The sequence below is a fragment of the Pseudomonas sp. GW823-FHT02C05 genome, assembly GCF_058797595.1.
Genome location: NZ_JBXAJU010000005.1, coordinates 1 through 57,671, shown reverse-complemented (window position 1 = coordinate 57,671; position 57,671 = coordinate 1). Strand labels below are relative to the sequence as shown.

The window sequence follows — 57,671 nt, the reverse complement described above, 5'->3', positions numbered from 1 at the left end:
GCATGTTGGCGTGGTTCTTGGCCTCGTCCCATGCAACGTACATAAGCAATTCCGTATTTACAAATGTACATACAGGCTAGCCGACCGTTCGCCAAAAGCGCCCTGGCTAAACACCTGGAAATACAGTCGCAAGCGGGATGGATGTGTACGGAAAAAGCCCTACAACGCTCTCGGAAAAGACGCCACCATACTTGCCTTGCACCCTCGCAAGCCCGCGGCTTATAGTCCGGCCGTCGCCCATATGGCGACCTGGTTTGGCGACCGGAGTAACGAGTACATCGATCCATTAAGCGAGGTGTACTAATGAACCGTTATATATCCCTAACCGGCCACGACTGCCTGATTCCTTCCCTGCTGATCGACACCCAGGCGCCCATCGATGTATTGCACGACGCCGCAGCCTTTCGCATCCGCGCCGCGACCCAACTGCTGGAGAACTTCGCCGCCGAGACCCTGCGCAGCGAACCGGTGCTACTGCAGGAACTGACCCTGGTGTGCAGCATCCTGCTGCGCGATGGCTGTGATCTGCTGGATGTGACATCACGGCGTTTGCAACCGCAAATGACCTAGTCAATAAATAAGGGCGACTTTAAAGTCGCCCGCTGCCTTTAGCGGAAGTTGCTCACTTATATTGTTCAGCAACACATTCATCTCCTTCGGCATTCATTACTTTTGAAATGCATGGTCGGAATATCGATTTTTTAGTGTTCACAAATATATCAGGAAGGGTTATCGAAAAATCGTCCAACTGCCCCGGCGACAATTGGATAGATATAACACTGGGTCGATTTTTCTTCGCTTCAAAAGTCGTCTGCATTTGCGGAGCAAAAATTTCTCTCTGGTCTCCATTATTCAATCGCAACACTATATAAGACGAGAATGTACTGATGAACGTAGGGTTTTGCGCATGCATTTTCTGCATGACATGTGCTTGTCGAACAATGGCCTTGGCCTCTTTGCCGAAAGCCCATTGTTGTTCAGGCTTATATGGATGAACCTCAAACTCAATTCTCAATTGAGTGTCTGTTGTACCGGTAATAGATCGAGTAACAGGGTCAAATTCTGGCGTACCTGGCAGCGTGGTATAAACAGTCGCAATCACCGCTCCAGAAAAATCGCCAGGATTTACAATCCCATACCAAAAGGCACTTCGCCTGCCATGACAAGTCGAATTAGAGTGACCCTTATTTATATTCGTAGATTCAGGATGAATATAGGGACCAACACTACATCCGGAAAAAATTAGAAAAACACTAAAAAAAGACAGTCTCAGCATCTGACTCACTTGAATACAAACTCCTGTACTTCACGACCTCCCGCTTCTTTAAATAGTCACCTCTTTCAAAGCTGTTCGTCCCTATCTATAGCCATTAGACTAAAAAACATAACAGCTTTTCGTGTTTGCGGCCTCATATCTCCAAGACTTTATAATTCCATCCCTAGAAACCAAAACAGAATATCGACAATCTCTTATCCACGTTATGTAAAAGCGCCTGCCTTCCCCTTCTTCGAGCACACGATCAAACACTTCATTTCTATTTACCGGCGACCAATACGAATCTCCACACCCTCGACTACAGTCCGAATAAATATGGGACTCAAACTTAGTACCAACCAGAGCATTCATCCCGTCAGTCCAGTGAGAGTATGAAGGGGCACAACCCACAAGCAAAAACAGCACTAAAATAATAGCATTATTTCTTATCACGCCTTTTCTCCAGCAGTTCCTTTTGCAGCTACAAAATCACAATCGAATTAAAGTGATTGGAAACTCAACGTCCTCGCCGTCAACATACATCCAGGATATTGAAAACAGCTTTTTTGATGTTTTTTCATCAAATGGCATGAGTAACATCACAAACTCATCCAGTTCGCAACTATACTCAACACCTCTTATATCTGAGTCATCATGCATCTTCCCGGTTAGTTTTCGCTCAACGCCGTCAACTATAAAAACATAAAGAATTTCCTGAGAGCCCTCAGAATAACAAAGCGACCGAATTACAACGCTACTGCTTATATACGGATTTCCCATTCCATACGTCCTTAAAGCTATAAAGATCCATCTTACGAGTCTTTAATCAACACTCGGCCCGCATCATCACCCCCACTAACAACAACCCAACGCCCTATTTTATTTTCCGAATCCCACATTATTGCACTTCACAAGCCTGTTTTATTCAATGCATTAAAACTAGACGTATACAACAGTATTACCTGCCCAACCAGAGTCAAATTTATTCAGCTTGTTTGCCAACGTACTCATAGAGGTAAGCTCTGTCCCCAACTCAACTTGAGTAGCAAAAATCCTACGATCTCTCAGCATCATCTTACCGCAGGCAACTCCACAACCTGTGGGAGTAATTTGCTTTACAACATAATGAAGAGCCCCGCGTGAACCGGGGTTCTTTAACTTTAAGCATTAGATAAAATCAAGACGTCTATACCTGAGAAAACTCTACTAAAGCGTTTTTTGATGACTCAATAACATCAGCCCATTCAGGCTTCGTCAGATAGTCCTCATCCGCAAGACAAGTCCCATATTTATCGAAAACCTTATCAATACTCTTAACAACATCGGAAATTGCTCTTGCTTCGTTTTCCCCTCTAAGCACAATTCCGATCCAAGAACGAGGGTCGGTTGCTAAATCGGTATCATCGTATAAAAAATGAACAGCGTAATTAAACTCATCATAAGCTATATCCGAGTCAGATCTAGACACCCATGCTCTGTATTGATAATCAGCACTGGACAACCCCTCCAAGTAGGAAATCAGTTCGTCTCTCATCGTAGGATATTCTAGTTCGGAGAGTTCCAAGTTTTCCATTTTTTATACTCGCTCAATGGGATATGAACTTGCTCTGCATGATCTTTAATAGACCCTATAACAGGTTTACCATCTCTACCTATAACCTGACCATTTGACCTAACAATAACGTGATCCACTTGCTGAGTTGGCTGACTTATATGAGGCTCCCCCTTATCTACCCGAACACCATTTCCTTTGTTTTGGGGGTCTTGCCATCTAAACCCAGTGCCTTTTTTATTTGGAGAAACAGCCCAACTTGCTGGAAATTTATTAATTGTAGTATCTGGTACATCCCAAACTTTTGGTAGTTTACTAATCCCAGTTTCAGCATCTGTCAAAGCACTTGTCGGATTAGGATTCCTGGCGGCTTGCCCTGCACCACCAGCACTCCCTACTTTTGAGAACACTCCCCCCATGCTGCCAAGCGTAGCCAGTAAGCTCGCATCCTCTACGACTTGCAACCCAACGCGAACCCAGTTTCCATTAGCCAAATTGACTGCCCGGGTAGCCTCGCCGATTGCCTGACCTATACCTACGCTGTCGCCCGCATACGTCACCGTCGTGACGGCCATATGGGTAGCAACATTGCGCTCACAAGCAGCGTTCCCTTTACATAGAGGCAGCACTTTCTCTGTATAAACTGCCTCTACGAACTCTTCCCACCCTGCCTGAGCCTCTTTTGTCTCCAACCCGCCCTGCCGGTAGGAAGTTTCTTTCCATGTGTCGTAAGTTTTCAGACAAGCTTGCAGCCCTCCGGAATCACCACAGGATGCTTTGAGTTCGTTGCCAAATTCCGCTACTTGGTCCTTACCCAATTGATGGCCAAAAATATTGACCCCTGTTCCTAAATGATTATTTTCCACAGCATTCTTGCCAGCCCCGGCACCCGCAATTGCGCCCGCGCTATCGCCTTTCGCAATTCCCCCCGCAAGCCCAGCGGCTAACGTCGATAGCGCAGCCACTGTCTGCTTTTGTTCTTCACTGAGGGAGCTGGTATCGCTGGTGCCATACAGCTGCTGGGTGATCAATCGAGCAGCCAACTCTCCACCTGCGGCGCCCGCTTCAGCTCATCACATTCCAGCGTCGGCGCATGGCGTAATGGAAGATGGCTCTATCCGTAATGCTTTATGAGACCGAGACGCTGGATATGGCCGAGAACATCACTGGCTTTGCCGAACGGCTACGCAGCCTTCGCAAGCAGAAAAACCTGTCCCAAACCGAGCTGGGGCAACTGGCTGAACTGCACTACACCCACATTGGCCGCTACGAACGTGGAACTTCACGGCCCAGCGGCGACACTTTGAAGCGTCTGGCCGATGCCCTGGATGTCAGCAGCGATTACCTGCTGGAAGGAGCAAGCGATGACGCGGCCAAGGCTAAGTTCGAGGATCGGGAATTGTTGCGGCAGTTTCAGGAAGTCGAGCAGATACCCGAAGAAGACAAGAAGGTGGTCAAGACGTTGCTCGATGCCTTCCTGATCAAAAAACATTTGCAGACGCTGACCCGTTAGCCCTGCAAAAAAGACGCGGGCCTTGAGTGCTCTAACACCCAAGACCCGCTAACCACAAGCAGCTAAACAGGAGCTGAATATGGCTAAGGCCGATCATAGGGCAGCCCTGCCCAAAACTGAACGTTTCGCCACCATCGCAGCCGATTTCTACCCGCCGTTGAGTGGCACCGAGTATCCCCAGTACCGACTTGTTCCCCCGCTTCCATTACGTGGGCATTGGTTGCAGCAGGCGGGATTTGAGGTCAATCAGAAGATTAGAATTGAGGTCAGTAAGAATAGGAGTGAAACATAGAAATCTCCCCGGCTAGCCGGGGAGATTTTCATTCCTTTTCTTCAAGGTAAGGCCAATATTCTGGCCCTTCATCCTTTTTTATCCAAATCCGAGCGCATACAGGGCAAATAATAACATCTTTGCCAGTTGCTTCTATACGATCAAAAAATTCATCAAAAGGAACTCTTCCTTTATCAGCCTGCTCCGCCAAATCATACAGTAGCTTATTTGAAACAAGAGTGAACTCATCTGAAGTAGGAGAGCTAACCAAGCTAATGACATGGGAGCATCTACATAGAAATTTAGACACTTTTACCTCCCTAACAGGCTATTAATAGCTTGCCTATCTAACTGAATAGTTTTTTCCCCCTGAGAGAAAATCACTTGCTTCAGAGGAATTGGTTCCCCCCCTTTGTTTTTCCCAAAAGCTGCAGCAGCAGACTTATACATATCTACTTTGCTAAAACTCTCAGGAACGACCACCACCACTGAATTTGCCTGCCCTTGAACAACTTTCTTCTCAATCTCTCGAGAAATAGTCTTAGGGTTCAAATTATTTGGCGCATAAATATCAACCTTCCCAAATCCTTGAGCGTTGAATTCAGCAGTAGGCAAGCCAGATATGCCTTTTTTGCTTGTTTCCAAGGATACATGGATGTCATAGCCAAGATTTTGAGTAGCTTTCAGTCCTTGTTGCTTCGAAGCACTCAAACTTTCAAATGTCTTTCCGTTCTCAAAGGAAACACTTCATTTTCAGGAAATTACAGAAGTACCAGTTCCTTTTGCCACGATTTCACTGAGAATAACTAACTATTCTTGGGCATATGACACTGGGGCAGAATTAAAGCCGTTCCAAAACACCCATAATCTTCCACAACGAGAACACTTGAGAGCACTATTCATCTCTCGATAAATCGCCTCCAAATCCACCCGCCCTTGGAACTTGTCAAAGTTCTCATCTGAAATCAAAAGCCATTCAATTGGATTCGGTATCTCACCAAAACTTAACTTATTACCACATTTACAGAGCATTGATGGCATTTCACTTACCTATGATAACGATATCATTGATTTTTTTCGCCCCTGTACCATTAACTCTCCGCAGAACATCTCCCAACTGCTCTCTGGTAACGGTGCTTCTAGATAAATCTAGAACAATCCCCTCAGCTTGCGTATTTTTCTTTGCTATCGCAGAAATTATTCGGTCCGCATTACCCGTTGTAGGGGTATATACATCATAGCTCACACCATCGACTAGAAGATCTGAAGTTTTCCCTTCTGCTCTCGTACCAACAGGACGACGCAGCTCAACTTTTTTACCTTGAGCAACCATATAGTATGCAGAATTTATCTCTGACTGAGAGAAACTTCCATTTGGATCTATTCGTAGTGTACCTTTTGCAGCTTGCCCCGCAGCCCCACCCGAGCCGTCTGTAACCTTTGAAAGCTTACTACTACCACTGGCCACCCTGCCAAAAGCGGCAATCATGGCAAACTGGACGAGCTCCTCCTTCGCTGCACCGTTATTTAGTAAGTTCGTAACACCATTAACATCCACGGGTGCCAGGACCGAACTGATAACACCGTCCTTAAGAGATAACTCGCGAATTTTTTCGTCGCTTAAACCCTGCTTTTTCCACTCGGAAATCTGCTCACTGCTTCTGACTATAGCCAGATACGGGTTGCTGATGGTTCCAATGGGAGTCCAGTCATTTCCGTTGAGGGTATAAATATTCCCAAGAATTCCGCCCCAACCCGAATTTAATTGCCCTTCTTTCGCACCCTCCATCATGATGCGTGCATATTTTCCAAAAAGGAGATTCAGCTCCTCTTGGCTTAGTCCCCCTGCCTGATACAACGCAACCAGGTTTTCTCCGGACTCTTTTTCTCGCTGCCGGTACTCATTGCGTACCGCACGCTCACAACCGCCATCCCCAGCACAAGCAGAAAATTTCTCCTGCAAGTCATTCATACCGCCGATTTTTGCGGCCACCAGTTTTTCATGAAGCGCTACCAAGCTGGTTTCATTCAACTTCTCAACGCCGTACTTATTCGCTAATAAGTTGTTCTCCACAGCATTCTTGCCAGCCCCGGCACCCGCAATTGCGCCCGCGCTATCGCCTTTCGCAATTCCCCCCGCAAGCCCAGCGGCTAACGTCGATAGCGCAGCCACTGTCTGCTTTTGTTCTTCACTGAGGGAGCTGGTATCGCTGGTGCCATACAGCTGCTGGGTGATCAATCGAGCAGCCAGCTCTCCACCTGCAGCACCTGCAGCGCCCGCTATTGCCGAGTTACCTTGGGCCTGGGCAACGGCAGCTCCCAGCACAACGTGAGCCATTGTGTTGAGGGCTGGATTGTCACCTGTGGATTTCTTGATCAACTGCGCCAGATACGGTGCCGAGGCGCCAGCCAGGGCAGAGCCGATATCCCCACCGGCCAATCCTTGCAGGGCGGCGGTGACGGCTTGGGCTACTCGCTGGTAATCACCACCCGTACCGTATTTGCCCATGATCTGCTGATAGGCATCAGTAGCAATCAGCTTCGTCTGGTACTTCTCAACCTCCTCTTTGCTGGCATTGCTTCCTGGTCGATAAATACCTTTCTCTTCAAGTTCCTTGCTCGCCTCTTGATCGGCCTTCAACTGCCCCTCGGTCCGAACAATGTCCGTCACCTGAGTGCCAATCTCGCCAATCAGCTGCACCTCTCGCAGGCGCTTCTGCTCCTTCTCCTTGTCGAAGATCGGGCTGATGCTGCCATTGGCGTGTTCGACGTCGCGGCTGAGGGTGGCAATGTCCTGCTTCTGCTGGCCTGGATCACGAATGTCCAAAGTGCCGTTGGAGATTGCCGATGAGGTGGTGCCGCTGGCACTGCCGCCGTGGTTGTAGGCGATCAACATGCCGCTGGGCATGTTGCTGGTGAAGCCATCAGCACCGCCGTTACCGCTGCTGACGCTGGCGCTCTGCATCTGGCTTTTGTATTCGGCCTCGTTCTTGAGATCGCTCCAGCCCAGGGTGCCCGTGCTCAGGCGGTTTTTGTCGGTTTCTGCGGTGCTGGCGATGACGCTGCCATCGAGCTGGGTGTGCTTGCCCACTTCAACCTGATAGCCGCCCTTGCCGGCGAACAACCCGGTCTGTTCCTGCACGCTCTGGTACTTGGAGTCGATCTTGCTCTGGCTGACGCTGACCGAAGCGCTGCCGGTCATCGTGCCGAACGTGAAGCTGGCACCGCCGCTGACATTGCTCTGCTTGGACTTGTAGTCGTCGGTGTCTTGCAGGCTTTGCAGCGTGAGGTCGCGCCCGACCTTGGCCGTGATCTTGTCCGCATTGACTTGCGCACCCTTGAGAACGGCGTCCCGCCCACTGATCAGGCTCGCCTGGTTACCGGCGTCCAGGGTGGTCTCGGTCCAGGTGGTGCCGGTGCCCTTTTCCTTGCCCACACCCTTGTTGCCGTTGGCGAAGATACTCAGGCCTGCGCCGTTGGGGCCAACGCCCAAGCTGACGCCAATGGCACCGCCGCTGCTGCTGTTCTTGCCATCAAGCTTTTGCCGGTTGGCCGCGGCCTCAAGCTGGATGTCACGCTCAGCGGCCAGCAGCACGTTATTGCCCGCCTTGAGTTGGCTGCCTTGCACGCGGATATCGCCATCCGCCCCTGCGGTACCGCTACCGGCAGCCACAATGGAGAGGTTGTTGCCACTGGTCAGGCTACTGCCCTGACTGACCAACTGTTCCTGGGTCTGCTTGGAACTGGACTGCTGCGAGCCCAGGGAAATGCTGATACCGACGAACTGGCCAATGTTATCGCCGTTCATCCCGCCGCCCTGTTGGGCCGCTTGCCAGGCCTGGACACCGGTCAGGCCAGCCTTGATGCCTTGCAGGGCAGAAAGGCGGCTATCGTCCTCCTCCCTGGCTTGCTTGGTGGTCTGGTACGCGGCGTCGACAGCACTGCCGACGGTTCCGGAAAGCGCCAGGGTCAGGCCGCTGGTCTTGATCTTGGAGGTTTGCTCGCTCTTGTTGTGATTTTCCGCCGCGAGGATGCTGACGTTCTGCCCGACGAGACTGATGTCCTTGCCGGCGATGACGTCGGAACCTTTAAGAGTCAGATCCTTGCCGGCCTGGATATCGACGTTGCCCAGCACACTGCCAATGGTGCTGGCCTTGGCGTTTTCGGTGGTGCTGGACGAGGTGTTCTGAGCGCTAGTTGAACCCAGGGTGAAACCAATCCCGCCACTGCTCAACAAGCCGGACTTTTTCTTCGATGTCGAATGGCTTTGCTCGTAGGTTTCGGTGGCGCTATCGATCTCGACATTGCGTCCTGCAACCAGGCTGGTGGAGTGGGTGGAGACAATATCGCTGGCGGTCGCGCCAATATCCTGGCCGGCGCGGATGACCACCGTATCACCACTGACGGAAGAGCCCTGTTGAGTGATGGAGTTGCTGCTATCAATCCGTGTTTTTTGGCTGCTGGACAACCCGGAACTGCTGGTCTTGGTCTTGCGGTAATAGCTGTAGTCGCTGTTCTGCCCAGCGCTGAGGTTCACATCACCGCCCGCATAGAGATACGCCTCATCCCCCGCCGTCACCCGACTGGCCGTCAGCGCAAGATCCTCACCGGCCTTGAGCGCCACATTGCCGCCGGCAACCAAGGTGGTGCCCACCTGCTGAACATGATCCTCCTGGCTGGTGACCTTCTTGGTCTTGCTATACGCATGCTGCTCATTGGCCGCTGAAACCAGGCTCATGTTTTCCGTGGCGGTCATCGCCACATCGCGCTTGGCTTCGATCTGGCTGGCGATGGCGGTGATGTCGCGGCCGGCGCTGATGGCCAGATCGCGACCGGCCTGCAGGCTGGAGCCGTTCTGGGTCACGCTGAGGTCGTTGTAGCGCACGCCGCGGTCATTGCTGACCACCTGTTCCACGGCGCTCAGGTTGACGTCGCGACCGGCCTTGAGGCTGGTGTCGGCTCCGCTTTTGAGTACACCACCGTCGTTGTTGATATCGCGCCCGGCACTGATCACCAGGCTGTTCGCCGCTTCTACCCGGGCGGCGTTGTCGACGAAGTCGCGCTGCTGGGCGTAGCTGCCGTTGCTGCTCTGGTGCGAGGTCAGGGTGCGCTCGTTGATGACGTCGCCCCAGGTTGCGGCGAGGCTCACGTCACGCCCGGCGATGATGCCGCCGGCCTTGTTCACCAGGTCGTTGCCGGCCAGCAGGTCAAGGCGATTACCGGATTCCACCAGGCCGCTGTTGATCAGGTTCTGCCCGGCCTGGGCCGACAGGTTGTTGGTCGCGCGCAGGGTGCCGACGTTGTTAAGGTCCTGGCCGGCGATCAGGTTGACGTCGTTACCCGCGATCAGGGCGCCGTTCGGGGCGAGTCGGTTCTTGGCCTGGGCCAGGTAGAGCACGGGCACCAGCACTTGTTCGCCGTTCACTTCATGGCTTTCCAGCCAGACGATGTCGTGAGTCAGGGCCGCCACCTGCTCGGAGGTCAGGGTCACGCCCACCGACAGGTTGAGCTGTTGCCGGCTTTGAATGGCGTTGTCCATCAGGTACTTGAACAGCTGTTCGTCGCTGTTCTGGCCGTCGATAAAACGCTGGCCGGTACGGGCTTGTACCGCTTGTTGAATCAGCTTCTGCTCGTAGAAGCCATCCCCCAGGCGTTTGGCGCTGTCGTCCGGGTTGTAACCGAGGCTGGACAGCAGGTAGTCCGAGCTCATGAACTGCTTGAGGTCGGTGAGTACCGGGTTGGTTTCTATCAGGTACTTGTGCGGCCGGGTAAGGTTCGCGGCATCCGGCAGGCCGGCGATCTGCGCCGGAGCTGGTGCGGCGCTGCTGCTCTGACCACTGAGGCGGAACAGACCGTTCTGCCCAGCGGGCAGACTAAAGCCAGGCAGGGCCAGGGGGTTGACCTGTTGCTGGGTCAGGTCTGGGGGCAGTTGCGGGTTGAGGCTGATGCGAGTGGCGAAGGCGGTACCCGGTACTTGGGTATCGGTACGCGCACCGCTGCCGACATAGGTGTAACCCGGACGGACCACGCTGCTGTCGAAGCCATTGCCGGCCTTGATGCTCACCGCTCCCCCGGCCTGGATCACTGCGGCATAGCTTTGATCACCACCGGCGAGTTTTTTCGTCGTCCCCAGGCCGACCCACTCACGTTCGGTCATGCCGATAAAACCGGCCAGCGCGCCTTCCAGACCACCCAGGTCATCAGGCGTATAATCCGCACTCTGGAACCAGTATCGGTTGGTGACAGCGTTAGCGACGTTGTACCAGGCACTGGCATTTTTGGTCCGCGCCGACATGAACACCCGGGTGGTTTCGGTCTCGCCGGTTTCCACGCCGCTGTGGGTCAAGTTGTTGACCGTGGCCATCAGGTTGCCGGCCGCGCTGATACTGCTGCTCTGGTTCAGCAGGTCGCCGGCGTTGATATTCAGGTTGACGCCAGCGGCAATGCTCGACGCCGCACTCGCTTCGGTGACTTCGAATTTGTCGCGCTGAACGATCTCCCACACGTGATTGCGTTTGCCGCCACAGTCACCGGCGTTGTAGCCCTCGATGCAGGCGACTTCAGCGATTCTGGCGGTGTAGATGCCGCCGTTGTTGGTGGCCAGCACATCGCGCATGTTCTCAAGGGTGCTGGCTGCAAGCGTCATGGAACCATCGCTTTGCAGGGTGCCGGAACGGTTGGCGATGCGGCTGGCCAGAGCCCCCTGACCATCGCGATCGATCGTCAGATGACCGAGGCTGTAAACGTTGCCGTAGCTGTTGGTCAGGGTGTCGACCCGCAGCCCCATGTCGTCGCCACTGAACACCAGCCCGTGATCGTTGAGCAGGCCGCCGGCGGTCAAGGTCAGGTTCTGGGCAGCCCCAAGGGTGCCCTGATTGTTGATGCCACTCGCGTTGAGCGTGAGCCCGGCCGCAGCGCTCAGGCGCCCTGCGTTGTTCAACTGGCCGAACACCGAGACTGTGGTGTTGCCGCCGCCAGCAATACTGGCACTGTCTGCCAGGTCCACTTGGGCAGCTTTTAGGTCCAGTTGCCCAAAGCTGCTGAGTCGGCCCTTGCTGCTGTAATGACCACTGAGGTCGATATTGACGCCTGCATCACTGCCGATCAGGCCGTCATTGATCCAGTTCACGCCGCTGCCTATCAGGCCATTGCCGGCTAGGAGCTGGCCCGTACGGGCCTGGGTCAGGTGGTTGACGTTGACTGTCAGTTTCCCGGCCTGGATCGAGCTGCTGTTGGTCCAGCGTTCGCCTTCCAGGATCAGCTGGCCGGCGGTTTTCAGGCGCCCGCCCACATCCTCGAGGTTGGCCATGGACAGGCCGAATAGGCCGTTGCCGCTGTGCAGCACGCTGCCGCCACGGTTGTTGAAGCTGCCAGCGTCGAAGGCCAGGTTTTGGTTGGCGGTTTCCAGAGCGCCATCGCGGTTGTCGAACAATCCGCCGAGCTCCAGCCGTGTATCGCCACCGTCTCCCAGGGCGCGCAATTGGCCGGTCTGATTGTCGAGGCTGGCGGCCTTGATCGTCAGGCTGCTGTCGCTTTCGATGATGCCCTTGTGGTTATTCAGAGCGCCGCTGAGGTCGAAATTAATCTGCTGGCCGGAGATTTGCCCGTTGTTGCCGCTGTTGTCGAAATGGCCGCCGCTAACTTTGACAAGGCCCTTGGCGTAGAGGCCACCGTTGCGGTTATCGAAATCGCCGGTGGTGATCAGCGCATCGCCGCTTTGCGCGGAAATCCGCCCGCCGTCGTTGTCTATGCCAGCCAGGGCCTTGAGGGTCAGGCGCTGGGCCTGGGTCACGCCGCCCTGGCGGTTGTTGCTCGGGTCGTAGCCGTTTTTCAGCACGCCGCGAAGATCGGCGATCATCGCGCCTTGCACGCTAGAAAGCACGCCCCCACGGTTATCCAAGTGGCCGGCGCCGATGTTCAGGTTACCGTTCCTGGCCAGGATGCGACCACTCTGGTTGTCGATGTCGCCGGTGCTCAGGTTCAGAGCGCCTTGGCTCTGTAGGGTGCCCTTGCCATTGGTGAGGCTCCCGGCCTGAACGTGCAGGCCGCCGGTCTGGCTGTAGATCAAGCCATCACCGCTGTTCTGCAGTGCGCCGTCCAGGGTCAGGGTCAGTGGGTCGTTGGCCATCAAGGTCCCACGGTTACGATTGTCCAGGCTGGCAGCGAACAGGCTCAGCAGGCCCTGGCTGGCCATCTGGCCACCCCGATTGTCGATCTGCCCAGCGCGTTCGATGCGCAGCGGGCCGCCGCTGGCCAGCTTGCCGTGGGTATTGTTCAACGCGCCCAACAGATTAAGGGTGACGGCGGTTTTGCCGGTGAAAGTGCCGGTGCCATTGTCCAGGTCGGTGCCGGTAAAGGTCAGGTCACCCGCGGCGTCAAGGGTGCCGCCGTTGTTGCCCAGGGTCATGGCCTGCAGGGTCAGGGTGGCGGCGCTGTCGATGGAGCCGCCCTGGCTGTTGTCCAGCAGGTCGCGCAGCTTGAGGCTTTGCTCGCCGGCGCTGGAGATCACCCCCTGGTGGCTGTTGTCGAGGCTGGCGGCCTTGACGTCCAGAGCCTGCTGGCTGACCAGGCCACCGCCCTGGCTGTTGTTCAAGGCGTCGCTGAGGGTGACCTCGACACCGCCCTTGAGGCTGGAAACGGTGCCCTTGTTGCTGTTGTTCAAGCCTGTGCCGTTGAGGGTCAGGCCCTGCCAGCCCGACAGCAGCCCGCCCTGGTTGTCCAGCTCAGCGCTGCCGGTGATGGTCAGGGTCTGTTGCGCCAGTACCACGCCGGTGAGGTTGTCCATGCCGGCCAGTACCAGGGTGCTGCTGCCCTGGCTGGACAGCTCGCCACCGCTGTTGCCCAGGTGGCCGAGGGTGGCATTGAGGGACTGCTGGCTCTTGATCAGGCCGCCCTGGCCGTTGCGCACTTGCTCGGCATCGAGTTGCAGGCGCTCGGCGCTCAGCAGCTTGCCCTGACGGCTGTTATCCAGAGCCCCGGCACTGACCTTCACCTGGCGCTGCCCGCTCAGGGTGCCGCCCCGGTTGTCCAGGATCTGTGCCGTGTTCAGGGTCAGGTCGCGGCTGGCGACAATGCTCTTGCCGCGGTTGTCGAGATCCCGGGCGTTGAGGCTGATATCGCCGTTGGCGTTGCGAGAGTTATCGGCATTGACCCCGGCTTCGATGATGCCCTGGTTGCTCAGTTGGCCACCGCTGTCCAGCTGGATGCTGTCGCGGGCGGCGAGGGTTTTCTGGCTGCTCAGGTCGCCCCGGGTTTGCACCTTTAGATCGGTGCCGGCGTAGACCGCGCCCTGGGCCTCCAGGCTGCCGGCCTTGATCGCCACCGCGCCCTTCTCGGCAGTGGCGTCCGCCATGCGCAACTGGCCGTTGGCATCCAGTTGGATATCACCGCCACTGGCAATCAGCTTGCCGTCGAGCTTCACCCCCACCCCGGCCTCGGTGCCCACCAGCTTGATCGCCCCGGCGTACATGCCGCCCAGGGCTGATGAGTCGATGGCCAGTTGCGGTGCATCCGCCGGGTTGGCGGTGCGGGCCGTGGCATTCAAGGTCTTGGCGTCGACGTCGTTGGCCCCGGCGATCACCGCCAGGTGCCTGGCCTGGATCTCGGCGTTGAGCTTGGCGCTGCGGGTGATGATTTCGAACTGGTCGATATTGCTCGCGTTGAGGCCCGCGCCTTCGATGGCGACGCTGCCCTGGTCCACCTGGTAACGCTGGACCTGGCCGTTCTCGATCACCGGTTTGCCGGTGGTCAGGGTGGCTTTCGGGGTGTTGATAAAGCCGCAGCCGTTGCAGCTCACGCCATAGGGGTTGGCGACAATGACATGGGCCGACTGCCCGGCCACTTCGGTGTAGCCCTTGAGCTGGCTGGGGCTGCCGCCGTTGACCTCGTTGAGGATCACATTGGCCGCGCGGCCACCCAGGTTGGAGTTGCCGAGAATGATCCCGCCCAGTTGGGTTTCCTGGGTGCGGCCGGTGGCGTTGTTGAGGATCAGCCCCTGCTGGCCGACGTTGTAGTCGCTGAACTTGTTGTGCGACAGGCCGCTGCCATTGGGCGTGGCAATGTTGACGATGGGCACGCCATTGCCGGCCTGTCCCAGTGTTGTACCGCTGCCGTTGACCACGATGCCGTCGGCCATCGCCACCACGGGCTGCCAGAACATCACGTTAGCCAGGATGAACGCCAGACCGCGTTTGGACAGCCCCCAGAACGAATCCCGCGCTTGCAAGGTGGCGCAAGGCTGGCGGGCCAGAAAGGCGAGTTGGCGAACGTCCATGTCAAAAGCCTCAATGAATCAGTGCAATCAGAGATAGAAATCCAGGCGGAAATGGGTCGGGGTTTCCCGTTCACTCAAGGCTTCGAGACGCTCGAGGGAATGGGCAAAGCTCACGCCGGTGACAAGGTGGTTGCCCATCGGGCGAGTCCAGCGCAGGTGGTTGCGCCAGCAGTAGCCGCTGTCGCCGTTCAGGCTCGGGTCTTTGTAGCCGCGGATGAAGGACTGGGCGCCGAGGTTGAAGGTGGTACCAGGCATCGGCGCGACAGCGGCGCTATGCAGCGCGCTAAACAGCAGCAGGCAGGACAAGGCACAGCACAACCTCATCCCGAGCGTGGAGAGAGACATATCCGATCCTTCGAAAGCGTGACGACAAGAGCTACGAAGGGCGTGACGCTAATAAGCTATTACTGCATCGTCAAATGACTGCCGCAGAATCGCCAATAACAATCAAATCGAACTTTCAAGCAACTTTACGAGATAAAAAACATGCAATTCCATCATGGAGCCGCCCATTTTAAATTTTGAAATATTTAAAGGAAAAATCATCTGAAAGCCTTTTAAATCAAGGCTATAGAGTTTTAAAAAGTTTTAGCAAAAATTTGAGATTGCACACTTAGAAGAGCCAACGCCCGTACGCAAGAACCCTGCTTCTCACTCTCTCGCTACGATTAAAGAACAACTCACCCACAACCACATCCGTAGCGACAAACCCATGCAGAACCCCAAATAAATCAATAACGCATTGATTTATTTACTGAAAATAGAATCAGACAATTCCCTCTGCAAATTCAGAAGAGCCGTACCCCCCCTGGGCAATCAATCTTCTCCTGTCTTCTTGCCTTCATCCCCTTCCGAACGCAGATGGATCACCCGCGGCGGCGGTTCCACCCTCAGCGGCGGGTGCTGCTGGTCTTCGGGAAGAATGCGATAGAACTGCGTGGTGACGTGGCTGATACCGCCCTCCTCGTCGTTGTGCACGATCATGGTGCCGGGCTGGCGCATCTGGGCGAAGGTCGCGTCGTTGAGCTTGAAGGTTTCGCTCAGGCGCTTGTCGTCCACCACGGGTGCCGGCAGCCGGGGCGGGTAGCTCTTGTTGCGACGCTGGCGGTAGCGGGCCCAGGAAATCAGCAGCACCGCATTGAGTACCGCCACCCAGGCATAGAACTGCAGGGTGGTCAGGGCATCGAGCATGCCCGCTTCGATCCGCGGCCCTTCATGGCTGTCCAGCAGCGGAATGAGCCCACGAACCAGCAAGTACAGCAGGCCTACCCAGGCCAGTACGGTGAGGACAACGTCGACGATCACCATGAACGGACGCTGGCGGGTTCGGATGATTTTCATCAGCGCACCTCCTCTTCGTCATCGATGGGTTTGATGCCGCGGTCCGGGCTGACCCAGCGCGCGCGTTTCTGGTGTTCGCCAAACAGCACCCGGGGAAAGCTCACCAGAGTGGTGAACAGGCTGATGAACCAGAACACCAGCGGGTACCAGACCACCCAGAACATGGTTTTCCACAGGTCTTTTTCATAACGGCGGTCGATCAGGATACTCACCGCGAACTGGGTCAGGCAGACCATCGCCAGCACCAGCCCGGTGAAGGCCGGCGGGACGATGGTGTGCACCGCGATGGCCTCGGGCATGACGATGAACTTGCCCAGGGCCCAGAAGATCACCGACAGCAGGAAGGTGAAGGCCCAGCCGGTGGACAGGCAGTAGTCGAACAGCAGGGTCCAGAGGTAGCGGTGGCGCCACTCCCAGATCCCGCGGATGTTCTTGAACAGCACCTCGGCGCCGCCCTGGGCCCAGCGCAGGCGTTGCTTCCACAGGCCGCGCAGGGTCTCCGGCATGAGGATCCAGCACAGCGCCCGCGGCTCGAAGAACACGTACCAGTGGTCCAGTTGCAGCTTCCAGCTGATGTCGATGTCTTCGGTGATCATGTCCGGGCTCCAGTAGCCCACCCGGTGCAGGGCGGTGCGACGGAAGGCGACGATCACCCCGGAGACGGTGAAGACTTTGCCGAACACCCGCTGGGTGCGCTTGATCAGGCCGATGATCGAGGAGAACTCGCCCACCTGGACCCGACCCACCAGGGTCGAACGGGTGCGGATCCTTGGGTTGCCGGTCACGGCGCCCAGGCGTGGGTTGTCCAGCATCGGCGCCACCAGGTAGGCCGCCGTGTTGGGTGCCAGCAGCGCATCGCCGTCGATGCACACCAGGTATTCGCTGTGTGCCGCCACCGCGCCCATGCGCAGGGCCACGGCCTTGCCCTGGTTCTGCGCCAGGTGCAACACCCGCAGGCGCGGGTCCTGGGCGGCAAGGCGGTCCAGCACCTCGGCGGTGTTGTCCTTGGAGCCATCGTTGATGGCGATCACTTCGATGTTCGGGTACTGCTGGGCCAGGGCCGCATGAATGGTGTCGGCGACGTTGTCGCCTTCGTTGTAGCAAGGAATGAGGATGCTGATCAGCGGCTCACCGGCCAGGGGCGGCGGCAGGGTGTCGTCGCTCCACGGCCAGTGGCGCTCCCAGTGCATCCAGTAATACAGGCCGCCGGCGATCCACAGCGCCGACATGAACAAGGGGTAGTAGAAGACGAAGTCCATGAGGAATTCGCCGGTCAGCACGAAGATCAGCCCCAGGGGCACGCCGAGAACGAGCGCCAGGACCACCAGCGCAAAGATACGATCCACCATGATTCAAGGGCTCCATTTGTTGGAGAGCGCGGGCCGCAGAGTCTTCAGGTCCGGTGAGTTCTCGAGGAAGTTGTCCGGGTAGTAGCCGAAATTGGTCGCGCCCTGGCGCTTGAGGCGGCCCATCCAGTCCGCCAGTTGCTGGGCGGAGAGGTCGCTGGCGGGCTTGCGGGCCCAGTCCCGGGCCTGCAGCTCGAACACCGTGCGCTGCAAGGCACCGGGGCGGGCGCGCACCTGGTCCACCAGGGCTTCGAGCCAGGGCCCGGAATGCCGCTGGCTCTGGCCTTCCATCAGCGGCATGGCCATGGGCGCGGTCCAGTCGTAGCTGACCAGGAAATCATCGAGGTTCTGGGCGAACCAGGTTTCACTCTGCGGGTTGATGATCGGCTCGGCGAACAGGTTGCGCGCGGTCTGCACCTGCGGCCCGCGAATCGCCCGGACCTTGGCGGCCAGCTCATGGGTGAAGTCGATCAGGTAGCGGCTCTTGAAGCGTGTCCAGCGCTGCAGGGTGGCCGGATCGTCGCGCAGGGCGGCCATGGAACCCGGCAGGCCCTGGGCTGCATAGGCGCGCAAGGCCCCGGGGCTGGCGTCTTCGAAATCCGAGAGCACGGCGTCGTCGTGGAACAGGATGCCGTCCACCGACGTCATGCGCGCCACGTCCTCGTAGAGGTCGCCGATCTGCCGGCGCACAGTGGGGTCGAAGGGCGACAGCCGCTGGTACTGCTTAGGATCGATGGTGCTCTGGCCGGTGGCCGGATCCCAGCGCGTGACCCGGGGCAGCCGGGCGTCCAGGGCGAAGCTGAGCACCGGCATCCAGGCATAGACCTTGACGTGGGCCCGGGTGCGCAACTGCCAGGCGACCCGGTCGAACAGGTCGGCGCGCATCGGCAGGTGCCGGTTGGGGAAATACAGCGACTGCACCAGGCCGTCGCCCTTGGGGTCGGCGAAGGCCTGGAGGAATACGGTGTTGGCCCCCAGGTCGGCCATGCGCTGCACCAGCTTGCCGAGGTTGACCTCCTGCTGCTTGGGGTCCGGGTCGTAGACGTTGTCCAGGTCCACGTGCACCACGCGCATGGGCGCGGCGGTCTCGGCACCGACAATGCTGTTGGAGAAGTGCATGCCGTCCGGGTCCGACACCACGAGGAAACGCGGGCTGCTCATCAGGTTGTCGAGTGTGTCCAGGCCGTCGTCCAGGGTCAGGGCCAGCTTGAAGCCCTGGCTGTCCACCACTTGCAGGGTGGAGCCGTCGGCCGTGCCGTAGGGCCAGACCCAGATCCGCGGGCGATAGCCGGCCACGGCCAGGATCTTGTTCGAGATAGCGGTCACGTCCTGGCGCATCCGCGCCTGGAAATCCGCCTCGCTTTCATAGCGCCCGGAGGCGGCATCAAAACGGCGGGTCGCCGCCGCCGGCTGCAGGTTGCCCTGAGGGTTGGCAAGAATGCCCAGGTGGCTGTGGTCGGTATGGGCGGCGATTTCCACCAGCCCGGAACGGGAGATTTCCCGGACCTGCGCCCAGGTCAGGAACTGTGAGCGGGGCCGCAGCTCGCCGGCGAAGTTCACCGGCTGGTCGGCCGGGGTGTCGATCCAGGTGCCCACCGGCGCCAGCACCGCAGGCCAGTGATAGCTGCGCAGCACCGGCAACACCCGGGTGTAGAAGCTCGAATAGCCGTCATCGAAGGTCAGCAGGATGGCCTTGGCCGGCAGTTCGGGGCCGCCGTTGCGCGCCGCCAGGATCTGGTCCACGGTCACGGGCCGGTAGCCGTTTTCCCGCAACCAGGCCAGTTGCTCGATCATCCGCTCGGTGCGCACCGCCACCACCCGTTGGTCCGGGTCGCGATCCTCGATGTCGTGGTAGGCAATGCCCAGCACGTGGTTCTTCGGCCAGGGTGCCTCGGTGTTGGGCAACGGCCGTTGCGCCGGGGCGAGAAAGTCGGCGGCGGGCTGGGAACAGGCGCTGAGAACCAGGGCTCCCAGCAGGAGGATGCAACGGTTGATCAGGCGCATCGTCACACTCTTCTCTAGAAGCGATAGGTAAGGTCGACAGCCAGGCGCAGGTCGGTTTCCCGATCGCCGTCGTAAGGCCGGTTGATCACGCTCAGGACTCCGCCGATGTCGAACACGTCGTTCCAGCTGTAGCGCTGGCCGTAGCTGAGCAGCCCCACCGCTCCAGTGGAGTAGCCGCGTTCGCTGTAGGTACCGGCGCCGGCCTGGAACTGTTGGCTCCAGGAGGTCTGATAGCGGTGATAGAGCACGTGGTTGACGGTGACGGTGGGCAGGACGCTGAGGTCCGCCTCGGGGTTGTAGTAAGGGGTGTCTTCCAGGGTGTTGTGGCTGGCGCCCACTTCCAGGCCGAGGTCGACCTGCACTTTCGGCGAGCGGTAGACCCCTTCGCGGCCCGTGAGCAGGGCCTCGAACCTATTGTTGCCGTCGCTGAAGTGCGACGGGCTGAGGGACAGTTTCCACTCGCGGCTTTCATTGGCCCGCCAACGCAGGAAGGCGCTGCCGCCGTTGGCGCTGATATCGCTGTTGAGGGCCCGCAGCGGGGTGTTGGCAGAGAGGTAGTCGAGGCTGCCGCCGTATTGCCAGTGATCGTCGATGTCCCGCGCCAGCGACACCCGGGCACCGGTCTTGTCGCCGTAGCCATAGGAATGGTTGGAGACTTCCGCTTCCAGGGTCATGTCGCGGGTGCGCCGCTCCACCCCCAGGACCTGCCAGCGGTGATTGCCGATCCCTTCCGAGAAGTCCCCCATGGCATAGCCGATGCCGCCGAACAGGCGCCAGTCCTCGGCGATCGGCGGCGTATAAAGCCGGCTTTCGATGCCGAAATCACGGCTGCCGGATACCGCGCCGGCACCATTGCTGCCACCGCCGTAACTCTTGCCGCCATAGGTCATGACCCGCAGTTCGGCCATGTCGTGCACTTCGCGCTCGCGGGCCAGGCGCTGCACCTGGCGGCTCTCCGGAAAGCGCTCCACCACGTCGTCGGTCAGCGCATCCAGTTGCCGCCATTCCTGCAGGTCCTGGGCCGTATGGCCCTGGGACACTTCCAGGCTGACATCGCGCGGGGCCACACTCTCGGTTTCCTTGAGCAGGCTTTCCGAAAGCCGGGGCCAGTCGCGCACCCGGTACAGATCGGCCTGGGCCAGGCGCACGCTGATGTTGCCCGGAGCCTGCCCCGCCAGGGTCTCCAGGCGCTGCTCGGTGCCCGGCAGGTCAGCCCCGGCCGTGCCGTCGGCACCCGCCTGGGCCGCCAGCAGTTGGGCATCGACCCAGTCGTCATTGGGGTCGCCCACGGTTTGCCCGGTGAGCTGAATTCGCTGCGGCACACTGTCGGCCAGGTCATTGGCGAGTTTCAGCGCCTCTTCCGGGCGTTCACTTTCCAGCAGCGCGTAATACAGCGCGGTGGTGTCTTCCAGGCGGTGGTCGGCATCACCGTCCGGTGCCGAAAACACACGCCGATACAGGTCCGCGGCGATTTCCGGCTGGCGCTGGTCGAGGTAGGAGGCCGCCACCCAGCGCAGGGCATACGGGGGAATGGCCACGCCGGCAGCGGTGAGCTGCTCGTATTCGCTGATCACCTCTGCGGTGCGCGCCCGGGACTTGAGGGCGCCCAGGCGGTCGATGCGCCAGCGGGTCAGGTCGTCCTGGGCTTGAGGGTCCTTGCCCCAGGCGGCGAACAGGGTGTCGTAGTCGGCCAGGGCACGGTCGGCCACCACAAAGCGCTCTTTCTCACTGCGGCTAGCCAGCTCCGAGAGGCGCACCCGTTCGGCGGCGAGGTCGGCCTGGATGCGCCGCTGGATCACCGGGTCGATCAGCCCGGGGTGCTGCCGGGCCAGGCGCAGGGCCGGTTCCGGCAGACGCGCCCGCTGCAGGGCGTAGATGTATTCGCGGATGACTTCGGGCTTGTCGCCAGCGCGGATAAACGCCTGGTCGTATGCGGCCAGGGCGTCATAAGGCTGGTTGGCGCGGGTCAGCGCGTAGCCCAGAGCCAGGCGCCGGTTCGGGTCATCGGGCTTGGCCGCCACCAGGGCCTTGGCCCGGGCCACGGCTTCGGCCGGCTGGCCGGCATCGGCCTGGGTCAGGGCCAGCCCCAGCTGCAGGTCGGCGTTCTGCGGGTCGCGCTGCAGGGCCAGGCGATAGACCTGGGTGGCGTTGTCCCACTGCTTGAGGTTGCGATAGGCACGGGCCGTGGCGGCCAGCGCCTGCGCCGGCAGCACCCGGTTGCGGCCCTGGGTCTCGTAGACCTTCACCACCTCGGCATCGAGGCCGGCCCAGCTGGCGATCTGCAGGTGGTCGCTGACCAGCCCGTTGTTCAACCGGTCCGCCGGCACTTGGCGCAGATGGTTCAGCGCCGGGGCGTAGCTGCCGGCCCGGGCCTGGATGATCAACTGGTCATAGGCCGCATCGGCGAACGCCAGGCCCGGCCATAACAGTTGGCTGCACAATGCCAGGCGAAACAGCGGACGAAGGCCGTAGCGGCGAGCGGGATGAACAGTGCGTTGCATTTCGTCAGCATCCTTACGTGGCTAGCCGGAGTTATGCGCCCCGCCCTTACGCCCCAGCCCGGACGATCAGAAGATCGACAGAGCGTCTGGGAGAATTCTTCCACGAAGGTTAGTTCAGAATTTGCAGCGCCATATTTATTCAGAATCAGATTCTACGGGGCCTGCAGCCGCCCTCACCGCCTTGCTCCAGACAGCACAACGCCCGACCTGTGGGCTGCACAGGCCGGGCGTCAGGGGTTGCACAAGAAGGGCGCGCAAAGCGGCCCGTACACCTTTACTGCTGGGCGCCTACGCCCCCCAGCTTGCTCATGACCAAACCGATGAACTGCTCAACGGTCATTTTCTGGCCGTTGAAGTTCACTTCGTTATTGGCATAGTGCAGGGCCGACACCACGTCATTGCCTTCCAGCTTGGCCAGTTGGGTGGACAGGGCCATGGCACTGAGCATTTCTGCAGTGGCCGCGCTTTGCTCGGCGATCAGCTTGGCATCGGTCTGGCCTTCGACCTGGGCCTGCAGGGCGGCGATGTCTGCCACCATCGGCTTGGACAGCGACAGCTTGGCATCCAGCTGGCTGACCAGTTGCTTGCCCAGCTCAGCCGGCGGCAGCTCCAGGCTCTGCGGCTTGGCCAGATCCAGGCTCAGGCTGAAACGGCTTTCACCACCGGCGGTCTTGAATGCCAGGCTTTCCAGGGCGATCTGCGGCTTGGCTTCCAGGACCTTGTTCACGGCAGCCCGTACCTTGACCTGCTCGGCGTCGGACATTTGCAGTTCCGGAGCCGGTTCACCCTCGGCAGTGGCCTCGGTGGCGGCCTTCTGATACGGCTGCAGCACGTTCTGGTAGACCTGGACCAGATCGAGCATGCCCTGGCTGTCGAGGCCCTTCATGCTCCAGAGCATCTCGGCCGAACCCACGGTCTTGCCGTCGAAGGCGATTTCGCCCACTCGGTAATCCGCACGGCCCGCCACTGTGCTGCCGGTTTCTTCGCTGAAGGTCTTCTGCTCGAAGTGCTTCAGGGTCAGCACCGACTGCTTGTCGCCGAAGGTGGCCTTCAGGCCGCTGAGCTCCAGGGTGTTCTGGCCCAGGAAGTAGTCGAAGCTGCTTTTCTGCAGGTTGCTGGCCAGGGTCAGGCCGTTGATTTCCAGTTTGAGCGGGGCCTTGTCCGGCGAACTGAGGAACAGGCTCAGGCTGTCCATATAGCCATCGACCTTGGCCTTGCGGCGATTGTCGCCGACGCTGAAAGTGGCATTCAGGCCGGAGAACTTGAGGTTGTTCAGCTCATCCAGGGCCAGTTCCATCGGAGCGAAATCCAGGGTGCCCTCCGCGGACAGGTCATAGCCGACATTGACCACGCCCTTGAACGGTGCAGCACCCTTGGTGGCGGCAAACCACTTGTCGGTCTGCCCGTTGTTCTCCAGCTCGTAATGACTGGACGCCATGACTGGCAGCCACTTGAGGCGGATCAAGCGCGAGAAAGGCAGCGGGCCGTGTTCGATATGGTCGGCGATCATCAGTTCCAGCCCACCGTTGAACACCTCGCCCTGGGTCTTGAGGCGGTAGCGGGCATTGCTGCTGAACACGCCACGCTCCAGGGACACCAGCTCCAGAGTGGCGGTGGCGTCATAGCCGATCAGCGCCGCTTGCAGTTCCTTGTTGCTTTCGATCACCTGCTGCTGCAGGACCCCTTCCAGCTTGGTGCCGGTGTACCAGGCACCGCCGGCACTGATGGCACCTACTGCGACGACGATTCCTAACAGTACGCCTGCTGATTTATTCATGTCTGACCCGATCAATATCCGTTGTTTGAAGGTGTGGTCGTCTTCCCTGAACCCATGACGGGTTGCGGCTCGACTCCGCGTAAAACCGGCGCAGATTACCACTGGCGGCTAGGGCGAGCCCAATCTTTGAATGTGAAAAACCGTGGAGCGCGGGGAGATGGCCACGGCAGCGGCTGCCGCAAACCGGCAGCCGCCGCTGTTACAGGGCCAGGGGAAGGGGCTTTTAGGAGTATTCGATTTCCAAGGCATCGAGCTGATGATCGAAGCTCTTGAGCCGAGCGCTCCAGGTGTACACCAGGACCTCGAAATCCCGGTCGATCACCGCGCTGTTGCCCCGGGATTCGCCCCGTGGGTCGCAGAAATCCAGCTGGTAGCGCTCCCGCGCCATGGCGGTGGCGACATCCGACAGCTCCCGGGCATTGCTCAGCCAGTGGTGACCGTCCTCGGCTTGCTTGTCCAGCAGCATGCACTGCTTCTTCAGGGCCTCCAGGCTCTTTTCCAGCGGGGTGCCGGTGAGTTCGCCCATGACTTCGGCGAAGGTCCGCCCCGGTTGCCAGTAACTGCCCCAGAAGTAACGGTCGAATACGGTTTCGACCCGGCGCAAGGCCACCTTGGTGTCCCAGATGACCACCAGGGTCTTGCTCTGTTCGAGCTGTTTTTTCTTGATTTTCTGGCCCTGAAAGGAGGCCCAGGCCACCACACCGATGGCCATCACCGCGATCAACGCGCTGGCGCTGTCGAGGAACACCAGGGCCTTGTCGATCTGATGGGCCAGCATGATGCCGTAGAAGTAGGTGGCAGACAGCAGCACCAGGGCGCAGAGCGCGCACCAGAAGCCCGGAGCATAAGGGTTTTTCATTATTGGAATCCCCATGACCATCACATGCTTTGATCGGTTGGAAGGCACGTTGCACAAGGCACTTTTCCAACTGATCAAAGCATAGCAACCGCCTCAGGGTTTCGCGTGCTCCGGGCCTTGCGTTCGTCCGCTTTCCCAACCGCCGCCCAGGGCCAGGAACAGATCGATCTGGCTCATGGCTACCTGAGTGTTGGCCGCCGCCAGTTGCGCGCGCATATCGGTGTAGGTGCGGGTGGCCTGCAGGTCGGCGAGGAAGGACGCGCGCCCGGCCTGGAAGAAGCGGTGGGTCTGGTCCGCCGCCAGTTGCGCCGACTGCTCGGCATCCGCCAGGGCATCGCGGCGCTGCAGCTGCGCGCTGTACTGGGCCAGGCCGGTCTGGGTTTCGCGGATGGCGTTGAGCACCACCCCATCGAAATGCGCCAGGGCGCCCTGGCTGGCGGCCTCGGCTTCATGAATGCGCTCGCGGGCGCCATTGGCCGGCACCGTCCAGCTGATCAGCGGGCCGAAGCCCCAGCGATTGGTGGAAGGCTTGCCGAGGTTGTCGAGGATGCCCACGGTGCCGACGGTCGCGCCGATGCTGATATCCGGATACAGGGCCCCGGTGGCCACGCCGATTCGCGCGGTGGCGGCGGCCAGCTGGCGCTCGGCCTGCCGTACGTCGGGGCGGCGCTTGAGCAGCGCCGCGCCATCGCCCACCGGCAACAGCTGGGTGATATGCGGCAACTGGGCGCAACTGTCAGTGCCGGCGGGCAATTGATCCAGCGGCTTGGCCAGCAGCATCGACAGGCGGAACAGGCCCGATTGGCGCGCCGCCTCATAGCGCGGCAGTTCGGCACGCAGGGATTTGAATTGGGTCTGGGAACGGGTGACCTGGGTTTCGTCGCCGCGCCCGGCATCGCGCAGGCGCTGGGTCAGCTCGGTGCTCTGGGCTTGCAGGCTCAGGGAGTGCTCGGCGATTTCCCGTTCTTCGTTGGCCGCGCAAACCTGGGTGTAGGCCCGCACCACGTCCGCCACCAGGGTGATGCGCGCGGTATCCGCCGCAGCCTGGGTCGCGTCGGCATTGGCCTGGGCCGCCTCGATGCCGCGCTGCAAGGTGCCGAACAGGTCGAACTGGTAGGAGGTGCTGATGGACAGGTTGCCGACGTTGGCCACTGGCACCTTTTCCGGCAGCAGGAAGGCTTCGCCGGATTCCTGCAGGCGCTCGACCCCGGCCTTGACCCCACCGCTCCAGCCACCGGCGGCCTGGGCTTCATCCACCTGGGCACGGGCCCGAGCCAGGTTGGCCGCCGCCACCCGCAGGTCGGTGTTGGAAGCCAGGGCCTGCTGCACCAGCTGGTCCAGGCGCGGGTCCTGGTACAGCCGCCACCAGTCGGCAGGCACCGGCGCCGACACCACGTTGGCGCCCTTGGCGCTCAACTGGCCCTGCAAATCCTTGCGCTGCACCGCCGCATCCCCGGGCACCTGGTAATCCGGCCCGACCATCTGGCAGGCCGAGAGCAGCAGGCCGAGCCCGGCCAGGGCCAAACGCGCGCCGTTGTTCATTGGCCGGGCTCCTGCTTGGCCTGGTCGTCGAGGATCGACACCGTGGCGGTGCGCCCGGCGATCATGCGAAAGTCCGCCGGCACATCGTCGAAGGCGATGCGCACCGGAATCCGTTGCGCCAGGCGCACCCAGCTGAAGGCCGGGTTGACGTTGGGCAACAGGTTGGAGCCGCTGCTGCGGTCACGGTCCTCGATCCCGGCGACGATGCTTTCCACATGCCCGCGCAGCCGCGCACGGTCGCCGATCACACGGATATCCACGGCCTGGCCGACATGGATGCCATCGAGCTTGGTCTCTTCGAAATAGCCATCGATGTGGAAGGAGTTGCTGTCCACCACCGATAGCACCGGGCGCCCGGCGGTGACGAATTCCTGGGTGCGCGGTGCACGGTCGTTGACGTAGCCGTCCACCGGGCTGCGTACCACCGAGCGGTCGAGGTTGAGCTGGGCGCTGTCCACCGCCACCTGGGCCTCGGCCAGGGCCGACTGGGCACGGGCCTCGCGGGACTGGCTTTCTTCCAGTTGCTCGCGCGGCACCAGGTTGCCCAGGCCACGGTTGCGCTTGGCCTCGCGCTGGGCCTGGGCCAGGGTTTCCTGGCGGTCGGCCAGGGCCGCCTTGGCCTGGCGCAGGGCCAGCTTGAAGCGGTCCTGGTCGATGCTGAACAGCACCTGACCGCGCTGCACCAGTTGGTTGTCACGCACCTGCACTTGCTGGATCAGCCCGGACACGTCCGGAGCGATCTGTACGATATCGGCACGGATATGCCCGTCCCGGGTCCAGGGCGCGAACATGTAGTACATCACCATGCGCCAGACCACCACGACCGCGAAGGTCACCACCAGTAACGTCAGGACCACACGGCCAATGGTCAATAAAGGTTTTTTCATGTCATCAGGTATCGACTGAGAGAGTCCACCGCGCCCAGTAGCAGAGCGTAGAGACCCACGTTGAACAGCGCCCGGTGCCAGACCAGACGATAAAAGTGCAAGCGCGTCAGCACCCCGTGCACCAGCAGGTACAAGCCATAAGTGATGCCCATCAGCACCAGCAGCGTGGGCAGGAACACCCCGCTGATATCCAGATCACCGATCATAGGGGCGCTCCATCGATGCCATGGGGAAGGGGTTCTTCAAGCTCGCCGGTGGCGACGAATTCCACCCCCGGCAACAGCGCCAGGCGCAGGCCGCTGAGGGCGTGCAGCAGGTGCAGGCGGGTTTCGTGGTCGCCTTGCAGGCCCTGGCTGCCGAGGGCGCGGCGGGTACGGTCGAGGGTCATCAGCAGCCCGCTGGGGGCCGGCAGGCGTTCGCCGGCCTTGAGGCAAGCCTTGAAGTACTCGCCCACCTCGGCCACCACCTGGCGCAGCAGGCTCTGGGCCACGCCCTGCACCCGCGGTGCGTAGGCCAGCAGGTCCAGCATATTGAGGGCCACGCGCAACTCCCGCAGGGCTATGCCGGTGTCCTGCCCGGTCATGGCCAGGCGCGGCAGGTGCTGCATCAGGCGGTCGAGCATCTGTGCACCCATGTGCCGGTGTTCGGCCAGGGTCGCCGGTTCGCTGAGGCTGACGATGTCGCGCCAGCTGAAGCGGGTCAGGCGCTTGGCCGCCAGTTCGGAGCCGAACGGCCGGGCGATCAGGGTCCAGACAAAGGCGAACAGCAGGCCCATGGGGCCGGCCAGGTTGGAGTTGGCAAAACTCAGGAAGTCCGCGTCGTAGGCGCCCTGGATGCTGATGAAGGACGAGGTGTTGACGATGGTCAGCAGCATGCCGAGGTAGAACCGCGGCTGCACCGTCAGGGTGCCGACGCAAATGAACGGCACGGCAAAGGCCAGCACCAGCATCGGGAAGTCGTGCAGGTTGGGCAGGATCAGGAACAGGTAGAGGCTGGCGAACAGCACCGACATCGCGGTCCAGAAAAAGAACCGGTAGATCTGCGGCGCCGGGTCGTCCATGGAAGCAAAGAAACTGCAGGCCACCGCCGCCAGGATCACGGCGCTGCCGCCGTCGGTCCAGCCCAGGAGAATCCACAGCACCGAGGCGACGATGATCGCCAGGACCGTCGAGCCCGCCGAGTACAGCATCAGCCCACGATCGAGAAACGGCGTCAGCCGGCCCAGCCGCCAATGCCGGTAGACCGCGCGCCAGGGCGCCTGGCTTTCACTCTGGATGGCGTGCTGCAGGCTGCGGCAGTCCTGCCACAGGTCGATCCACTCGCCGAGGCGATACAGAGCGTTGGACATCAGCAGCTGGCGCCGGTCATCCAGGGCTTCGGGGCTTGGCTGCAAGGCTTCGAGTTCATCGCGCAGGGCCTGCCAGCGTTCCACCGAAGCATCCCGGGCGGTGCCTTGCAGCCATTCATCGGCCTTGGCCAGCAAGGGGGCGAACTGCGCCACCAGCTCCGGGGTACGCCGTTCCAGGGCATACAGGGCATCGTCCAGGGCATCCACCACCGGCAGCAGGTTGATCATCCGCCCGCGCAGCTCCTTGGTGTTGCGCACGGTCTGCGGCCGGGCGCCCTCGTGGGGCAACTGGCCGATCATCAGTTCCAGGGTGTTGAAGGTGCCCACCATGGACGCGCGCAGGCCACTGACTTCCTCGGGCTGGACGTTGCGGGCCAGGAAGCGCTGGCTGTAGAGCGCAGCATCGGCGAACCACTTGGCGGCGGAATCGACGAACACCGGGGCCAGCCGCCGGGGCCAGAACATGCTGCCAATCACCGCGGCGCAAACGATGCCGAGGAAGATTTCCTCGGTCCGCGCCTCGGCGACGTCCCAGACCCCCAGGGGGTTGTCCACCACCGGCAGGGCGATCAGCGGCAAGGTGTAGCCGGCCAGCATCAGGGCGTAGTTGTTGGCAGTGCGCAGGTGCATGGACAGGAACAGCAGGATCCCGGTCCACAGGGCGATGATCACCACCAGCAGGTAGGGGCTCTGCACGAACATCGGCACGAACAGCACCGCGGCCGCCGCCCCGAGAAAGGTGCCGATCGCCCGGTACAGGGCCTTGGAACTGGTGGGGCCGACGTAGGGGCTGGAGACGATGTACACCGTGGCCATCGCCCAATACGGACGGGGCATCTGCATCAGCATGGCGATGTACAGGGCGATCATCGACGCGGCGAAGGTACGTACGCCATAGAACCAGTCCCGCGCGGGAGGCATGCCGGTAAAGAAGCCTTTCAAGATGGCAGCACCGGTACATGACTGGCGGACTCGAACGCGCGGATCACCCGCAACGCCGCTTCCAGGTCGGCGCTGCCAATGCCTTCCAGCACTTCATGGCGCAGGCGCACCAACTCGCTTTCCACCGCCTGCACCAGCTCGCGACCGGTGTCGGTCAGGCTCAGGCATTTGGCCCGGCGGTCGTGGGGGTCTTCGCTGCGGCACACGTAGCCGGCGCTGCACAGTTGATCCAGCAGGCGCACCAGGGACGGGCTTTCCATCCCTGCGGCCTGGGCCACCGTGACCTGGCGCACGCCCTCGCCCAGGCGCCCGATCATCAACAGCGGCACCGCGCAGGCTTCGGAAATGCCGAAGTTGACCAGCGTGGTCTGGCAGATCCGCCGCCAATGCCGGGACGCGACCACCATGCCACTGCTGATATTCATGTGGAGTGATTCAAGGGAGCTGGACACAAGATTGTTCGCACACTGTTAGTTTGCTAACTATCAATATGTCATTGACGGATAAATCCAGTCAAGTTTTGTAACAATTGCTTGATAGTGAAGCAGCACTGCTTGCCAGCGAACCTCAGCGTTTCCTGGCCTGCTCGTAAACGGTTCCACGCTCGCGCTTGCCGACCGCAACCACGCAAACCACGACGCGCTCTTCGATCACTTGACAAACCAATCGGTAGCCCGAAGCCTTGAGTTTAATTTTGTAGCAATCGGGAAGCCCATGCAGGGCATCAGCAGGGATACGCGGCACCTCAAGCCGTTCGGCGAGCTTTTTCTTGAATTGCTCTCGAAGCGTATGCCCCAACTTGTTCCATTCCTTGTGTGCCGAAGGCAGGAACTCAAGGCTATAAGTCATCCAGACTGACCGGAACGGGCGTCTCATGGCTGCGCTCGCGGATGATTTCGGCCAACTCCAGATCATCCAGGCGTTCCATCAACGCTTCGAAAACCTCGGCCGGAACCATGTAGCCCATGACACGATTGTGATTCAACACCGCCACTGGCCCGCCCTGGGCACCACTCAAGACGGCAGAAGGGTTTTTCTTCAACTCAGATACGCTGACGGCTTTGTCAGCCAGAATACTCTGCATAATCATGACCTCAATTCAGGTCGTGATTCTGGTCTAAATACTTCATATCAACAACTACAGCTCATCAGCCCCCGCGCCCCTTCCTCAACAACACATCCAACTGATCCACCACCTCGGCCCAATCCGCATCATCGAGCACTTCCGTGCGCAGAAAGTCGGCCTGGCTCTCGCTCCAGAAAAACGCGTCCGCCAGGTGCAGCTCCGGTTTGAGCGGCGAATGTGTGGCGATGAAACGCTCGATACTCACCGGGTCATCGGCCAGCCCCAACTGCTTGAACAACGCCGGCAGGCTGTGGGTCGGTGCTTCCATGGTCGGGCTCCTGATCAGTGCGAGACTTCGCAAACCTCGGCGTGGGGCACCAGCTTCAGGTACTGGGCCATGCTCATGTGCACCAGGTTGTGGTGGTTGCCGGCTTCCAGGTAGATGTCTTTCTGCCGGGTCAGCAGCGGGTCGATCACCACGTCCAGCCCATAGGACTCGCCCAGGGCCGGCACCGCGCCGCGCTCGCAGTCGTTGAACAGGTGGGCCAGGGTGCTTTCCCGGGTGACCTGCCATTCGCCGCTGCCGCGCACCTTGCCGAGGTCCAGGTGCCGACTGGCCGGCAACACCGCCATCAGGTAATGGCCGTGGTGATCGTCGAGGATCACCGACTTGGCCACTCGCTCCGCCGGTACCCCCGCCACCCGCGCCGTTTCCAGGCTGCTGGCGGAATGGGGATGGCTCACCAGATCAAACTCGCAAGCGGCTTGTTCCAGGCTGCGCTGCACGGTTCTTGCCATACGCATGATGCACCTCGGTGCCCCGCAAGCGGGGACAGGACTGTGACTCCTGATGCAAGTCTAGGTCGCGCTGCAAGACACAAGGCCTCGAACTTCCGAACGGCACCCTGCGCGTTCATTGCCCGGCACAGGAAGCGCCGGCTGCCGAGCCACAGAGGACAAACAAGCGGGCCCGAGTACCACCCGCGGCGAACTGACCGACTTTGTGCCACCCCTGGGGCAATGGCGCGAATTCCTCGGACTGATCGTCCGACCCCACCAGCCAATAGCGTCCGCTGCCCACTGACAAGGCGCTCAACTGATCCAGGTAGACCTGATCCGGGTGGTCGATCAGGGTGCCGAAGCCGTAGGCGTTCGGCCTGCTGGAGGTGCCTCCCGGCAGCAGCGGCGTATAGAGCATCGGCTGGGCATCGGTGCGGTTGTAGTAGACGTAGCTCAAGTACCAGAGCATGTCGCTGATAACGATGCGGTCGCCCGCGACGTAGTGCCGGTTGACGTAGTCGACCATCACGCTGATCTGGTCGTTGGCGTCGACATCGATGTTGTTTTTCAGCCCCACCGCTTCCAGCCCCACGAACCCCAGTAGCAACGCCAGCGCCACCAGCCGGGCAGTCTTAAGCCAGCGATCGATGAGCACCGCCATGATCATCGGCAAGCCCACGGCATACGCGGTCAGGTAGCGTTCGATAAACACTGGCGAAGCGAACGACACCGCAAACACCAACAACAACGGCAGCAGGGTGAAACTCGCCAGCAGCCCGCCGAACCTGGCAGGTGCACCATCACGCCAGGCCAGGACGCTACAGACCGCCAGCAACAGCAGCGGCATGCCCACGAACAGCGCACCTGGCAGGTTGTCGCCTTCGTCCTGGATCAGCAATTGCCAGACCATCGCCGGCAGCGAAGACCAGGTGACCACCGGCTCCCAGCCGACATCGCCGTTAGCCTTCAACTCGTCCATGTGCCGCAGCAGGTCCAGCAACTCCGGAACCCAGGGCAGGAACAGCAGCACGATCGCCGCATTCGCCAGCCACCAGGCCGGGCGGGTGACCAAGCGCCCGCCGCCCTCGGCGCGCACGCCCGAAACGGCCAGGTACAGCCAGTGCGCCAGCACGCAAAACGCCGTGAAGTAATGGGTGTAGAAGGCCAGGGTCATCAGCAGCGCGTAGCTCACCAGATAGCCTGGACGCGAAGGCTGGCGCAGCCAGTACACCAGGGCCAGGGTCGCTCCCAACAGCAACAGGCCCAGCAGCGCATACATGCGCACTTCCTGGCTGTAGCGCACGGCCGTGGGCAGCAGGGCCAGCAGCACACCGGCGAGAATCGCCGCGCGACGGGTCGCCAGCAGCGCCACCAGCCACATGCCGAGCCCTACGGTAACTATCCCTGGCAGCGCGCTGAAGGTGCGAATGGAAAAAATCCCGTCGCCGAACAGTTCAATCCAACCACGCAAGAGCATGAAATACAGCGGCGGATGGACGTCGCGGGCCGCATGAAACCAGATTTCGCTCAGCGAATACTGGCTGAGCACCAGGCTGGAACCCTCGTCGCCCCAGATGGCCGCGGCGGTCAGGTCATAAAAGCGAACGGCCGCAGCCAATAGCAACACCGGCAGCAACCAATACTCAAGCGCCAAGCGCATCAGCCGCTGCACACCTTGCTCCCGAGGCACGACGGCCTGCTCTTGCAAACGCCCGATCAACTCCGGCGCTCTGCGAAAATCCATTCCTTGCTCCCCATAAACTCGCCTGATCTGGTCGCTCAAACCCCGACAGCATCGTCCTTTGCCTGGAAAACCGCAAAGCACAGACGCAAGGGTAAAAAGCCGCTCCTCGAATGCCATGTGCGACGCCTGCCGATTGCCCTCGGGTACCGCGGTACGGGGTCAGGCCCGGCCATCACCGGCAATGGATGAACATAGACCGGAGGACAGCAAAGGCGCGTCACAGAACGGCGGATTTTCTAACCAGCGACGTAGGTGCCAGCCGGCGCCTTCTGTATGATTTTCGCCACACTCGGAACCTGCCCTCATGGCTTTTCTGAATTAAGGACAATTCATGCGCAAGCTTCTGCTCTCGGCATTGACCCTCACCGCCCTGTGCGCCGGCCAGGCGCAGGCCAGCTCGGATGACATCTGCTCGCCGAGCTGGTCGCTCTACTCAAATCGCCTGGACGGTTGCAGCAACCTGCCCTTTCTCAGCCCGGGCAACGACAGCCGGGTCAACCTGCGGCTGCTGCTGGCCGACCAGGGCAGCCTGCCCCTGGCACCCCGGGCCCTGACCCAGGATGAGCTGGGCATGGGCTACGGCCCTGTGCCCTTCATGCACTATCGCCTGCACCCGGCGCAGCCCGAACTCGATCCCGACACTGGCAACCCACCCAAGCCAGGCCCCTCGCCCGCCACCGAGCAGCTCGACAGCCTGCTGCAGGCCGTAGGCCTGCGTCGCGATAGCAAGGAAGCCGCCGGGAACGGCTTTCTCTCCGGAGAAGGCAGCCGCTGCCGCAGCAACTCGGACGCCAGTGCCCTGGCTTTTGTCGAGCAGCTCGACCAGGCGCCACTGAGCCCCGAAGAACGCCAGGCCCTGGCCGAGGCCCGGGTGCAACTGCTGGCCAGCTGCGACTGGAACGCCAGCGAAATGAGCAAGCTGCTGCCGGCCAACCTGAACTCGCCAGCGGCCAAGGCGTTCGCCGGCTACCTGCAGGCCGCCGCCGACTTCTACAGCGGCCGCTTCAACGAAGCCGGCAACGGTTTTGCCGCGCTCAAGGGCAATCCCCAGCCCTGGCTGGCCGAAACCGCGGCCTACATGAGCCCGCGCACCCTGCTCAACCTGGCCCAGCAGAACGCCTTCGATGAATGGAGCATGGTCAATCTGGAGCATGTGGACAAAGCCGTCCTGCAACAGGCCGGCGCCGGTTTCGAGGCCTACCTGAAGACTTATCCACAGGGCCGCTACGCCGTTTCCGCCAAGGGTCTGATCCGCCGTGTGCACTGGCTGACGGGCGACACCCAGGCCCTGGCCGAGGACTACGCCTGGCAACTGACCCAGGCTCCCGGCACCCCGCGCAACATGCCTCTGGACGACCTGGTGGAAGAAGTCGACTACAAACTGCTGAGCCTGCCCGAAGACCACTTCAAGGCTCCGCTGCTGCTGGCGGTCAAGGACCTGATGCGCATGCGCGACGCCCCATCGGCGCCCCTGACCCGGGATGCCCTGCAACAGCAGAAGGCCCAGTTCGCCAGCCAGCCGGCGCTGTTCGACTACCTCCAGGCCGCTTTCAGCCTGTATGTCGAAAAACAACCGGCGGCGGCGCTCAAACAATTGCCCAGCCAAGTGCCGGCGCAACTGGACTACCTGAGCTTCAGCCAGCAGACCCTGCGTGGCCTGGCCCTGCAGGCCCAGCAAGACTGGAAAGGCGCCGAGGCGCTGTGGCTGCAATTGCTGCCCCTGGCCCAGCAACCGCTGCAACGCGAACAGCTGGAACTGGCCCTGGCCTACAGCTACGAGCGCAGCGGGCAACTGGCCAAGGTGTTCGCCGACGACTCGCCGATCAAGACTGCCCAGGTGCGCGCCATTCTCCTGCGCCAGGTGGCCTCTCCCCAACTGCTGCGCCAGCAAGCGCAGAAGGCCGAGTCGCCAGCGGAACGCAACGCCGCGCGTTTTATCCTGCTGTACAAGGACCTGACCCGCGGCCAGTACGCGGCCTTCGGCAAAGACTTCGAGCAACTGCCGCCCACCCTGCCCGACGCTAGCCTTGCCGCCAGCCTGGGCTACATCTACCTCGATACCCCGCCGTTGCAGGACTTCCACTGGAATGGCCCACAGCCCGAAGAAGAAAAACCCGACTACCGCTGCCCAAGCCTGTTGGAGACGGCCGCCCTCCTGCAGCGTGACCCGAAAGCCCCCGCCGGGCTGCTCTGCCTCGGCGAGTTCATGCGTTTCAGCGGCTTCGACCGCATGCCCCTGGACACCCCGCCACCGGCCCAGAACCTGGGCGGTACCCAGGACACGTTCCCGGGCAAGCCGTTCTCGCGGCTCGACGGCTATCAGGTGGTAATCAACAACCCCAAGGCCAGCCGTGACGATCGCGCCTACGCGCTGTACCGAGCCATCAACTGCTACGCCTCCTCGGGCCATAACAACTGTGGCGGTGCCGGTGTCGAGCCCGCCGTGCGCAAGGCCTGGTTCCGCCAGTTGAAGACCAAGTTGGGGGATACCCAGTGGGCCCAGTCGCTGCGTTACTACTGGTAGGCAAGCGCCTGGGCTATGGCCTGCTGCCGCTGTGGCTGTGCTGGGCAACACCGGCCAGCGCGGCAGTGGACGCCGCCGACTACGACGCCTTCTGGCTGTGGAGCGGGGTCAAGACCCAGCCGGTGCTGGGCCAAGCCAGGACCCTGTACCTCCTCCAGGGCCAGATCAGCCGTTCGCGGCGCCATCCGGCCAGCGGCGTCCAGCTCATCGCCCAGGGCCTGCCGGTGTCGCGTCTGCGCCAGGAGCAGGTGTGGGTGGTCTACCGCGCCCACACCCTGGCCTGGCCCGAACCGCTGTATGACCAGTTGCTGGGCCAGGTCCGGCGTTGGCAGGCCACGGGCACCCAGGTGGTGGGCATCCAGATCGATTTCGACAGCAGCACCCACGACCTGGAGCGCTATGGCCACTTCCTGCGCGACCTGCGCCAGCGCCTGCCGGCGCACTACCGCCTGAGCATCACCGGGTTGATGGACTGGGGCAGCAACGCCGACCCGCAAGCCATCGGCCAGCTCAAGGGCGTGGTGGACGAAGTGGTGGTGCAGACCTACCAGGGCCGCCGCAGCATCCCCAACTACGCCAGCTACCTGCCGCGCCTGGACCGCATGGGCCTGCCCTACAAGGTCGGCCTGATCCAGGGCGGTGAATGGCAGGAACCCCAGGCCCTGCGCGACAGCCCCTGGTTCAAGGGCTACGTGGTGTTCTTGCAGAATCCTCAGTCCGGGCCCTGAGAGCGGTGCAATAAGTGCTCACAGTAATGCCCATCAGTGCCCTTGATCCTCGAAGCCTGCTGAGGCAAAACGGTTCCCGCGGAGTTGATATGCCAAGCAGCCATTTGTGATGCCTCTCTCGTCGGACAAGGATTGACCTCGACGAATACAGGCACTAGGCTCGACCTCACAACTCAACCCCGTACGCAGAGATTAAGTTCGCTGGCCGTTGGGGTGAAAAAACCGGCCCAGGCCGGTTTTTTCGTTTCCAGGGAATGGAATAGTGCGCACGGCCTTCTTTGTCGATGGCTATAACCTGTTTTACGGGTTGCTGGCCGACACCCCATTCAAGTGGCTCGACCTGCCCGGGTTGCTGACCCATATCGTGCAGATCGAAAACCCCGCCAGCCGACTGGCCTCGGTGGACTACTTCACTTCTTCAGTCAAACCCCGGCTGGCCACCCGTGGCCGGGCCTCCAAGGAAGCGCAAGACACCTACCTGCGCGCCTTGAAGGCGTCCCAGGTCAATGTGCACCTGGGGCGCCATCAGCTTGAACCGGCCAAAGCCCCAAGCTTCATCAATAAAGCCGTAGGGGCTTCACGCCAGGACACGGTGGACATCTGGAAACTTGAGGAAAAGGAAACCGACGTCCATCTGGCGATCAGCATGTACCGCCTCGCAGCCAGGCAAGCCCTGCATCCTCCAGATGAACGCATCGAGCAACTGGTGCTGGTCTCGGGAGACACCGATATGGCACCAGCGCTGCGGGCCATTCGCGAAGACTTCCCGGACTTGACCCTTGGCGTGATCCTGCCTCACCGCCCGCAGTATCAGCGCCCGCAACCCGGCTCACTGAAAGCCCAGGCCCACTGGATGCGCCGGGTCGTCAGCGCAGAGGAACTGTGCAAGCACCAGTTCCCCGAACGAGTGGCGACCCGCAAGGCGCCCGCGATCAAGCCGGACTACTGGTGAGCCCAGCTGCTGCGGCCTTACCAGTCATAAGTCAGGCTCGAGACCATGGTCCGGCCTTCGCCGTAGTAGCAGTCCCAGATGCTGGTGCATTTGGCGACGTAGGTCTTGTCGGTGAGGTTCTTCACGTTCAGCGCCAGCTTCACGCCCTTGAGCTGCAACGGCGACTTTTCAAGGTCGTAGGTCAGGCCGGCGTCGTACACGGTGTAGGAAGGGATCTGGAAGGCGCCGTCGTAGTCGGTGCCGTAGCTGCCCTTGACGTAGCGGGCGCCGACGCCCGCTCCCAGGCCTGCCAGGGGGGTGTCGCCCAGGATGGTGTAGTTGAGCCACAACGCAGCAGTCAGGGGTGGCATGCCCGCCGGGTGGCGACCCTCGCGGCCATCGTTGTCCTTGGTGTACTTGATGTCGTTGCGCGATGCCGAGGCAATCACGTCCAGCGATTCGCTGAGGCTGGCCTTGGCTTCAAGCTCGATACCCCGGGAGCGCACCGCGCCGCTCTGGATACTGAACCCGGGGTTGGCCAGGTCGGTGGTCAGAATGTTCTCCTGGTCCAGCTGATAGGCCGATACCTGGACGAAGCTCTCCTGGCCCGGAGGCTGGAATTTCACCCCCACTTCGTACTGCTTGCCGGTGGAAGGTTCGAACGCGCTGCGCTGGAAGCTGGTGCCGCTCAACGGCAGGAAGGATTCCGAGTAGCTGACAAAGGGCGCCAGCCCGTTGTCGAACAGGTACACCAGCCCCCCGCGCCCGGTGAAGGACTGGTTCTTGACGTTGGTATGGGCCCCACCCAGCGGCGCCTTGTTGTCGGTTTCCGCCCAATCGTTGCGACCGCCCAGCACCAGCACCCACTTCTCGTACTTGATCTGGTCCTGCACGTAGAGGCCGGTCTGGATGATGGTGTTGTCCCACTGGTAAGCGTTGCCGAAATTCAGCGACTGGCCGTAGGTGGGGGTGAACATGTCGAGAATCGGCGGGTTGTAGTTGTACTTGCCGTGGTATTTCGAATTGAAGTGGTAGTAATCCAGTCCCACCAGCACCGTGTGGTTGAACGGCCCGGTGTCGAATTCGGCCTGGGCGATGTTATCCACGCCGAAGACCTTGTTGTGCTGCTTCCAGTCGACCCCGTAGCGGGTCATGTAGCGCTGGTCGTCGAGCCCGGTCTTGGGGTTGGTGACGAACTTGTAGCCGTGCAGCGGCGCACGGTAACGGTCGTCGACGTCGGCATAGCGGGCATTCTGCTTCAGGGTCCAGACATCGTTCAGGCGATGGGAGAACTCGTAGCCCACGACGAACTGGTCACGGTCGTAGGCATTGACCCCGGGCTCGCCGAGAAACAGGTCGCGGTCGATCTTGCCGTTGGGGTTGGCGAACACCGTGCCCACGCTGGGCAGGCCCTGGGCCTCGGGCACGTCGTTGTCCTTCTGGAACTGGGCAAACACCGTCAGTTGGGTGTCGTCATCCGGCCGCCAGGTCAGGCTCGGGGCAATGAACTGACGCTGGCGCTGCACGTAATCGATGGCGTCCTGGCTGTCGCTGGCCAGGCCGGTCAGGCGATATAGGAACTGCCCCTGCTCATCCAGCGGGCCGCCCAGGTCCAGGGCGATGCTCTTGTGGTCGTAGCTGCCGGCTTCCACTTTCAGCTGATGCACGGGGGTCTCGGTGGGCCGCTTGCTGACCATGTTGACGATCCCGCCCGGCTGGTTCTGCCCGTAGAGCACCGAGGCCGGGCCCTTGAGCACTTCGATGCGCTCCAGGGAATAGGGCTCGATCTGCAGGGCACCACCGGTACTGCCACCGCCATAGGGCAAGTGCAGGCCGTCGAGGTACAGCGGAGTCGGTGAAAAACCACGGGAGGTGGGTTCGTCGAAAATCTTCACCCGGTCGGAAAAGCCGCCGCCGGTCATGCCCGGGGTATAGAGCAGCGCCTCGGTCACGCTCTGGGCACCACGGGCGCTGATTTCCTTGGCGCCGATCACGTTGATGGTCTGCGGAATCTCCACCAGCGCCGAATCGGTCTTGCTGCCGGTGGCGCTGCGCTTGGCCACGATCCCCGGCACTGCGCCCCAGGCATTTTCATCCACTTGGGTGGCGCCGATGCGGGTTGGCCCCAGCTCCAGCGCAGCGCCCTGGGCCACTGGTTGCAGCCCCCAGCTGGCGCCACTCTGGGTGGCTTGCAGGCCGGTCCCCGCAAGGAGCTGGTGCAGCCCTTGCGCCACTTCGTAGCGGCCTTGCAGGCCCTGGCTGTGCTTGCCGGCCGTCATGCTCGCATCCACCGACAGGAGAATGCCCGCCGCACTGGCAAAGCGGTTCAGCACCTGGTCGAGGTTGCCGGGGGCGATCTGGTAGTCGCGGGCCTGGCTCTGGCTGCCCGGCTCGGCCTGGACAATGCCTGGCAGCACGGGTGCCACCGCCAGCAGCGCAACAAAGGCTCGGCGGCGCGCGGTAGCGCCCAGGGTCAAAATGGATGCAGCGGTCTGGTAAGGCATTCCTGAACTCCCCATGAGAATGCGTCTTGATCGGCTTTCATGGGGTATCCCGAACGGCGCGCCGGAACCGACAACCGCCTGACAAAATATTTTTGCATTCAGCCTCGCGGCTTGAGGGTTACCCAGTAGCGGGTCACCGCATGGGCCCGTACCGGTAGCGAGCGCTCCAGGGCGGCGAGCACCGCATCGCTGTCGGCCAGGGGAAAGACCCCGGTCAGCAGCAAGCCCGCCACCTGCTCATCGCAGCGCAGCACCCCTGGCCGATACCGTGACAGCTCAGCGACGAACTGCCCCAGGGGCTGGCGTTCGGCAATCAACCGGCCCTCGCTCCAGCTGCTGGCATTGACCTGGGCCACTTGCCGGGCCGACACCCGGCCGGCGTCGAACCACAGGCGTTCGCCGGCATTCAGTTGCAGGGCCTGTGCATGGCGGGGGCTGATCCGCAGCGCCCCTTCGTAAAGATCGACCCGGGTGCCGCCGTCCAATTCGCGCACGGCGAAACGTGTGCCCAGGGCCTGGATATCGCCGGCGGGGGTTTCCACGATCAGCGGCCGCGACGGGTCATGCCCGCTGGTCAGCAGGATCTCGCCCTGGATCAGGCGGATGCGCCGTTCGCTGGCGCTGAACAGCAGGTCGACGGCGCTGGCGCTGTTGAGGTCCAGGCGGCTGCCGTCGCTCAGGGTCAGGTGGCGTATTTCCCCGGTGGCGCTGCGCTGCCCGGCGAAGGCCGCTCGCCAGGGCTGGCTGTCCTGCACCAGGTAGCCGCTGCCACCGGCCACCAGCAGCAAGCCGAGCAGCTTCAGTGCGGCGCGGCGCTGCTGGTCCGGCGCCTTGGCCAACAGTACATGGGTGCTGTGTTCCGGCACGCCTTGCAGGGTCTGCTGCAGTTGCTGCAGGCGTTGCCAGGCTCGCTGGTGCTCGGGATCGGCCTGCTGCCAGGCGTCGAAGGCGCTGCGCTGCTGCGCGCTCAATTCGCCGCCCCAATGCAGCATCAGCCACTTGCTGGCCTGCTCGACAACGCTGGGGGCAATGGGTGCCTGACGAGGTTTCATTCTGCGTAGAGCACCTGGTAACAGGCCTGGATCGCACGGGTCATGTACTTCTGCACCGAGCTGACGGAAACCTCCAGGCGCTCGGCAATCTGCGCATAGCCCAGCCCCTCGAACTGCGACATGACAAAGGCCTGGCGCACTTTGTCCGGCATGCGGTCGAGCATGGCGTCGATCTGCATCAGGGTTTCGAGAATCAGCGCGCGGCTTTCCAGGGAGGGGGTCTGCGGCTCCGGCAAGTGGGCGATGCTTTCCAGGTAGGCGCGCTCGATGCGCGCGCGCCGCCATTGGTCGACCACCAGGTTGCGGGCGATCTGCGCCAGGTAGCTGCGGCTTTCCTGCTGCCCGGGAAAACGCCCCGAGAGCAAGAGGCGCAGGAAGGTGTCCTGCGCCACGTCCGCGGCATGCTCGCGATCGCCCAGGCGCTTGCGCAACCAGCCCTGCAACCAGCCGTGATGATCCTGATACAGACGATGGAGTTGAGCGTTGCCGTCAGTGGTGGCTTGCATGAATGAAACTGCGCACATGATTGAGAGCAATTATCATTACACTTTTTTCTCAATCCAGGCAAAACGCTTTTCAACCTGGCTGGCTGGCAGCCTGCAATGGGTAGACCGACTGCCAACCACCCCCCAGCGCCTTGTACAGGCCAACCATGGCCAGGGACACTCCGGCCGAGCTTTCCACCAACTGCTCCTGGGTTGCCAGCAAGGCCCCCTGCACCGTCAGCACGTTGACAAAATCCACCACCCCTTCGATGTACTGCTGCTGTGCCGTGCGCAGGGCGATCTGGTTCTGCCGCACCGCTTCGGCCAGGCTGTCGCGGCGCAACTGGCTGGCGTTGTAGCGGGTCAGTTGGTCGTCGATTTCGTGCCAGGCCCGCAGCACCGTCTGCTGGTAGGCCAGGGCTGCTTCCTGCTGCTGGGCCTCGCGCAACTGGAGCATGCCCCGCAGGCGGCCGCCATCGAACAGCGGCAGGCTGAACTGCGGGCCGATGCCGAACTGCCGCGAACTCCAGGAACCGAAGTCCGCCAGTTGCAGGGCCTGGGAGCCGAAGTTGCCGGACAGGGTAATGCGCGGATAGAAATCGCCCTTGGCCACACCAATGCTGGCCGTGGCTGCATGCAGGCGCGCCTCGGCCTGGCGGATATCCGGACGCCGCTCGGCCAGTTGCGAAGGCAGGCCGATAGCCACCTGGGATGGCGGTTGCGGCACTGGCGCATCGCTGGCCAGTTCCTGGTGCAAGGCCTGGGGTGGCTCCCCCAGCAGCAGGCTCAGGGCATTGATCAACTGCGCCTGGCGCTGTTGCAGCTCCGGCAGTTGCGCCTCGATGGTGGCGACCTGGGCGGCGGCTTCGGCCACGTCCAGGTCGGTGGCCACGCCGTCGGCCAGGCGCAGTTGCGAGAGCTTCAGGCTGTGCCGGGCGACCTCGAGGTTCTGCTCGGTGACCGCCCGGGTGCTCTGCACGCCGCGCAGTTGGATGTAGTCCTGGGCGGTTTCCGCCAGCACCGACAGCAGCACCCCGCGCCGGTCGTTCTCCGCCACTTCCAGGGTCGCGTCGGCGGCCTCGGTTTCGCGCCGCACCCGGCCCCAGAAATCCAGCTCCCAGGAGGCGGAGAAGCCCGCTTCCCAGAGATTGAAGGCCGATTTTCCGTTGTTCCCCGAAGGGTCGTTCAGGCCCTCGGCACTGTTGCGCTTGCGCCCGTAGCCGCCATTGGCCGAGGTGCTCGGATAGCGTTCGGCAGTAATGACCTGGCGCGCCGCCCGGCTCTGCTGCAAACGGCTGGTGGCCAGTTGCAGGTCGAGGTTATCGCTCAGGACGCGATGGCTCAGGGCCGACAGTTGCGGGTCGTTGAACACCTCCCACCAGCGCTCCTGCATGGCACTGTCCACCGCCTGGCTGGCAGCGGCCTGGGCCGGGGCGGACCAGGCCTGGACCTGGGTCGCCTGGGGCCTTCGGAAATCCGGGCCGACATTGCACGCGGCCAGGGACAGCAGGCTCAGCGCCAGCAGAGTGCGGAGCCCGTGGGAGCGTCTGTGACGGCTGCGTTCGCGGCTCATCGCTGGGTCACCTCGCGGGCGCTGGTGGCAGAGCTGTGGGTGTCCACGCTGGCTTCCACCGACATGCCCACCCGCAACCGCTCGGCCAACGGCTGGTTGGGTTCCAGAAGGATCTTCACCGGAATGCGCTGCACCACCTTGGTGAAGTTGCCGGTGGCGTTATCCGGCTTCACCGCGGCGAAGGTCACACCGGTGGCCGGGGCCAGGCTTTCCACCCGACCATGCAGGGTCTCGCCGCCCAGGCTGTCGACCCGCACCTCCACCACCTGCCCGGCATGCATGGCCGTCAGCTGGGTTTCCTGGAAGTTGGCCAGTACATAGGCCTGCTGCAGCGGCACCACGGCAAGGATCTTGCTGCCCGGGGTTACATAGGCACCGACCCGCACCGCGCGCTCGCCGACCATGCCGTCCACCGGCGCCACGATGCGCGTGTAGGACAACTCGTAGCTGGCCATTTCCAGGGCCGCCTGGGCACGTTTCAAGCCACCTTCCGCGGCGTCGCGCTGAGCGGTGAGGATCTCCACCTGCTTGCGCTCCGCCGCCAGGGCTGCGGTGGCGGTGGCCAGCCGGGCGCTGGCCTGGTCGATGCGGGTCCGGGCCTGCTGGGCGTTCTGCACCGTGCCGGCGCCGACCCCGGCCAGGTGGTTGTAGCGGTTCAGTTCATGCTCGGCAAAGGCTCGCTCGGCCTGGGCCGCGCTCAAGGCAGCCTGGGCCTGGGCGATCACCGAACTCTGCCGGTCCAGGGTCGCCCGGGCGTTCTGCAACTGCGCCTTGGCCACCAGGGTCTCGGCATCCGCCGCCTGGGCCGCGGCCCGCAGGTCACGGTCGTCGATCAGCGCCAGCAGTTGCCCGGCCTTGACCTGCTGGTTGTCCTCCACCAGCACTTCCTTGATGAACCCCGCCACGCGCGGGGCCACCAGGGTGTAGTCGGCGGCGATGAAGGCGTCGTTGGTGGTCTGCTCGCCGGCGCGGCCGAACAGCCCCGGCAGCGCCAGGTAGGCCAACACGCCAAGGGCCGCCACTGCCGCTACCGCAATGGCGATTTTGTGTTTGTTCTGGGTCGTCATGACAAAGGTCTCGTTCAAGTCGGCGCCCGCGGTGGGTAGATCCGCGTCGGCAGCCAGAAAATCAGCAGGATCAGCACAGCGGCCAGCCCTGCCATGCAGTAGTAGAGGTCGGCGGAGGTCAGCACCACGGCCTGCTGGTGCAGGCGCCGGGCCAGGCCGGCGACGCCGTCGTCCACCAGAGGCGAGTTGCCCAGGCTGTCCACCAGCATGGTCGAATGAAAATGCAGGCGGCGGGTGGTCAGCACATCCAGCACACCGGTGGCAATCACCGCCGCCAGGCCTTTCACGGTGTTGAACCACGCCGAGGCAAAAGGCCCTTCCATCGGGGTGATACTGCCGGTGGAAAGCATCAGCAATGGCAGCACTGCCATGGGCTGGCCGAAGATCTGCAGCAGTTGCAGCACGTAGAAGTCGTCACGGATCCAGGCCGAGGTCAGGTGCGTACCGCCCAGACAGGACAGCACGAGCATGCCCAGGCCGATCCCCAGCACCCAGCGGCAATCGACCCAGCGCAGGTTGCACAGTGCTGCCACCAGGGGCAGCGCAAGCAGTTGCGGCAGGGCCATCACCAGCATCACCGGCGCGGTCTGCAACGGCCGGTAGCCCTGGACCTGAGCCAGATAGGCGGACGGGATGATGATCACCGCCGTCAGTACCACCAGCACCCCGGCCAGGGTCAGCAGGGCGAAGGACAGGTTGCGGATGCCGAGCATCTGCAGCTTGAAGAACGGAATCGGCTGCGACCACTCGTTGATCATGAACAGCACCAGCAGCACCAGGCCGCCGGCCAGCAGCACACAGATCAGCGGCGACTCGAACCAGTCCAGGCGGTTGCCCTGCAGGATACCGATCACCAGCATGCAGATCGCCGGAAAGCCCAGCAGCAGGCCGCGCCAGTTGAACTGCTTGAAACGCTCCAGGCGCAGCGGGTCCTGGGGCAGGCCGTAGGCCACCGCCGCCATCGCCAGCAGGCAAGGCAGCACCACCTGCCAGAACGCCCATTGCCAGCCCACGTACTCGGTCCAGAGTGCCGCCAGGGGCGTGCCCAGGCTGGGGCCGAAGGTGGCGGTCAGGGCATAGCCGGCCAGGCCGTAGAGCTTGACGTTGGCCGGCAGGAAACGCAGGGCCACGGTCATCAGCATCGGCGGCAGCGCGCCGCCGGCCAGGCCTTGCAGGGTGCGCAACAGCAACAGGCTTTCGTAGTTCGGGGCGAAGGGGCACAGCACCCCCAGCAGGGTGAACAGGCCAATGGCACACAGGGTGAAGCGCCGCAGGGAAAAGGTCACCGAACACCAGGGCGCGAAGGCCATGGCCGCCACCGAGGTGGCGGTGTAGCAGGCCACCAGCCAGGTGCCTTCGTCGTAGCCGATGAACAGCGCACCACGAATGTCCGCCAGGGCGATCTTGGTCACCATCTCGTTGAGGCCCGAGACCAGCACCGCCAGCAGCACGCCCACCAGGCCGATGATGATCCGCGGCCCGAACACCGGCGGTGCAATGGCTGCCGGCTTGCTGGCGGCTTCAACCGAAGCAGGCGCAGCGACAGCGAGGGAACTCATGGAAATACTGCTCCAGACAAGAAAACCAGAGCAGTTTATGAACAGCCGATGCTGACGAAAACTGACTTATCGACAGTTTATAAGTGCGTCAGACGCAATGATTCACCCTGTTGACCGTAGGAGCTGGCTTGCCAGCGAAGGGGCCCTCAAGACCGCTTGCGCCGGCAAGCCGGCTCCTACGAGGAGGTCGGCTGGGCTTCTTGCCAGGTGGCCTGGCAGGAGGTGCGCAGGGTTTCGCGAAACCACTTGTGCGCCGGGTCCTTGTCGTAGCGCGGATGCCAGGCCTGGGTCAGGACCAGGGTCGGCAGGGAAATCGGCAGCACGAACGAACGCAAGCGCAGGCCCAGGCGCGAGACGCTGAGCAGGGTTTCCTGGGGCACCGGCAAAATCAGGTCCGAATCCGGCAGCATAAACATGGCGGCGTGGAAGCTCGGGGCAATCAGCGGCACCCGGCGCTCCAGGCCCTGCTCGGCCAGGGCCGCATCGATAGGTCCACGGGCTATGCCCCGGCGAGACATGCTGATGTGGGGAAACGCGGCAAAACGCTCGGCGGTGATGTCTTCGTCCAACAGCGGGTGGCCTTCGCGCACCAGGCCGACAAAGGCGGTGGTGAACAGGTTCTGCACCTTGACTTCCGGGGTCAGGGGCCGGGTGTTGCTAATCCGCAGGTCGATCCTTCCCTCCCGCAGGGCCTCGTCATCGCCATCGCCTTCGGGCACGAAGCGCAGCTCGCACAAGGGCGCCTGACGCTCCAGGGTATCGATGAGGCGACCGCCATACACACCGACGAAAAAATCGTTGGCGCGCACGTTGAAGCGCCGCTGCAGGGAACCCAGGTCGACCTTGTCCGCCGAGCGGAACACCAGCGCCGCCTGCTCCACTACATCGCGCACCTGGCTGCGCAGTTCCAGGGCCTTGGGGGTGGGCACCAGGCCGCGTCCGGCACGTACCAGCACTGGGTCGCCGAGGGCGTCGCGGATCCGCGTCAGGGTCCGGCTCATGGCCGCCGGGCTGAGGTTCATGCGCCGCGCCGCGCCCACCACGCTGCCCTCGTCGAGCAGGGCGTCGAGGGCCACCAGAAGGTTCATGTCCGGAAGTTGCATGCTGAGCACTCGTGACTGGTCAGGGATGATCCAGGCGCAATGCTAGCAGGCTTGGCGCCGAGGAAAATGAGGGAGATCAATCCTTACCCGTGAACCCACTAGCCGCGTAGGAGCCGGCTTGCCGGCGAATGAGCCCTCGAACCTTGCATAGCCCTTGAGGACGCTTTCGCTGGCAGGCCAGCTCCTACGGTCGGGGGGCTGGCGGACGAGGTAGCTCAGCGCTGCATGCCCCAGCGTTTTACCGTGATCCGCTCCAGGGTGTCGAAGATCAGGTTTTCCACCAGCAGGCCGATGAGGATCACCACTGCCAGCCCGGCAAACACCTTGTCGGTGTACAACTCATTGCGGTTCTGGAAGATGTACCAGCCCAGGCCACCCTTGCCGCTGGTGGCGCCGAACACCAGCTCGGCAGCGATCAGGGTGCGCCAGGCGAAAGCCCAGCCGATCTTCAACCCGGCGAGAATCGACGGCAGCGCCGCCGGGATCAGGATGAACAGCACCAGGCGCAGGCCCTTGAGGCCGTAGTTGCGCCCGGCCATGCGCAGGGTTTCGGAAACCCCGAGAAACCCGGCATAGGTGTTCAAGGCCAAAGCCCAGAGCACCGAATGCACCAGCACGAAGATCAGGCTGTTCTGCCCCAGGCCGAACCACAGCAGCGCCAGGGGCAGCAGGGCAATGGCCGGCAGCGGATTGAACATCGAGGTCAGGGTGCTCAGCAGGTCACGGCCAAGCCGGGTCGAGACCGCCAGGGTGGTCAAGGCAAACGCCAGGACGATGCCGATCAGGTAGCCCTTGAGCAGCACCACCAGGGAAATGCCCACCTTGCCCAGCAATTCGCCGCTGAGCAGGCCCTGGTAAAGAGCGCTGGCAGTTTGCAGAAAACTCGGTAGCAGCAGGTCGTTGTTCTGGTAACGGGCCACGGCTTCCCAGAGCAGCGCCAGCAGGACCAGGATCAGGCTCTTGCGCAACCAGCCTTGTTGCCAGAGGCGCTGCCCCAGGGGCAGCTCGCGCTCCAGGGGCACTTGCAGCAAGGGCTGCAGGACAACTTCGTATTCCTCGCGCGCAGGGGATGAGTGGCTCATCGGGCATTCCTCGTTCAACGGTGGCCTGACGGCTCAATAAGCGATACGGATATCGGCGAAATCCAGCTCGGTTTCAGTTTCCGGCGATTGGCCTTCATCGAACAGCAAGCGGTGGATGCGCCGCGCGGTCTGCTGAAAAGCCACGCCACCGAGGCTCTGCAGGTCGTACTGGTGGCTGTGGACTTCCGCCCGCACGCGCCCCGGATGAGGCGACAACAGGAGGATGCGATTGCCCACCACCAGCGCTTCCTCGATGGAGTGAGTGACGAACAGCAAGGTGAAGCGCACCTCCTCCCAGAGCCGCAGCAACTCCTCCTGCATCTTGCGCCGGGTCAGGGCGTCGAGGGCGGCGAAAGGTTCGTCCATCAGCAGGATCTTCGGCTGCATGGCCAGGGCGCGAGCGATCGCCACCCGGGCCTTCATGCCACCGGACAGGGTATGCGGATAGGCATCGGCGAAAGCCGCCAGGCCGACTTTCTCCAGGTATTCCAGGGCGCGCTCTTCGGCCTCGCGGCGGCCGAGGGTCTTCGACGCCAGCAGGGGAAACATCACGTTCTGCTTCACGGTTTTCCAGGGGGGCAACTGGTCGAACTCCTGGAACACCACGATACGATCCGGCCCGGGCTGGCTGACGCGCTGGCCTTGCAGGCGAATCTCGCCCTCACAGGGCTGGATGAACCCGGCCACGGCCTTGAGCAGGGTCGACTTGCCGCAGCCTGAAGGCCCCAGCAGGACAAAGCGGTCGGCCGGATCAACCTCGAAACTCACCTGGTGGGTGGCCCGCACCACCCGCTGCGGGGTGCGGTATTCCAGGCTGACTTGTTCCACCGCCAACAGCGCCTGGGCGATGGCAGCGCGATTGCTGGCCGTGTGGCCTGGCAAGAGGGCATTCATGGCGATCAGCTCCCCTGCAACGGTTTGGCATCCTGGAAGAAGTAGTCCTTCCACGACTCGGGCTTGTTCTTGATCGCACCGACCCGGTAGAGGAATTCCGCCAGTGGGTAGGTGTTTTTTGGTGTCACGCTGAACTCGAACTGCGGGTTGTCGATGATCTTCAGCAAAGCGGCGCGGTCGATCTTGGCCTTGGTCACGCGCAGGTAGGTATCGGCGGCTGCGCCCTTGTCGTGCTGGGCGAACTCGGCCGCTTCGGCCAGCGCTTCGACGAAGGCCTTGTAGGTCTTGGGGTTGTCGTTGCGGAATTTCTCGGTGGCGAACAGCACCGTCGGTGAGTTGGGCCCCAGCAGGTCGTAGGTATTGAGCACCACGTGCACATTGGGGTTCTCCAGGGCCTGGTCCTGGAATGGCGGGTTGGAGAAGTGCCCGGTCAGCTCGGTGCCGCCGGCAATCAGCGCGGCGGTGGCGTCCGGGTGGGGAACGGCGATGGTGTACTTGTCCAGGCGATTGAATTCCTTGTCGCCCCATTGCTTGGCGGCGGCGTATTGCAGGAAGCGCGACTGCACCGAGACCCCCACCGCCGGTACCGCAATGCGGTCCTTTTCGGTGAAGTCGGCGATGGTCTTGACCTTGGGATTGTTGCTCACCAGGTAGTAGGGAAAGTTACCCAGAGAGGCTACGGCCTTGACGTTTTGCCGGCCGTGGGTGCGATCCCAGATGGTCAGCAGCGGCCCGACGCCGGCCCCGGCAATGTCGATGGAGCCCGACAGCAGCGCGTCGTTGACCGCCGCGCCGCCGGACAGCTGGGTCCAGTCGACCTTGATGTCGATGCCCTGCTCCTTGCCGTGCTTTTCGATCAGGTTCTGGTCGCGCACCACATTGAGCAGCAGGTAGACGATACCGAACTGTTCAGCGATGCGGATCTCGCCTTCGGCCTGGGCCGGCGCAGGCGCAACCAGGCTGCCGGCCAGCAGGCTGAAACCCAGGCCGATGGCCGTGGCCAGTCTGCCGAGGCGGGGAATGAAGGGAATGGATAAGGACATGCTGGTTCTCCTGCCGTGCCTGGCTGATCAGTAAGGGGCGTCGCCCTGGATGGTGGTGCGATACAGCTTGCGGCGCAGATGGCTCGGGCAACCGGCGGCCAGGTGGATCAGCGAGCGGTTGTCCCAGAACACCAGGTCGTGGGGCTGCCATTGATGGCGGTAGATGTTGTCCGGCAGCACGCTGTGGGCATACAGCTCGGCCAGCAACTGGGCGCTTTCGTCTTCCGGCAGGCCAACGATGCGGGTGGTGAAGCCCTCGCTGACGAACAACGCCTTGCGGCCGTTTTCCGGGTGAGTGCGCACGACTGGGTGCACCACCTCGGCGACCTGGGCCAGTTGCTCCGGGGTCAGGGTCGGGCGCCAGTTGCCCTCGAACTTGGTCTCGCTGTAGCGCGCCGTATAGGAGTGGGCGGCGCTGCGCCCCTCGACCGCCTTGCGCAGCGCCTCGGGCAAGTTGTCCCAGGCCTGGTGCATGTTGGCGAACAGGGTGTCGCCCCCTTCGGCTGGCAGTTCCTGGGCGTGCAGCATCGAGCCCAGGCTCGGCAGTTCCTTGTAGGAGAGGTCCGAGTGCCAGAACTTGCCGGCGTCCCCCAGGCCGATGGACTGGCCGTTCTCGATGATGTTGGAAACGATGAGGATTTCCGGGTGCCCGGCCAGCAGGAACTGCTTGAGCACATGAATCTGCAACACACCGAAGCGACGGCTGAAGGCAATCTGCTGTTCGGGGCTGATGCGCTGGTCGCGGAACACCACTACGTGATGGTCCAGGTGGGCGCGGTGGATGCGGGCGAAGTCCTGGTCGTTGACTGGCCGGGACAGGTCGAGGCCGACGATCTCGGCGCCTACAGCCCCATTCAAGGGCCGGATTTCGAAAGCTTGTGCGGCAATGGAGGCGGCACTGGCTGATGCAGACATGACTGAAACTCCCGCGCAGGCGCGCCCAGGGCGCGCGCGTCGATCAGAAACTCACGGAGATCCCGTGTGGGTTCATTTCGTGCGGCGCGCCGATTGGTCGGCAGGTACGCAGGGAGTCAACTTTATAGATATAAGAAAACGAATTTAAATACCGTTAGTGAATAACGATATGTTGATTCAACCGATGGACCGCTTGGGGACGGCACGCCGACGAAGGCGCTCTCAAGGCCCCTTCGCTGGCAAGCCAGCTCCTACAAGGCTGGCAGGTGGTTTCTTACATGGATCAGCGTTCGTGCAGGGCTTCGGCGCGGGCGCGGATGATCGGCTTGAGCAGGTAGCTGAGGATGCTTTTCTTGCCGGTGATGATGTCCACCGAGGCCACCATCCCGGGGATGATCAGCAGCGGCTTTTCATCGGTGCCCAAGTGGCTGCGGTCGGTGCGCAGCTTGATCATGTAGTAGGTGGTCTTCTTGTCTTCATCGGTGATGGTATCGGCGCCGATCTGTTCCAGGCGGGCCTTGAGGCCACCGTAGATGGTGTAGTCATAGGCGCTGAACTTGACCACCGCTTCCTGCCCCGGGTGCAGGAAGGCGATGTCCTGGGGACGGATCTTGGCTTCCACCAGCAGGGTGTCGTCCAGGGGGACGATTTCCACCATGTCGCTGCCCGGCTGGATCACCCCGCCGATGGTGTTGACCATCAGCTGCTTGACGATACCGCGTACCGGCGAGGTCACCAGGGTGCGGCTGACCCGGTCTTCCAGGGCCTTGCCGGTGGCGCTGGCCTTGTTCAGTTCGGTGCGCGCTTCGTTGAGCTGGGTCAGGGCCTCGCTGCGGAACTTGCCGCGGGTTTCATCGATCTTGCGCTGCACTTCCTTGATCGCCGATTCGGCGCGAGGGATCGCCAGGGTGGTGGCGTCCAGCTGGCCACGGGTTTCCACCTCGGCACGCTTGAGCCGCAGCACTTCCACCGGCGACACCGCGCCCTGGGCCACCAGCGGCTCGGACATGGCGATTTCCTGGCGCTGCAGGCCCAGTTGCTGGCGGTATTGCGCCTGCTTGGAGGTGAACTCGCGCAGTTCCTGCTGCTTCTGGATCAGCTGTTCCTGGAGGCCACCGATCTCGTCATGCAGTTGCTGGCGACGGCTCTGGTACAGGGATTTCTCACTGGCCGCCTGGCCCGGCGCTTCCTTGACCGCCTCAGCGGGGAAATTCAGCTCGCGTTCATCCACCTCGGCGCTCAGGCGCTCGACCCGCAGCAGCATGGACAGGCGCACGGTCTCGGTCTCGCCGACGTTGGACTGGAAGCGCGTGTCGTCGAGGCGAATCAGCGGCGCGCCGGCTTCGACTATCTGGCCTTCCTTGACGTACAGCTCGGAGACGATGCCGCCTTCCAGGTTCTGGATCTTCTGCAGCTTGGAGGAAGGAATCGCCTTGCCCTCGCCCTTGGTTACCTCGTCGATCACCGCGAAGTTGGCCCACAGCACCAGGAACAGGAAGAACGCGATGATGCCCCAGATGGTCAGGCGGATAACCCGCGGCGCATCTTCGATCAGTGCCTTGTTGACCTCGGGCAGCGGCTGCCCCTGGAGCGAATCGGTGCCTTTGAAATAGCGACGGATCGAGTCCTTGAATCCCGACTTAAGCAACACTGATCTGCCCCTTCTTCAACGCTTCCATCACCACCGCTTTCGGGCCATCGGCCAGGATTTGTCCACGGTCCACCACCAACAGCCGATCCACCAGCGACAGCAACGACGCCCGGTGGGTGACCAGTACCACGGTCTTGCTCTGCACCACCGCCTCCAGGCGCTGTTTCAAGCGCTCTTCGCCGGTGTTGTCCATGGCGCTGGTGGGCTCGTCGAGCAGCAGGATCTGTGGGTTGAGCAACAGCGCGCGAGCCAGGGCGACGTTCTGCCGCTGGCCACCGGAAAGGTTCTGCCCGCGCTCGCCCACCTGCAATTCATAGCCCTGTGGGTGCAGCCTGGCGAACTCATGGACCCCCGCCAGTTCCGCGGCCTGCAGCACCAGTTCGTCCTCGACGTAGCGGGCACCGGAAGTCAGGTTGTCACGCAGGGTCCCGGCCAGCAGCTGGATGTCCTGGGGCACGTAGCCGATGTTGTGACGCAGTTCGCTGACGTCGATCTGGCGGATGTCCACACCGTCTACCAGCAGGGCCCCGGAATCCGGCTGGTAGAGCCCCACCAGCAGCTTGGCCAGGGAGCTCTTGCCGGAGCCGCTGCGGCCGATGATGCCGACCTTTTCCCCCGGCTTGATCATCAGGTTGATGTTCTTCAGCGCCGGGTTCTGCTGCCCCGGGTAGGTAAAACTCAGTTGCCGACACTCGATGGCACCCTGCAGCACGCTGCGGCTCAGGGGGCGCTCGTCGAAATTGCGCTCCTGGGGCAGCTCCATCATCTGGTCCACGGAGGTCATGGTGACCCGCGCCTGCTGGTAGCGGGTCAGCAGCCCGGACAGCGAAGCCAGCGGGCTCAGGGCCCGACCGCTGAGCATGTAGCAGGCGATCAGGCCGCCCATGCTGAGGTTGCCGTCGATGATCTGGTACACGCCGAAGATGATCATGATCACCCCGGCCAGTTGCTGGATCAGCAAGGTGATGTTCATTGCCAGGCTGGACAGCATCTTCACCCGCAGCTCAAGCCGGCTGAGGGTGCCGATGGTCTGCTCCCACTGGTACTGGCGCTCGCTCTCGGCGTTGTTGACCTTGACCGCGTCCAGGCCGGCCAGGGTCTCGATCAGGCTCGACTGGCGCTCAGCCCCCAGGGCCATGGTCTTTTCCATGGTCGCCACCAGCGGCTTCTGCAGGGCATAGCCGATGCACAGGGCAATCGGGAAGGCCAGCACCGGAATCCACACCAGATGCCCGCCAAGGATGGCGATCACCAGGAAGATCAGCAGGGTGAACGGCAGGTCGATCAGGCTGGTGAGGGTCAGGGATGCGAGGAAGTCCCGCAGGCTCTGAAACTCATGGATGTTCTGGGCGAAGCTGCCGACCCGTGCCGGGCGGTACTTCATGGCCATGCCGACGATGCGCTCGAACAGCGTGGCGGAAATGATCAGGTCGGTCTTCTTTCCCGCCAGGTCCAGGCACAGGCTGCGCAGGCCCTTGAGGATCAGGTCGAAGATGTAGGCGCCGATGATGCCGATGGACAGCACCCACAGGGTCGAGGTGGCCTGGTTCGGCACCACCCGGTCATAGACGTTCATCACGAACAATGGCGCGGCCATGGCGATGATGTTGATCAGCAGGCTCGCGGCAATGGCGTCGGCATACAGCCAGCGCGAGCGCTTGAGGGTGTCGCGGAACCAGGAACGGGCGCGAGGGATCAGCGACCCGTGGTTGACGTCGAACTTGTGCTGGGGCTGGGCGAAGAACACCTGGCCGCTGTAATCGTCGGCCAGCAACTGGCGGTCGACACAGACTTCGCCGCCATCGCTTTCGCTGAGCAGCAGCCGCGCCTGGTCTTCACCCTGCCAGCCCAGCAGCACCGCGCTGCGACCGTCCTTGAGCAGCAACAGGGCGGGCATGGCGATGGCTGGAATCTGTTCGAGCTTGCGCCGCAGCACCCGGCCCTGCAGCCCGGCCCGGGCCGCGGCCCGAGGCAGCAGCTCGGCGCTCAGGCGCTGGGATGGCAAGGGCAGGCCGGTGGTCAGCATCGCCGCACTGGCGGGCTTCTGGTGCAGGAAGCAGAGGGTCAGCAAACCATCCAGAAGGGGATCGTCATGCATGCCGCGTGGATCATGACTGAGTTGCACACTGACTTCTGATTCCACGCTCGACACTCTTGACTGGCTGGTTGGATGAAATTAGCTCAATTCATCCCGGGCAGCTGGACCTTGGGCTTCACATCGCTTTGCACGACGGAGGCCATAGGTGCCACCACTCCCTGGCTTTTGAGCAACTCGCCCATGGTCGCCTTGATTCGATATTGAGTAAATAACTGAATGTTCTGGATCTCGGCCAGGCGCCGGGAGGCGGTGAACAACTCGTTTTCACTGTCGAGCAAGTCCAGCAGGGTACGTTCACCCAGGCTGAACTGCTTCTGGTAGGCGGTCCGCACGCTGGTGCTGTGATCCACGTATTGCTGGGCGATCGGCACCTGGGCGTTGGCGTTGTTCAAGGCGTTCCAGGCCAGGCCCAGTTCCTCGTTCAGCACCCGCAGGGCGTTGTTGCGGATATCCAGCGCCTGGTTGGACTGGTAGGCCTTGGACTCCAGGTCGGCCTTGTTGCTGCCGCCGGCGAACAGGTTGAAGCGCATGCGCAACATGGCCTGCCATTCATTGTTGTGGCCGTTCTGGCCGTCCAGGTCGTTGTCGGCAGTACGCCCCAGCTCCGCGTCGAAGCGCGGATAGAACGCCGACTTGGCGGCATCGTACTGCTTCTCGGCAGCGACGATATCGGACTCGGCGGAACGCAGGATCGGGCTGTTTTCCAGCATCTGGTGCCGGGCCTCGTCGAGGTTGGCCGGCAACATCGCCATAAAACTGGCAGGGCGTTCCAGCTGGTCCGGCATTTCTCCGACGGCACTCAGGTAGTTGGTCTGGGCGTCGGCGAGGTTGGTCTGCTCGGTGATCAGGTTGTTGCGGGCCTGGGCCATCCGCGCTTCAGCCTGGTCAAGGTCGGCGCCGCTACCCACGCCACGCTGGGTGCGCAGCTTGATCTGGTCGTAGATACGCTCGTGATTGCGCAGGTTGTCTTCCGCCAGTTGCACGAATTGACGGCGGGTCAGCACATCCAGATAGACCTGGGCCACGGTCAGGGCCGTGCGCTCGGAGGTGCCCAGCAGGGAGTAGGCGCGGGAGTTGACGGTGGCTTGTTGACGCCCGACTTCGCTGGACGTGGCAAAACCGTCAAAAACCATCTGTTGCAGACGCAAACTTGACTCGCCGCGGTTCAAGGTTTCCCAGTGATTGCTGCCTGTACCCGCACGGGTCGTAGGGTTATCCGTCCCTTCACGACCATAGCCAGCTAACATGTCCACTCGTGGCAGATAGCCACCTTTGGCGGCTTTCAGCTGGTAGTCAGCAGCCAGACGGCTGTTCACGCCGGCTTGGATTTCCGGGTGCACATCCAGTGCTTTCTGCATGGCTTCAGGAAGGGTTTGAGCCTGCACAAAGCTGGCGGCTAAGGCAAAGGGCAGGGCCTTGAACAGATGAAAACGCATGGTAAGAATTTCCCTCGGACAGCGTGTCCAGAATCACGTCAGAACGTGGCACCACATCGATTTATTACAACCAAAACAACCGTCCGTCGGAAAGTTCAAACTAAGAACTGGTTCACATACTTCAAGTCAGGTTACCGCGTGAATATCAATGTGACATTAATTCGGCGATTGTTTAGGATGGCGTCCATAAGGTCAATAGTTTGGCATAAAGTTAACACCCAAAAAATATAGCCAAACTTTTGACGGTAGATCTGTCAATTACCCGTTCCCAATTACACACCTAGTACGTCCTGACTGAGTTGCGGCCCGCGCCCAAGCCGGTACATGGAAGTCGACTGAGCGGTACACCGGAGAGTCCCCAATGAGCAGTGTTGTTGCCATCGTCAAAAGCATTGTCGGCCAAGTTTTCGTGGTTTCCCCGGAAGGGATCCGACGCGTACTCATTGAAGGGGACCGCCTGTTCGTGGGTGACCAGGTAGACACCGGCCCGGCCGGGGCCGTCACCCTGGAGTTGACCGACGGGCGCACTCTGGACCTGGGGCGTGACACCCAGTGGAGCGGTGCCGCACCGGACTCCAGCACGGACCTGGCACAGGCCACCGCTCAGGCCGCCCCTTCGGTGGCAGAACTGCAGCAGGCCATCGCCGCCGGCGCCGACCCGACCACCGACCTGGAAGCCACCGCCGCCGGCCCGACCGCCGCGGGGAATGGCGGCGCGGCCGGTGGTGGCCACAGTTTTGTGCAGTTGGAAGAGACTGCGGGCCGGGTCGACCCGACCATCGGTTTCCCCACCGCTGGCCTGGGGCTGGCCAATTCGACCCAGGACAACACCTTTGGCGGCCTGACCAACAATGGCGGCCTGGGCAATGGCAACGGCAATGGCAGCGGGAGTGACTCCCTGCGCCCGGCCACCCTGACCCTGGGCGCCACCCCAACCATTACCGAAGCCGGTGGCACCCTGGTGTACACCGCGACCCTGACCCAGGCGCCACTTACCGACCTGACTGTGACCCTGTCCAATGGCGCGGTCATCGTCATCAGCGCCGGCCAGACCACTGGCAGCGTGCAGGTGCCCCTGGCGCCCCAGGACAACGTCTATATCGACCCGGGCCAGATCAGCGTCAGCGTGACCGGCACCACCGGCGGTGGCGGCCTGCTGGTAACGGTCAACCCGACCCCGGCGGTCACCCAGGTCACCGACACCATCGACACCACCACCGTCAGCCTGACCGCTGATGCCAGCGTTACCGAGGGCGGGCAGATCACCTACACCGCCACCCTCACCAACCCGGCACAGACTCCGGTGACCATCACCCTGTCCAACGGCTCGGTGATCACTATCGAAGCGGGCAAGTCCAGTGGCTCGATCGACGTCCCGGCGCCAGCCAATGACGTCTACAAGAACGGCGACACCATCGAAGTCGGTATCACCAAGGCTGAAGGCGGCAACTTCGAGAACCTGCAACCCAGCCCAGACAAAGCGGTCACCACCGTGACCGACAGCATCGACGACACCGGCCTGAGCCTGTCGGCCACCGATACCGTGGCCGAGGGTGGCTCCATCGTCTACACCGCCACTCTGACCAACCCTGCTGGCACCCCGGTCACCGTGACCCTGAGCAACGGCGCGGTAATCACCATCGCTGCCGGTGCCACTTCCGGTACTGCCACCGTCGCCGCCCCTGCCGATGATGTCTATAAAGACGCGGGCAAGGTTGAAGTCACCATCACCAAGGCCGATGGCGGCAATTTCGAAAACCTGGTCACCGACCCGGCTCCGGCTGTGACCGATGTCACTGACACGATCGATACTTCGACCGTCAGCCTGACCGCAACACCAAGCGTCGCCGAGGGCGGCACCGTCGTTTACACCGCATCGGTGACTGCGCCAGTGACCGGTTCGCCGGTGGTCGTCACTCTGTCCAATGGCCAAACCATCACCATTCCAGTGGGCGAGTCGTCCGCCAGCGTCAACTTCACCGCGCCAAACGACGCTCTGGCTGGGGGCAGTTCGCTCAGCACGAC

The 57,671-nt window shown here is 61.9% G+C and carries 46 protein-coding genes and 1 pseudogene (1 of these 47 running past the window's edge); 7 read left to right on the top strand and 40 right to left on the bottom strand.

Translation table 11 applies throughout. From position 1 onward, the window contains the following. Positions 1 to 43, bottom strand: a pseudogene (locus tag AC1RGE_RS25435) (BrnT family toxin); it reaches 223 nt to the left of the window's first position. Positions 44 to 303: 260 nt separating this feature from the next. Here AC1RGE_RS25435 and AC1RGE_RS25430 point away from each other — a divergent pair. Beyond that, entirely contained in the window at positions 304 to 570 is a 267-nt protein-coding gene (locus AC1RGE_RS25430; RefSeq protein ID WP_011058550.1) for a hypothetical protein, read from the top strand. Between the two features lie 52 nt (positions 571 to 622). On the opposite strand, the gene AC1RGE_RS25425 is transcribed toward AC1RGE_RS25430, so the two are convergent. From AC1RGE_RS25425 to AC1RGE_RS25410, 4 genes are all read right to left on the bottom strand, one after another. After that, complete coding sequence (locus AC1RGE_RS25425; RefSeq protein WP_492585212.1) at positions 623 to 1,285, bottom strand: hypothetical protein; 663 nt, start codon at positions 1,283 to 1,285, stop codon at positions 623 to 625. Positions 1,286 to 1,744: 459 nt separating this feature from the next. Further along, on the bottom strand, positions 1,745 to 2,035 hold the full coding sequence (locus AC1RGE_RS25420) for a hypothetical protein (protein ID WP_051167100.1): 291 nt from the start codon (positions 2,033 to 2,035) through the stop codon (positions 1,745 to 1,747). A 406-nt stretch (positions 2,036 to 2,441) separates the two neighbouring features. Beyond that, positions 2,442 to 2,828 (bottom strand): SCO4402 family protein, encoded by a 387-nt coding sequence (locus AC1RGE_RS25415; RefSeq protein ID WP_072443720.1) that lies wholly within the window; start codon positions 2,826 to 2,828, stop codon positions 2,442 to 2,444. After that, positions 2,801 to 3,850: a VENN motif pre-toxin domain-containing protein gene (locus tag AC1RGE_RS25410; RefSeq protein WP_492585210.1), complete on the bottom strand. Its 1,050-nt coding sequence runs from the start codon at positions 3,848 to 3,850 to the stop codon at positions 2,801 to 2,803. The genes AC1RGE_RS25415 and AC1RGE_RS25410 overlap by 28 nt, the downstream gene beginning before the upstream one ends. A 65-nt stretch (positions 3,851 to 3,915) precedes the next feature. On the opposite strand from AC1RGE_RS25410, the gene AC1RGE_RS25405 reads away from it, so the two are divergent. Continuing rightward, positions 3,916 to 4,320 carry a helix-turn-helix domain-containing protein gene (locus AC1RGE_RS25405; RefSeq protein ID WP_015633700.1) on the top strand — a complete coding sequence of 135 codons (405 nt, stop codon included), beginning with the start codon at positions 3,916 to 3,918 and terminating at the stop codon, positions 4,318 to 4,320. Between the two features lie 79 nt (positions 4,321 to 4,399). Then, a complete protein-coding gene (locus tag AC1RGE_RS25400) occupies positions 4,400 to 4,612 on the top strand; it encodes a SymE family type I addiction module toxin (RefSeq protein WP_041115089.1) in 213 nt (70 codons plus the stop codon). 28 nt (positions 4,613 to 4,640) lie between these two features. Here the strand turns inward: AC1RGE_RS25400 and AC1RGE_RS25395 are convergent, their stop codons facing one another. The 21 genes from AC1RGE_RS25395 to AC1RGE_RS25295 form a co-directional block, all read right to left on the bottom strand. Beyond that, complete coding sequence (locus tag AC1RGE_RS25395; protein WP_125062582.1) at positions 4,641 to 4,901, bottom strand: DUF8617 domain-containing protein; 261 nt, start codon at positions 4,899 to 4,901, stop codon at positions 4,641 to 4,643. Positions 4,902 to 4,903: 2 nt separating this feature from the next. Further along, positions 4,904 to 5,302 (bottom strand): hypothetical protein, encoded by a 399-nt coding sequence (locus AC1RGE_RS25390; RefSeq protein ID WP_401261671.1) that lies wholly within the window; start codon positions 5,300 to 5,302, stop codon positions 4,904 to 4,906. 99 nt (positions 5,303 to 5,401) lie between these two features. Continuing rightward, positions 5,402 to 5,623 carry a DUF8617 domain-containing protein gene (locus AC1RGE_RS25385; protein WP_492585424.1) on the bottom strand — a complete coding sequence of 74 codons (222 nt, stop codon included), beginning with the start codon at positions 5,621 to 5,623 and terminating at the stop codon, positions 5,402 to 5,404. A gap of 10 nt (positions 5,624 to 5,633) precedes the next feature. After that, positions 5,634 to 14,864, bottom strand: a complete 9,231-nt coding sequence (locus AC1RGE_RS25380; RefSeq protein ID WP_492585208.1) for a hemagglutinin repeat-containing protein — start codon at positions 14,862 to 14,864, stop codon at positions 5,634 to 5,636. 27 nt (positions 14,865 to 14,891) lie between these two features. Beyond that, positions 14,892 to 15,209: a ShlB/FhaC/HecB family hemolysin secretion/activation protein gene (locus AC1RGE_RS25375; RefSeq protein ID WP_036996136.1), complete on the bottom strand. Its 318-nt coding sequence runs from the start codon at positions 15,207 to 15,209 to the stop codon at positions 14,892 to 14,894. A gap of 471 nt (positions 15,210 to 15,680) precedes the next feature. Then, positions 15,681 to 16,205, bottom strand: coding sequence for a poly-beta-1,6-N-acetyl-D-glucosamine biosynthesis protein PgaD (gene pgaD, locus AC1RGE_RS25370; RefSeq protein ID WP_011058546.1), 525 nt, complete (start codon positions 16,203 to 16,205; stop codon positions 15,681 to 15,683). Beyond that, complete coding sequence (gene pgaC / locus AC1RGE_RS25365) at positions 16,205 to 17,554, bottom strand: poly-beta-1,6-N-acetyl-D-glucosamine synthase (protein ID WP_019093523.1); 1,350 nt, start codon at positions 17,552 to 17,554, stop codon at positions 16,205 to 16,207. The genes pgaD and pgaC overlap by 1 nt, the downstream gene beginning before the upstream one ends. A gap of 3 nt (positions 17,555 to 17,557) precedes the next feature. After that, on the bottom strand, positions 17,558 to 19,555 hold the full coding sequence (gene pgaB / locus AC1RGE_RS25360; protein ID WP_011058544.1) for a poly-beta-1,6-N-acetyl-D-glucosamine N-deacetylase PgaB: 1,998 nt from the start codon (positions 19,553 to 19,555) through the stop codon (positions 17,558 to 17,560). Positions 19,556 to 19,569: 14 nt separating this feature from the next. Next, entirely contained in the window at positions 19,570 to 22,056 is a 2,487-nt protein-coding gene (gene pgaA / locus AC1RGE_RS25355; protein ID WP_011058543.1) for a poly-beta-1,6 N-acetyl-D-glucosamine export porin PgaA, read from the bottom strand. Between the two features lie 274 nt (positions 22,057 to 22,330). Next, entirely contained in the window at positions 22,331 to 23,833 is a 1,503-nt protein-coding gene (locus AC1RGE_RS25350) for a YdgA family protein (protein WP_262212591.1), read from the bottom strand. Positions 23,834 to 24,056: 223 nt separating this feature from the next. Beyond that, a complete protein-coding gene (locus AC1RGE_RS25345; RefSeq protein WP_015633693.1) occupies positions 24,057 to 24,692 on the bottom strand; it encodes a hypothetical protein in 636 nt (211 codons plus the stop codon). Positions 24,693 to 24,785: 93 nt separating this feature from the next. Then, positions 24,786 to 26,234: an efflux transporter outer membrane subunit gene (locus AC1RGE_RS25340; RefSeq protein WP_011058540.1), complete on the bottom strand. Its 1,449-nt coding sequence runs from the start codon at positions 26,232 to 26,234 to the stop codon at positions 24,786 to 24,788. Then, positions 26,231 to 27,121 carry an efflux RND transporter periplasmic adaptor subunit gene (locus tag AC1RGE_RS25335; protein WP_011058539.1) on the bottom strand — a complete coding sequence of 297 codons (891 nt, stop codon included), beginning with the start codon at positions 27,119 to 27,121 and terminating at the stop codon, positions 26,231 to 26,233. Before AC1RGE_RS25335 ends, AC1RGE_RS25340 begins: the two co-directional genes overlap by 4 nt. Continuing rightward, positions 27,118 to 27,327, bottom strand: a complete 210-nt coding sequence (locus tag AC1RGE_RS25330) for a DUF1656 domain-containing protein (protein WP_011058538.1) — start codon at positions 27,325 to 27,327, stop codon at positions 27,118 to 27,120. Before AC1RGE_RS25330 ends, AC1RGE_RS25335 begins: the two co-directional genes overlap by 4 nt. After that, positions 27,324 to 29,411 (bottom strand): FUSC family protein, encoded by a 2,088-nt coding sequence (locus tag AC1RGE_RS25325; RefSeq protein WP_011058537.1) that lies wholly within the window; start codon positions 29,409 to 29,411, stop codon positions 27,324 to 27,326. Before AC1RGE_RS25325 ends, AC1RGE_RS25330 begins: the two co-directional genes overlap by 4 nt. Then, positions 29,408 to 29,836, bottom strand: coding sequence for a MarR family winged helix-turn-helix transcriptional regulator (locus AC1RGE_RS25320; RefSeq protein ID WP_011058536.1), 429 nt, complete (start codon positions 29,834 to 29,836; stop codon positions 29,408 to 29,410). Before AC1RGE_RS25320 ends, AC1RGE_RS25325 begins: the two co-directional genes overlap by 4 nt. Positions 29,837 to 29,978: 142 nt before the next feature. After that, positions 29,979 to 30,260, bottom strand: a complete 282-nt coding sequence (locus AC1RGE_RS25315) for a type II toxin-antitoxin system RelE family toxin (RefSeq protein WP_262212587.1) — start codon at positions 30,258 to 30,260, stop codon at positions 29,979 to 29,981. Beyond that, positions 30,250 to 30,495, bottom strand: a complete 246-nt coding sequence (locus AC1RGE_RS25310) for a type II toxin-antitoxin system Phd/YefM family antitoxin (protein ID WP_011058534.1) — start codon at positions 30,493 to 30,495, stop codon at positions 30,250 to 30,252. The genes AC1RGE_RS25315 and AC1RGE_RS25310 overlap by 11 nt, the downstream gene beginning before the upstream one ends. 64 nt (positions 30,496 to 30,559) lie before the next feature. Continuing rightward, the gene (locus AC1RGE_RS25305) at positions 30,560 to 30,805 is read right to left on the bottom strand and encodes a DUF2789 domain-containing protein (RefSeq protein ID WP_011058533.1); all 246 of its coding nucleotides are present in this window, start codon (positions 30,803 to 30,805) and stop codon (positions 30,560 to 30,562) included. Positions 30,806 to 30,819: 14 nt separating this feature from the next. Next, on the bottom strand, positions 30,820 to 31,281 hold the full coding sequence (locus AC1RGE_RS25300; protein WP_011058532.1) for an aminoacyl-tRNA deacylase: 462 nt from the start codon (positions 31,279 to 31,281) through the stop codon (positions 30,820 to 30,822). 109 nt (positions 31,282 to 31,390) lie between these two features. Then, positions 31,391 to 33,001, bottom strand: coding sequence for a glycosyltransferase family 39 protein (locus AC1RGE_RS25295; RefSeq protein WP_258611349.1), 1,611 nt, complete (start codon positions 32,999 to 33,001; stop codon positions 31,391 to 31,393). 331 nt (positions 33,002 to 33,332) lie between these two features. Between AC1RGE_RS25295 and AC1RGE_RS25290 the strand changes: the two genes are divergently transcribed. The 3 genes from AC1RGE_RS25290 to AC1RGE_RS25280 all read left to right on the top strand — a co-directional run bounded on the left by AC1RGE_RS25290 (position 33,333) and on the right by AC1RGE_RS25280 (position 37,205). Further along, positions 33,333 to 35,525 carry a PA5441 family protein gene (locus tag AC1RGE_RS25290; RefSeq protein ID WP_019093515.1) on the top strand — a complete coding sequence of 731 codons (2,193 nt, stop codon included), beginning with the start codon at positions 33,333 to 33,335 and terminating at the stop codon, positions 35,523 to 35,525. Continuing rightward, positions 35,495 to 36,253, top strand: a complete 759-nt coding sequence (locus AC1RGE_RS25285; protein ID WP_053148380.1) for a DUF3142 domain-containing protein — start codon at positions 35,495 to 35,497, stop codon at positions 36,251 to 36,253. Before AC1RGE_RS25290 ends, AC1RGE_RS25285 begins: the two co-directional genes overlap by 31 nt. Before the next feature lie 262 nt (positions 36,254 to 36,515). Further along, positions 36,516 to 37,205 (top strand): NYN domain-containing protein, encoded by a 690-nt coding sequence (locus AC1RGE_RS25280; protein ID WP_492585206.1) that lies wholly within the window; start codon positions 36,516 to 36,518, stop codon positions 37,203 to 37,205. A 17-nt stretch (positions 37,206 to 37,222) separates the two neighbouring features. On the opposite strand, the gene AC1RGE_RS25275 is transcribed toward AC1RGE_RS25280, so the two are convergent. The 14 genes from AC1RGE_RS25275 to AC1RGE_RS25210 form a co-directional block, all read right to left on the bottom strand. Beyond that, positions 37,223 to 39,688, bottom strand: coding sequence for a TonB-dependent siderophore receptor (locus AC1RGE_RS25275; RefSeq protein WP_492585204.1), 2,466 nt, complete (start codon positions 39,686 to 39,688; stop codon positions 37,223 to 37,225). A gap of 98 nt (positions 39,689 to 39,786) precedes the next feature. Further along, positions 39,787 to 40,740: a FecR domain-containing protein gene (locus tag AC1RGE_RS25270; protein ID WP_492585203.1), complete on the bottom strand. Its 954-nt coding sequence runs from the start codon at positions 40,738 to 40,740 to the stop codon at positions 39,787 to 39,789. Then, positions 40,737 to 41,246, bottom strand: a complete 510-nt coding sequence (locus AC1RGE_RS25265) for a sigma-70 family RNA polymerase sigma factor (protein WP_011058526.1) — start codon at positions 41,244 to 41,246, stop codon at positions 40,737 to 40,739. The genes AC1RGE_RS25270 and AC1RGE_RS25265 overlap by 4 nt, the downstream gene beginning before the upstream one ends. Before the next feature lie 70 nt (positions 41,247 to 41,316). Further along, positions 41,317 to 42,798 carry an efflux transporter outer membrane subunit gene (locus AC1RGE_RS25260; protein ID WP_011058525.1) on the bottom strand — a complete coding sequence of 494 codons (1,482 nt, stop codon included), beginning with the start codon at positions 42,796 to 42,798 and terminating at the stop codon, positions 41,317 to 41,319. Beyond that, on the bottom strand, positions 42,795 to 43,865 hold the full coding sequence (locus AC1RGE_RS25255; RefSeq protein ID WP_011058524.1) for an HlyD family secretion protein: 1,071 nt from the start codon (positions 43,863 to 43,865) through the stop codon (positions 42,795 to 42,797). Before AC1RGE_RS25255 ends, AC1RGE_RS25260 begins: the two co-directional genes overlap by 4 nt. Before the next feature lie 14 nt (positions 43,866 to 43,879). Then, the gene (locus AC1RGE_RS25250) at positions 43,880 to 45,424 is read right to left on the bottom strand and encodes an MFS transporter (protein WP_011058523.1); all 1,545 of its coding nucleotides are present in this window, start codon (positions 45,422 to 45,424) and stop codon (positions 43,880 to 43,882) included. Positions 45,425 to 45,600: 176 nt separating this feature from the next. Further along, complete coding sequence (locus tag AC1RGE_RS25245) at positions 45,601 to 46,527, bottom strand: LysR family transcriptional regulator (RefSeq protein ID WP_011058522.1); 927 nt, start codon at positions 46,525 to 46,527, stop codon at positions 45,601 to 45,603. Positions 46,528 to 46,742: 215 nt separating this feature from the next. Next, positions 46,743 to 47,609: an ABC transporter permease gene (locus AC1RGE_RS25240; RefSeq protein ID WP_011058521.1), complete on the bottom strand. Its 867-nt coding sequence runs from the start codon at positions 47,607 to 47,609 to the stop codon at positions 46,743 to 46,745. A 33-nt stretch (positions 47,610 to 47,642) separates the two neighbouring features. Next, positions 47,643 to 48,503 carry an ABC transporter ATP-binding protein gene (locus AC1RGE_RS25235; protein WP_011058520.1) on the bottom strand — a complete coding sequence of 287 codons (861 nt, stop codon included), beginning with the start codon at positions 48,501 to 48,503 and terminating at the stop codon, positions 47,643 to 47,645. 5 nt (positions 48,504 to 48,508) lie between these two features. Then, positions 48,509 to 49,546: an ABC transporter substrate-binding protein gene (locus tag AC1RGE_RS25230; protein WP_015633677.1), complete on the bottom strand. Its 1,038-nt coding sequence runs from the start codon at positions 49,544 to 49,546 to the stop codon at positions 48,509 to 48,511. Between the two features lie 27 nt (positions 49,547 to 49,573). Beyond that, on the bottom strand, positions 49,574 to 50,461 hold the full coding sequence (locus tag AC1RGE_RS25225) for a TauD/TfdA dioxygenase family protein (protein ID WP_011058518.1): 888 nt from the start codon (positions 50,459 to 50,461) through the stop codon (positions 49,574 to 49,576). Between the two features lie 283 nt (positions 50,462 to 50,744). Then, entirely contained in the window at positions 50,745 to 52,112 is a 1,368-nt protein-coding gene (locus AC1RGE_RS25220; RefSeq protein ID WP_011058517.1) for an HlyD family type I secretion periplasmic adaptor subunit, read from the bottom strand. Beyond that, positions 52,102 to 54,255, bottom strand: a complete 2,154-nt coding sequence (locus AC1RGE_RS25215; protein WP_011058516.1) for a type I secretion system permease/ATPase — start codon at positions 54,253 to 54,255, stop codon at positions 52,102 to 52,104. Before AC1RGE_RS25215 ends, AC1RGE_RS25220 begins: the two co-directional genes overlap by 11 nt. Before the next feature lie 38 nt (positions 54,256 to 54,293). After that, positions 54,294 to 55,646: a TolC family outer membrane protein gene (locus AC1RGE_RS25210; RefSeq protein ID WP_072453141.1), complete on the bottom strand. Its 1,353-nt coding sequence runs from the start codon at positions 55,644 to 55,646 to the stop codon at positions 54,294 to 54,296. A 361-nt stretch (positions 55,647 to 56,007) separates the two neighbouring features. Between AC1RGE_RS25210 and AC1RGE_RS25205 the strand changes: the two genes are divergently transcribed. Beyond that, on the top strand, positions 56,008 to 57,671 hold a 1,664-nt coding region (locus AC1RGE_RS25205), incomplete at its 3' end, for a retention module-containing protein (RefSeq protein WP_492585201.1).

Bases quoted from the DNA above. Each gene is read 5' to 3' on its own strand.
- AC1RGE_RS25320 (WP_011058536.1), bottom strand. From the start codon at position 29,836: ATGAATATCAGCAGTGGCATGGTGGTCGCGTCCCGGCATTGGCGGCGG.
- pgaA (WP_011058543.1), bottom strand. From the start codon at position 22,056: ATGCAACGCACTGTTCATCCCGCTCGCCGCTACGGCCTTCGTCCGCTG.
- AC1RGE_RS25305 (WP_011058533.1), bottom strand. From the start codon at position 30,805: ATGGAAGCACCGACCCACAGCCTGCCGGCGTTGTTCAAGCAGTTGGGG.
- AC1RGE_RS25210 (WP_072453141.1), bottom strand. From the start codon at position 55,646: ATGCGTTTTCATCTGTTCAAGGCCCTGCCCTTTGCCTTAGCCGCCAGC.
- pgaC (WP_019093523.1), bottom strand. From the start codon at position 17,554: ATGGTGGATCGTATCTTTGCGCTGGTGGTCCTGGCGCTCGTTCTCGGC.
- AC1RGE_RS25350 (WP_262212591.1), bottom strand. From the start codon at position 23,833: ATGAATAAATCAGCAGGCGTACTGTTAGGAATCGTCGTCGCAGTAGGT.
- AC1RGE_RS25340 (WP_011058540.1), bottom strand. From the start codon at position 26,234: ATGAACAACGGCGCGCGTTTGGCCCTGGCCGGGCTCGGCCTGCTGCTC.
- AC1RGE_RS25420 (WP_051167100.1), bottom strand. From the start codon at position 2,035: ATGGGAAATCCGTATATAAGCAGTAGCGTTGTAATTCGGTCGCTTTGT.
- AC1RGE_RS25415 (WP_072443720.1), bottom strand. From the start codon at position 2,828: ATGGAAAACTTGGAACTCTCCGAACTAGAATATCCTACGATGAGAGAC.
- AC1RGE_RS25300 (WP_011058532.1), bottom strand. From the start codon at position 31,281: ATGCGTATGGCAAGAACCGTGCAGCGCAGCCTGGAACAAGCCGCTTGC.
- pgaD (WP_011058546.1), bottom strand. From the start codon at position 16,205: ATGAAAATCATCCGAACCCGCCAGCGTCCGTTCATGGTGATCGTCGAC.
- AC1RGE_RS25235 (WP_011058520.1), bottom strand. From the start codon at position 48,503: ATGAATGCCCTCTTGCCAGGCCACACGGCCAGCAATCGCGCTGCCATC.
- AC1RGE_RS25250 (WP_011058523.1), bottom strand. From the start codon at position 45,424: ATGAGTTCCCTCGCTGTCGCTGCGCCTGCTTCGGTTGAAGCCGCCAGC.
- AC1RGE_RS25315 (WP_262212587.1), bottom strand. From the start codon at position 30,260: ATGACTTATAGCCTTGAGTTCCTGCCTTCGGCACACAAGGAATGGAAC.
- AC1RGE_RS25265 (WP_011058526.1), bottom strand. From the start codon at position 41,246: ATGCAAGCCACCACTGACGGCAACGCTCAACTCCATCGTCTGTATCAG.
- AC1RGE_RS25385 (WP_492585424.1), bottom strand. From the start codon at position 5,623: ATGCTCTGTAAATGTGGTAATAAGTTAAGTTTTGGTGAGATACCGAAT.
- AC1RGE_RS25310 (WP_011058534.1), bottom strand. From the start codon at position 30,495: ATGCAGAGTATTCTGGCTGACAAAGCCGTCAGCGTATCTGAGTTGAAG.
- AC1RGE_RS25335 (WP_011058539.1), bottom strand. From the start codon at position 27,121: ATGAAAAAACCTTTATTGACCATTGGCCGTGTGGTCCTGACGTTACTG.
- AC1RGE_RS25255 (WP_011058524.1), bottom strand. From the start codon at position 43,865: ATGACGACCCAGAACAAACACAAAATCGCCATTGCGGTAGCGGCAGTG.
- AC1RGE_RS25375 (WP_036996136.1), bottom strand. From the start codon at position 15,209: ATGTCTCTCTCCACGCTCGGGATGAGGTTGTGCTGTGCCTTGTCCTGC.
- AC1RGE_RS25260 (WP_011058525.1), bottom strand. From the start codon at position 42,798: ATGAGCCGCGAACGCAGCCGTCACAGACGCTCCCACGGGCTCCGCACT.
- AC1RGE_RS25380 (WP_492585208.1), bottom strand. From the start codon at position 14,864: ATGGACGTTCGCCAACTCGCCTTTCTGGCCCGCCAGCCTTGCGCCACC.
- AC1RGE_RS25345 (WP_015633693.1), bottom strand. From the start codon at position 24,692: ATGAAAAACCCTTATGCTCCGGGCTTCTGGTGCGCGCTCTGCGCCCTG.
- AC1RGE_RS25270 (WP_492585203.1), bottom strand. From the start codon at position 40,740: ATGAAACCTCGTCAGGCACCCATTGCCCCCAGCGTTGTCGAGCAGGCC.
- AC1RGE_RS25225 (WP_011058518.1), bottom strand. From the start codon at position 50,461: ATGTCTGCATCAGCCAGTGCCGCCTCCATTGCCGCACAAGCTTTCGAA.
- AC1RGE_RS25400 (WP_041115089.1), top strand. From the start codon at position 4,400: ATGGCTAAGGCCGATCATAGGGCAGCCCTGCCCAAAACTGAACGTTTC.
- AC1RGE_RS25430 (WP_011058550.1), top strand. From the start codon at position 304: ATGAACCGTTATATATCCCTAACCGGCCACGACTGCCTGATTCCTTCC.
- AC1RGE_RS25405 (WP_015633700.1), top strand. From the start codon at position 3,916: ATGGCTCTATCCGTAATGCTTTATGAGACCGAGACGCTGGATATGGCC.
- pgaB (WP_011058544.1), bottom strand. From the start codon at position 19,555: ATGCGCCTGATCAACCGTTGCATCCTCCTGCTGGGAGCCCTGGTTCTC.
- AC1RGE_RS25275 (WP_492585204.1), bottom strand. From the start codon at position 39,688: ATGCCTTACCAGACCGCTGCATCCATTTTGACCCTGGGCGCTACCGCG.
- AC1RGE_RS25245 (WP_011058522.1), bottom strand. From the start codon at position 46,527: ATGCAACTTCCGGACATGAACCTTCTGGTGGCCCTCGACGCCCTGCTC.
- AC1RGE_RS25295 (WP_258611349.1), bottom strand. From the start codon at position 33,001: ATGGATTTTCGCAGAGCGCCGGAGTTGATCGGGCGTTTGCAAGAGCAG.
- AC1RGE_RS25330 (WP_011058538.1), bottom strand. From the start codon at position 27,327: ATGATCGGTGATCTGGATATCAGCGGGGTGTTCCTGCCCACGCTGCTG.
- AC1RGE_RS25230 (WP_015633677.1), bottom strand. From the start codon at position 49,546: ATGTCCTTATCCATTCCCTTCATTCCCCGCCTCGGCAGACTGGCCACG.
- AC1RGE_RS25290 (WP_019093515.1), top strand. From the start codon at position 33,333: ATGCGCAAGCTTCTGCTCTCGGCATTGACCCTCACCGCCCTGTGCGCC.
- AC1RGE_RS25240 (WP_011058521.1), bottom strand. From the start codon at position 47,609: ATGAGCCACTCATCCCCTGCGCGCGAGGAATACGAAGTTGTCCTGCAG.